This is a genomic window from Saccharopolyspora antiqui, assembly GCF_052246905.1.
Taxonomy (GTDB): domain Bacteria; phylum Actinomycetota; class Actinomycetes; order Mycobacteriales; family Pseudonocardiaceae; genus Saccharopolyspora.
In genome coordinates, this window is record NZ_JBQQBO010000042.1 from 1 (window position 1) to 45,187 (window position 45,187).

At 67.9% G+C, this 45,187-nt stretch carries 42 protein-coding genes and 1 pseudogene; 26 read left to right on the top strand and 17 right to left on the bottom strand.

All coding sequences use genetic code 11. From position 1 onward, the window contains the following. The first annotated feature begins 62 nt into the window (after positions 1–62). On the top strand, positions 63–806 hold the full coding sequence (locus ACTWQN_RS36650) for a cupin domain-containing protein (RefSeq protein ID WP_443208270.1): 744 nt from the start codon (positions 63–65) through the stop codon (positions 804–806). Positions 807–1,047: 241 nt separating this feature from the next. Next, on the top strand, positions 1,048–2,430 hold the full coding sequence (locus ACTWQN_RS36655) for an alkaline phosphatase PhoX (RefSeq protein WP_443208271.1): 1,383 nt from the start codon (positions 1,048–1,050) through the stop codon (positions 2,428–2,430). A gap of 104 nt (positions 2,431–2,534) precedes the next feature. On the opposite strand, the gene ACTWQN_RS36660 is transcribed toward ACTWQN_RS36655, so the two are convergent. The 3 genes from ACTWQN_RS36660 to ACTWQN_RS36670 are packed head-to-tail and all read right to left on the bottom strand — an operon-like array spanning position 2,535 to position 6,300. Next, positions 2,535–4,481, bottom strand: a complete 1,947-nt coding sequence (locus tag ACTWQN_RS36660; RefSeq protein WP_443208272.1) for a cellulase family glycosylhydrolase — start codon at positions 4,479–4,481, stop codon at positions 2,535–2,537. A 21-nt stretch (positions 4,482–4,502) separates the two neighbouring features. Further along, on the bottom strand, positions 4,503–5,342 hold the full coding sequence (locus tag ACTWQN_RS36665; RefSeq protein WP_443208273.1) for a carbohydrate ABC transporter permease: 840 nt from the start codon (positions 5,340–5,342) through the stop codon (positions 4,503–4,505). Further along, on the bottom strand, positions 5,335–6,300 hold the full coding sequence (locus tag ACTWQN_RS36670; RefSeq protein ID WP_443208274.1) for a carbohydrate ABC transporter permease: 966 nt from the start codon (positions 6,298–6,300) through the stop codon (positions 5,335–5,337). Before ACTWQN_RS36670 ends, ACTWQN_RS36665 begins: the two co-directional genes overlap by 8 nt. 146 nt (positions 6,301–6,446) lie before the next feature. Here ACTWQN_RS36670 and ACTWQN_RS36675 point away from each other — a divergent pair, with 146 nt between their 5' ends. Continuing rightward, positions 6,447–7,655 (top strand): RNA-guided endonuclease InsQ/TnpB family protein, encoded by a 1,209-nt coding sequence (locus ACTWQN_RS36675; RefSeq protein WP_443208311.1) that lies wholly within the window; start codon positions 6,447–6,449, stop codon positions 7,653–7,655. Positions 7,656–7,667: 12 nt separating this feature from the next. Here ACTWQN_RS36675 and ACTWQN_RS36680 read toward each other — a convergent pair whose 3' ends face one another. The 5 genes from ACTWQN_RS36680 to ACTWQN_RS36700 form a co-directional block, all read right to left on the bottom strand. Next, entirely contained in the window at positions 7,668–8,981 is a 1,314-nt protein-coding gene (locus tag ACTWQN_RS36680) for an extracellular solute-binding protein (protein WP_443208275.1), read from the bottom strand. Between the two features lie 106 nt (positions 8,982–9,087). After that, a complete protein-coding gene (locus ACTWQN_RS36685; RefSeq protein ID WP_443208276.1) occupies positions 9,088–10,119 on the bottom strand; it encodes a LacI family DNA-binding transcriptional regulator in 1,032 nt (343 codons plus the stop codon). Between the two features lie 137 nt (positions 10,120–10,256). After that, positions 10,257–11,666, bottom strand: coding sequence for a xylulokinase (gene xylB / locus ACTWQN_RS36690; RefSeq protein ID WP_443208277.1), 1,410 nt, complete (start codon positions 11,664–11,666; stop codon positions 10,257–10,259). A gap of 241 nt (positions 11,667–11,907) precedes the next feature. Further along, positions 11,908–13,074 (bottom strand): xylose isomerase, encoded by a 1,167-nt coding sequence (gene xylA, locus ACTWQN_RS36695; protein ID WP_443208278.1) that lies wholly within the window; start codon positions 13,072–13,074, stop codon positions 11,908–11,910. A 55-nt stretch (positions 13,075–13,129) separates the two neighbouring features. Next, positions 13,130–14,431, bottom strand: a complete 1,302-nt coding sequence (locus tag ACTWQN_RS36700) for an ROK family protein (RefSeq protein ID WP_443208279.1) — start codon at positions 14,429–14,431, stop codon at positions 13,130–13,132. 334 nt (positions 14,432–14,765) lie between these two features. On the opposite strand from ACTWQN_RS36700, the gene ACTWQN_RS36705 reads away from it, so the two are divergent. From ACTWQN_RS36705 to ACTWQN_RS36740, 8 genes are all read left to right on the top strand, one after another. Continuing rightward, positions 14,766–15,779 (top strand): LysR family transcriptional regulator, encoded by a 1,014-nt coding sequence (locus tag ACTWQN_RS36705; RefSeq protein ID WP_443208280.1) that lies wholly within the window; start codon positions 14,766–14,768, stop codon positions 15,777–15,779. A 263-nt stretch (positions 15,780–16,042) separates the two neighbouring features. After that, positions 16,043–17,311: an ABC transporter substrate-binding protein gene (locus ACTWQN_RS36710; protein WP_443208281.1), complete on the top strand. Its 1,269-nt coding sequence runs from the start codon at positions 16,043–16,045 to the stop codon at positions 17,309–17,311. Positions 17,312–17,341: 30 nt separating this feature from the next. Then, positions 17,342–18,256: a carbohydrate ABC transporter permease gene (locus ACTWQN_RS36715; protein ID WP_443208282.1), complete on the top strand. Its 915-nt coding sequence runs from the start codon at positions 17,342–17,344 to the stop codon at positions 18,254–18,256. Next, on the top strand, positions 18,246–19,100 hold the full coding sequence (locus tag ACTWQN_RS36720; protein ID WP_443208283.1) for a carbohydrate ABC transporter permease: 855 nt from the start codon (positions 18,246–18,248) through the stop codon (positions 19,098–19,100). The genes ACTWQN_RS36715 and ACTWQN_RS36720 overlap by 11 nt, the downstream gene beginning before the upstream one ends. 35 nt (positions 19,101–19,135) lie before the next feature. After that, entirely contained in the window at positions 19,136–19,999 is an 864-nt protein-coding gene (locus ACTWQN_RS36725; RefSeq protein WP_443208284.1) for a VOC family protein, read from the top strand. Then, on the top strand, positions 19,996–20,952 hold the full coding sequence (locus tag ACTWQN_RS36730; protein ID WP_443208285.1) for an aldo/keto reductase: 957 nt from the start codon (positions 19,996–19,998) through the stop codon (positions 20,950–20,952). The genes ACTWQN_RS36725 and ACTWQN_RS36730 overlap by 4 nt, the downstream gene beginning before the upstream one ends. 20 nt (positions 20,953–20,972) lie before the next feature. Further along, positions 20,973–22,397 (top strand): GH1 family beta-glucosidase, encoded by a 1,425-nt coding sequence (locus ACTWQN_RS36735; RefSeq protein ID WP_443208286.1) that lies wholly within the window; start codon positions 20,973–20,975, stop codon positions 22,395–22,397. Next, positions 22,394–23,587, top strand: coding sequence for a mandelate racemase/muconate lactonizing enzyme family protein (locus ACTWQN_RS36740; RefSeq protein WP_443208287.1), 1,194 nt, complete (start codon positions 22,394–22,396; stop codon positions 23,585–23,587). The genes ACTWQN_RS36735 and ACTWQN_RS36740 overlap by 4 nt, the downstream gene beginning before the upstream one ends. 139 nt (positions 23,588–23,726) lie before the next feature. Here ACTWQN_RS36740 and ACTWQN_RS36745 read toward each other — a convergent pair whose 3' ends face one another. Further along, positions 23,727–23,939: a DUF397 domain-containing protein gene (locus ACTWQN_RS36745; protein WP_443208288.1), complete on the bottom strand. Its 213-nt coding sequence runs from the start codon at positions 23,937–23,939 to the stop codon at positions 23,727–23,729. A gap of 29 nt (positions 23,940–23,968) precedes the next feature. Beyond that, positions 23,969–24,826 (bottom strand): helix-turn-helix domain-containing protein, encoded by an 858-nt coding sequence (locus ACTWQN_RS36750; RefSeq protein WP_443208289.1) that lies wholly within the window; start codon positions 24,824–24,826, stop codon positions 23,969–23,971. 209 nt (positions 24,827–25,035) lie between these two features. Here ACTWQN_RS36750 and ACTWQN_RS36755 point away from each other — a divergent pair, with 209 nt between their 5' ends. The 4 genes from ACTWQN_RS36755 (at position 25,036) to ACTWQN_RS36770 (ending at position 26,850) form a co-directional block, all read left to right on the top strand. Beyond that, positions 25,036–25,221, top strand: coding sequence for a hypothetical protein (locus ACTWQN_RS36755; protein WP_443208290.1), 186 nt, complete (start codon positions 25,036–25,038; stop codon positions 25,219–25,221). A 489-nt stretch (positions 25,222–25,710) separates the two neighbouring features. Next, positions 25,711–26,034 (top strand): hypothetical protein, encoded by a 324-nt coding sequence (locus tag ACTWQN_RS36760; protein WP_443208291.1) that lies wholly within the window; start codon positions 25,711–25,713, stop codon positions 26,032–26,034. Beyond that, complete coding sequence (locus tag ACTWQN_RS36765; protein WP_443208292.1) at positions 26,024–26,191, top strand: hypothetical protein; 168 nt, start codon at positions 26,024–26,026, stop codon at positions 26,189–26,191. The genes ACTWQN_RS36760 and ACTWQN_RS36765 overlap by 11 nt, the downstream gene beginning before the upstream one ends. Positions 26,192–26,364: 173 nt before the next feature. Further along, complete coding sequence (locus tag ACTWQN_RS36770; RefSeq protein ID WP_443208293.1) at positions 26,365–26,850, top strand: CHRD domain-containing protein; 486 nt, start codon at positions 26,365–26,367, stop codon at positions 26,848–26,850. A 143-nt stretch (positions 26,851–26,993) separates the two neighbouring features. On the opposite strand, the gene ACTWQN_RS36775 is transcribed toward ACTWQN_RS36770, so the two are convergent. Then, positions 26,994–27,713, bottom strand: a complete 720-nt coding sequence (locus tag ACTWQN_RS36775) for a GntR family transcriptional regulator (RefSeq protein ID WP_443208294.1) — start codon at positions 27,711–27,713, stop codon at positions 26,994–26,996. 195 nt (positions 27,714–27,908) lie between these two features. Between ACTWQN_RS36775 and ACTWQN_RS36780 the strand changes: the two genes are divergently transcribed. Further along, positions 27,909–28,883 carry an NAD(P)-dependent oxidoreductase gene (locus ACTWQN_RS36780; RefSeq protein ID WP_443208295.1) on the top strand — a complete coding sequence of 325 codons (975 nt, stop codon included), beginning with the start codon at positions 27,909–27,911 and terminating at the stop codon, positions 28,881–28,883. Between the two features lie 41 nt (positions 28,884–28,924). Next, on the top strand, positions 28,925–29,785 hold the full coding sequence (locus ACTWQN_RS36785; protein ID WP_443208296.1) for an amidohydrolase family protein: 861 nt from the start codon (positions 28,925–28,927) through the stop codon (positions 29,783–29,785). A 773-nt stretch (positions 29,786–30,558) separates the two neighbouring features. On the opposite strand, the gene ACTWQN_RS36790 is transcribed toward ACTWQN_RS36785, so the two are convergent. From ACTWQN_RS36790 to ACTWQN_RS36815, 6 genes and pseudogenes are all read right to left on the bottom strand, one after another. Beyond that, positions 30,559–31,533 (bottom strand): quinone oxidoreductase family protein, encoded by a 975-nt coding sequence (locus ACTWQN_RS36790; protein WP_443208297.1) that lies wholly within the window; start codon positions 31,531–31,533, stop codon positions 30,559–30,561. Positions 31,534–31,739: 206 nt separating this feature from the next. Then, positions 31,740–32,573 carry an MIP/aquaporin family protein gene (locus ACTWQN_RS36795; protein WP_443208298.1) on the bottom strand — a complete coding sequence of 278 codons (834 nt, stop codon included), beginning with the start codon at positions 32,571–32,573 and terminating at the stop codon, positions 31,740–31,742. 92 nt (positions 32,574–32,665) lie between these two features. Further along, entirely contained in the window at positions 32,666–33,205 is a 540-nt protein-coding gene (locus tag ACTWQN_RS36800; protein ID WP_443208299.1) for a VOC family protein, read from the bottom strand. Next, positions 33,127–33,816, bottom strand: a complete 690-nt coding sequence (locus ACTWQN_RS36805; protein ID WP_443208300.1) for a hydrolase — start codon at positions 33,814–33,816, stop codon at positions 33,127–33,129. The genes ACTWQN_RS36800 and ACTWQN_RS36805 overlap by 79 nt, the downstream gene beginning before the upstream one ends. Before the next feature lie 284 nt (positions 33,817–34,100). Then, positions 34,101–34,324, bottom strand: a pseudogene (locus tag ACTWQN_RS36810) (transposase); the annotation flags it as partial. A gap of 72 nt (positions 34,325–34,396) precedes the next feature. Further along, positions 34,397–35,221 (bottom strand): IclR family transcriptional regulator, encoded by an 825-nt coding sequence (locus tag ACTWQN_RS36815; RefSeq protein WP_443208301.1) that lies wholly within the window; start codon positions 35,219–35,221, stop codon positions 34,397–34,399. A gap of 81 nt (positions 35,222–35,302) precedes the next feature. On the opposite strand from ACTWQN_RS36815, the gene ACTWQN_RS36820 reads away from it, so the two are divergent. The 9 genes from ACTWQN_RS36820 (at position 35,303) to ACTWQN_RS36860 (ending at position 45,154) form a co-directional block, all read left to right on the top strand. Beyond that, positions 35,303–36,070 (top strand): IclR family transcriptional regulator, encoded by a 768-nt coding sequence (locus ACTWQN_RS36820; protein ID WP_443208302.1) that lies wholly within the window; start codon positions 35,303–35,305, stop codon positions 36,068–36,070. A gap of 81 nt (positions 36,071–36,151) precedes the next feature. After that, on the top strand, positions 36,152–37,333 hold the full coding sequence (locus tag ACTWQN_RS36825; protein WP_443208303.1) for an acyl-CoA dehydrogenase family protein: 1,182 nt from the start codon (positions 36,152–36,154) through the stop codon (positions 37,331–37,333). A 25-nt stretch (positions 37,334–37,358) separates the two neighbouring features. Beyond that, positions 37,359–38,168: an SDR family NAD(P)-dependent oxidoreductase gene (locus ACTWQN_RS36830; protein WP_443208304.1), complete on the top strand. Its 810-nt coding sequence runs from the start codon at positions 37,359–37,361 to the stop codon at positions 38,166–38,168. An 11-nt stretch (positions 38,169–38,179) separates the two neighbouring features. Continuing rightward, positions 38,180–39,403: a CaiB/BaiF CoA transferase family protein gene (locus tag ACTWQN_RS36835; RefSeq protein WP_443208305.1), complete on the top strand. Its 1,224-nt coding sequence runs from the start codon at positions 38,180–38,182 to the stop codon at positions 39,401–39,403. Further along, entirely contained in the window at positions 39,400–40,188 is a 789-nt protein-coding gene (locus tag ACTWQN_RS36840; RefSeq protein ID WP_443208306.1) for an enoyl-CoA hydratase/isomerase family protein, read from the top strand. The genes ACTWQN_RS36835 and ACTWQN_RS36840 overlap by 4 nt, the downstream gene beginning before the upstream one ends. 51 nt (positions 40,189–40,239) lie before the next feature. Next, on the top strand, positions 40,240–41,592 hold the full coding sequence (locus ACTWQN_RS36845; RefSeq protein WP_443208307.1) for an MFS transporter: 1,353 nt from the start codon (positions 40,240–40,242) through the stop codon (positions 41,590–41,592). 32 nt (positions 41,593–41,624) lie between these two features. Further along, positions 41,625–42,383: an N-acyl homoserine lactonase family protein gene (locus tag ACTWQN_RS36850; protein WP_443208308.1), complete on the top strand. Its 759-nt coding sequence runs from the start codon at positions 41,625–41,627 to the stop codon at positions 42,381–42,383. 93 nt (positions 42,384–42,476) lie between these two features. Continuing rightward, the gene (locus tag ACTWQN_RS36855; protein ID WP_443208309.1) at positions 42,477–43,628 is read left to right on the top strand and encodes a hydroxymethylglutaryl-CoA lyase-like TIM-barrel protein; all 1,152 of its coding nucleotides are present in this window, start codon (positions 42,477–42,479) and stop codon (positions 43,626–43,628) included. Positions 43,629–43,768: 140 nt separating this feature from the next. Further along, positions 43,769–45,154 (top strand): MmgE/PrpD family protein, encoded by a 1,386-nt coding sequence (locus tag ACTWQN_RS36860; RefSeq protein ID WP_443208310.1) that lies wholly within the window; start codon positions 43,769–43,771, stop codon positions 45,152–45,154. Positions 45,155–45,187 lie beyond the last annotated feature (33 nt).

Here is a 45,187-nt window from a genome sequence, read left to right on the forward strand (position 1 = left end):
CCGAGGGTAGGCGCCCACCCCCCCCCCCCCCCACCCCGACCCGTCACAGCCAGGAGGCGAGCATGACCTATCCGTTTCCGATGCCCGGCGCGGTCGGGGTTTCGCACCTGCGCGCCTACGACTGGCGCGCGGCCGACGACGTTTGCGGCGGCAGCCCGCACGTCCACCTGGTCTGCACCGAGGCCTACGTGGTCACCGGCGGTCGGGGCGCGGTGCAGACGTTGACCGCCGATGGTTACCGGGAAACTCCGCTGGAGCCCGGGGTGATCGCGTGGTTCACGCCGGGCTCGGTGCACCGGATGGTGCAGCGCGAAGATCTCCAGGTGACCGTGCTGATGCAGAACAGCGGTCTGCCGGAAGCAGGCGATGCGGTGTTCACCTTCCCGGCCGATGTCCTCGCCGATCCGCGGGCCTACGCCGAAGCCGCCGCGCTACCGGCCAAGGAGGGCTCGGCGGCGGAAAACGCGGCGCGGCGTCGCCGGGATCTCGCGGTGTCGGGTTACCTGACGCTGCGAAAAGCATTGCAGGACGGGGACAGCGAGCCGCTGCGCGCGTTCTACCGCGCCGCGGCGGCACTGGTCGCGCCCAAGATCGCGGACTGGGTGCCGAGGTGGCGCGACGGCGCGCTGGCCGCTGCGCAGCGGACCGGTGCCCAGTTGGACGCGCTGGCGGAGGGGAACTCGGCGCACCTCGTCGAGGCGCAGGTCCGCGTGGCAACACCGTCGCGCATCGGCGGCTACGGCATGTGCGGCAGGCGCGACGAGTACGAGATCCCCGGCGCGACCCTCCCGGTGCAGGCGAAGTGAAGGGAACCATCCGGGACCGTGCGCACGGCTGACCATCGGCCTTGCGGTTCGGGGTTCTTGCCGTGATCCTCAGCAAGCCTCCGCACATGGGGCCTATCCGACAACTGACCGGAACTGGCCAATTAGGACCTGCTCGTCCAGGGTTTGCCCACCGTTCGCCTGCGCGTTGTTCGCGGGCTCCGTCGGAGTCGGCGAGGGCGCGTTGGATCGCTCTCCGGTGCACTGAGCTAGGAGGGCTTCCGTGGCTTCTTCATTAAACCGGCGTGACCTGCTGCGCACTGGCGCGGCAGGCAGTCTGGGCATCATCGTCGGCGGCAGCGTGAGCGCGATCGCCGCGCCCACCGCGGCGGCACAGGTCGCTCGCCAGGCGGGGTACGGCGCGCTGGTCCCGGACCCTGCTGGGCTGCTGGCGCTGCCGCCCGACTTCGGGTACAAGATCGTCGCGCAGGCCGGCGTGACGAAGCTGGAGACCGGGGAACTGACGCCGAGTGACGCGGACGGCACGGCGTGCTTCCGCGACGGGCCGGGTTTCGTCCTGGTGAACAACCACGAGATCGGCGGTGACGAGCCTTACGGCGTGCCCGCGCTGCCGGGGCTGACCTACGACCCCGGCGCGCGCGGCGGCACCACCAACATCGTCGTGGACCGAGACGGCAACCGGGTGAGCGAGTACGTCAGCCTCGCTGGGACGGTCCAGAACTGCGCGGGCGGGTTTACCCCATGGGGCACGTGGCTGTCCTGTGAGGAGACCGAAGAGCGCGCCGGTGGCGAGTTCCAGAAGGACCACGGTTACGTGTTCGAGGTCGACGCGTTCGACCGCGATGCCAACCTGGAGCCGATCCCGCTGAAGTTCCTCGGCCGCTATTCGCATGAAGCGGTGGCCGTCGACCCGAAGACGTCCGCGATCTACCTGACCGAGGACGCTGGCGAACCGAACGGTCTGTACTTCCGTTGGGTCCCGCCGAAGGGTTTCCGCGGTGGCAAGGGCGCGCTGCGGGAGCTGGCGCTCAGCGAGGGCGGCGACACGGCGGGCCAGCTGCAGGCGATGAGCTGCTCCAAGGGGAGCAAGCACATCAACGACCTGTCCGAGGCGACCCAGCCGGGCACCAAGTACAAGGTCCGCTGGGTCGACGTGCCCGACCGGGACGCGAAGACCGTGTCGGTGCGCCAGCAGTTCGAAGAGGGGCAGGTGACCCGCAGCCACAAGCTGGAAGGCGCCTACTGGGACAACGGCGGCGCGTACTTCGTCGCGAGCTACGCCCGCAGTGACGACGGCAGCGTCAACGAGCACGACGGTCAGGTGTGGTTCTACGACCCGCGCAGCGAGACGATCACGCTCAAGACCATCTTCGGCGTCAACCCGGACCCGGACAAGGACACCAACTACGACGGCCCGGACAACATCACGGTGTCGCCGTACGGCGGTCTGATCCTCGCCGAGGACGGGGAAGGGCTGAGCCACCTCGTCGGTGTCACCGAGGGCGGCGAGGCCTATCCGATGGCGCGCAACGAGCTCAACGACAGCGAGTTCACCGGCCCGACCTTCAGCCAGGACGGCCAGATCCTGTTCGCCAACATCCAGACCCCGGGCTACGTCTTCGCCATCACGGGCCCCTGGAGCTGATTCGCATCCACTGACGTGAGGGGCCTGATTCGAGCCGCGGAGCAGGCCCCTCGCTGCACCCGCTCCCGTCCCTGGGAGCGGGGTGGCGACCGGTTCTGGACCGCTCACGGCGTGTCCCGCACCTCGACGACCTTGACGCCGTAGGCGGGCAGCGTGATCTCGGTGATGGGTTCGCCGGTCTTGGTGTCGTGCAGCGAACAGCCCTCCGCGATCGGTGTTGTCGTGACTTCCCGATCGTGCTGGCTGACCAGCCAGGCGAATCGCCGTCCGTCCTCGTGCTCCAGCAGGTCGGCGAACACCAGTGGGTCGTCGACCGCGATGGCCCGCCGCACACCGGCGAGCTCCGCGAGTGCCGCGTAGATCCGGTAGGTGTCCTCCGGGTTGATCCGCGCGCTGCGCGCGGCGAAGTACTCGATCGGATAAGCGCACAGGACGGCCTCGCCGCGGCCGGTCGAGTGGCGCAGCAAGGCGGGCCGACCTTGCGCGTCGGTGGCCACCACGGTCGCACCGGCTGGCCGAACCGGCAGGTACGCCCGGCCGTGCTCGTTGCCGCTGACCCGGAAGCGCAGCACCTCACCAGCGGCGATGCCTCCGAAGTCGGTGGCGAAGGTGAACTCGACGACATCGTCCACCACCTCGTCGACGACGCCGTAGGTGATCTGCTTCGCCACCCCGAAGGTCTCGTCGAAGTACGGGATCCACGGCTGCCGGTGGTGCCCGACCTCGCCTGCGGTGTAGGACAGGTACAGCACCGCGCCGTCGGCCACCCGCTCGCGCAGCCGCTGCCAGGTCGGCCCCTGGATCTGCTTCACGCAGGGCAGCAGGTACAGCGCGCAGTCCGGGTCGATGCCGTCGCGTTCCCGGGTGAATCCGACCGGCAGATCGGCCTCGCGCGCGGCCACGTAGGCCTGCTGCAACGAGTCGAAGATGATCGGCCGGTCGTCGTCCTGGCTGAACGGATAACCGCGCTCCAAGTACTCGGTGACCACCAGGGCCGCCTGCGCGTCGGTGCGCGCGCACCGCGCGAAGTCCACAGTGGATAGCACGTCGGCGAACGCGGCCAGCTCGTGCAATGGCGGCTTCGGGTTGCCCGCGTTGTCGGTGATCCCGAAGTGCATTTCGAACGGGTGGTGCGAGTACGGGCCCTGCTCGATCAAGTTGTCGTAGTCGGTGTTGTTCCACGCCACCCAGCCGGTCGAACCGGCCAGCAGCGAGTTGTGCAGGGTCTGCCGGTAGTAGTGCCCGGCGTTCTCCGGCGAGACCTGGTCGCTGGAGAGGCCGAACTCCTCCAACACCACCGGTTTGCCCGCCACCGCGGACAGTTCGCAGATGAAGGCGGCGTTCAGGTGTTGCCGGATCGGATCGCTGTCGATCCGGTACACGTGCGGCCCGACGAAGTCCACCAGCGCGCCGGTCTCGCGAACCGAGAACCCGTTGTCGACGCCGGTGACCTCGATGCCCCAGGCGCCGTCGCCCAGCGACACCGGCTGGTGCCCGCCACCGGCCCGCACCGCCTGCACCACCAGCTGCGCCCAGCTGGTGACGTGTTCGGTCGGTGCCTTCGGCTCGTGCCGGAGCCGACCGTAGATCGGCATCTCGTTGCTGATCAGCCAGGCCTCGACCGCCGGGTGCGCGGCGAATCGCTCGGTCATCCGCTGCACGAACCACGCCTGCTTGGACACCAGCCAGACATCGGCGTAGAGGTCGCGGCCGTCCCGCCAGGCCGGATCCCAGTTGTCGCCGGACATGTGGCCGACGATGAAGGTCGGGATCGACGACATCCCGATCTCCTGGTGCGCGTCCAGGAAATCGGCGAAGTGCTCGACCTTCGACTCGTCGACGGTGTCCGGCGCGGGCATGAAATCGGGCCAGTAGAAGAACGAACGCGTCTGCCGCAGGCCGTGTTCGTGCAGCACCCGCAGCTCTTCGCGCACGACCTGCGGGGAGTAGTTCCGCCACATCAGCGGCCCGCCGGTGCGTGACCAGAAGTTGGCACCGAGCCAGACGGCCGGGACGCCCGCCACCGCCACCTTGGCGGAATTCCGTCGCATCAGAGCCCTTTCCTCAACTGGTCACTTGACCGCGCCCGCGGTGAAGCCCCTTACCAGGTACCGCTGGAGGAGCAGGAATCCGACGACTACCGGAATGCTGACGACCAGCGATGCCGCCATCACCTCGTTCCAGTACACCGAGGTCTGGGTGGAGTACTCGCGCAGCCCGACGGCCAGGGTACGGGAATCGGAGTCGGTCATGATCGAGGCGAACAGGCTCTCACTCCACGCGGTCATGAACGCGTAGATGCCCACCGCGGCGATCCCCGGCCGCGCCGCGGGCAGCACCACCCGCAGCAGCGCGCCCACCGGACTCGCCCCGTCGATCAGCGCCGCCTCGTCCATGTCCTTCGGGATGGAGTCGAAGTAGCCGACCAGCATCCAGACCGAGAACGGCAGCGAGAACGTCAGGTAGGTGATGATCAGGCCGAGTTGGCTACCGTAGAGGACGATGCCGGTCGCCTGGCCGATCGTGGCGTAGAGCAGGTAGAGCGGGAGCAGGAACAGGATTCCGGGGAACATCTGGGTGGACAGCACGACGATGCGGAACGCGTTGCGCCCGCGGAAGTTGAACCTGCTGATCGCGTACGCGGCGAACACCGCGATCACCAGCGACAGCGCCGCCGCGCCCAGCGACACCACCGCGCTGTGCACGAAGTAGTCGGCCAGCGAGATCGTGGACCACATGTCGATGAACGGCTCGAACGTGATGTTCGTCGGCAGCCACTTGAACTCGTCCTGCACGTCGGACAGCGGCTTCATCGCGGAGGTCACCATGACGTACAGCGGCAGCACGGTGAACAGCGTGAGGAAGATCAGCCCGACCACCCGGACGATGCGGTACCAGCGCGGCTCAACCATTCTTCACCCTCCGCGACGTGAACGCGAGGTAGCCACCGGTGATCACCAGCAGCGACAGCAACAGGAGCGTGGACATCGCCGATCCCAGACCGAAGTTCCAGGTGAGGAACGAACTGTTGTAGATGTGGATGGACAGCACGTTCGCCGACGACGGCACCGACTGGTCGAACAACGTGTACGGCACGTTGAAGTCGTTGAACGTCCACAGGAAGAGCACCAGCACCAGCACCTGGTTCACCGGGCGCAGCATCGGAAGGGTGATCGAGTGGAACTGCTGCCACACCCCGGCACCGTCCATTGTGGCCGATTCGTAGACGTCGTCGGGAATCGACTGCATCCCGGCCATCAGCACGAGGAACGCGAAGGGCCACAGCCGCCAAGCCGCGGTGATCACGGTGGCGCCGAAGGCGTTGTCGCCCAACAGCCAGAAGGTGCCGTCGTTGAACCCTAGGTCGCCCAGCACGGTGTTGACCATGCCGTCGCTGCGGTTGAGCATGAACTTCCAGATCATCACCGCGGTGTAGACCGGCAGCGCGTAGGGCACCAGGAACAGGGTGCGCAGCACCGCCCGGCCGGGGAAGGCCCGTTGCAGCAGCGTCGCCGCGAAGACGCCCAAGGTCCAGGACAGCGCGACGGTGAGGATCGCGAACGCGGCGGTGATGCCGAACGAGCGCAGCAGTTCCACGCCGACCGCGCTGTTGAAGTTCAGCGCGAAGGCGAAGTTGTCCAGCCCGGCGAACGGTGCGCTGATCCAGTTCCGGAGGTGGAACTGGGTCAGTTGGAGCAGGCTCATCCACAGCCCGCCGAGCATCGGCACCAGGTGCACCAGCAGTTCGAAGAGCAGCGCGGGAGCGATGAGCAGGTACGGCAGTGCCTGCTTGCTCGGCGTCCACTTGCGGCGCTGCCGTGGGAGTTCGGGCCGCGATCGCGGGCGCGTCGGGGTAGCGGTGCTGGTCATCGGAACTCCAATCGGCGGAAACCCTCAGGCTTTAGCCGGGGAGGAAGCCGATCCGGAGTGCCAGCGCCCGCTAGGGCGTGCTGGCCCCATCCAGTCCGAAGATCGGCATCACATGTCGTCACTGTAGTGTGTGCGGGGTGGCCGGGATGTTGGTGAGGCGGGCGTACAAGTACCGCTTCTATCCCACCGGGGAGCAGGCGGCGGAGCTGTCTCGCACTTTCGGTTGCGTCCGCAAGGTCTACAACCTCGCCTTGGATGCCCGGACCCGCGTGTGGTACCGGGAACAACGCCGCGTGAACTACGTTGAAACGTCGGCGCTGCTCACCGAGTGGAAGAAGTCGGATGAGTTGGCGTTCCTGTGTGAGGTGTCGTCGGTTCCGTTGCAGCAAACGTTGCGGCACCTGCAAGGCGCGTTTACAGCGTTCTTCGACAAACGCGCCAAGTATCCGCGTTTCAAGTCCCGCAAGAAATCGAAGGCGTCGGCGGAGTACACCCGCTCCGCGTTCCGCTACCGGGACGGCCAGCTGACGCTGGCGAAAATGCGGGAGCCGCTGGCGATCGTGTGGTCCCGGCCGCTTCCCGAGGGTACGGAACCATCGACTGTCACGGTGTCGCGGGATAGCGCGGGGCGGTGGTTCGTATCGATCCTCGTGGGAACCACGGTGGAACAGCATGCCCCCACCGATCGGCGTGTAGGTGTGGACGCCGGACTGGACTCGCTGGTCACGCTGTCGACCGGCGAGAAGATCACCAACCCGAAGCACGAGCGCCGGGACCGTGCCCGTCTGGTGAAGGCGCAGCGGGAACTCGCCCGCAAACAGAAGGGCTCGAACAACCGGGAGAAGGCCCGCTGGAAGGTGGCCCGTGTGCACGCGCGGATCACCGATCGGCGCCGGGATCACCTGCACAAGGTCACCACTCGACTCGTCCGCGATAACCAAGTGGTCGTGATCGAAGATTTGCAAGTCCGCAACATGATCAAAAACGGCAAGCTCGCGCGGGCGATCAGTGACGCGTCGTGGAGTGAGTTCCGGTCGATGCTGGAATACAAAGCCGCCTGGTACGGCCGCGAGGTGATCGCGGTCGACCGCTGGTTCCCGTCCAGCAAAACGTGCTCGGCATGCGGGAAACTCGTCGACTCGATGCCGCTGAACGTGCGTACCTGGACCTGCACCGGATGCAGCACGACACATGATCGCGACGTCAACGCCGCGCGCAACATTTTGGCCGCCGGGCTGGCGGTGTCGGCCTGTGGAGCTGGTGTAAGACCTCAACGGGAGTCCTCCCGGACGGGGCAGTCGGCTAGGAAGCAGGAACCTTCGGCCGCGAGACCGAAAGCAATCCCCGCCCTTTAGGACAGGGACCAGTCAACCGCCTGTTCCTCGCATCTTCTGCTCTGCTTCGGCCAATGCGGCTCGCACGTCTTCCGTGCTGACCTGTTGTCCGGTCGCGATGGTTGCGAACAGGTCCCGCATCGCCGAGCCGATCGTCGTCTCGAATTGGGCTTCGTTGGGGATCATCGGCACCGTTTCGGCCGAGTTCGCCAACACGTCGCGGAACACCTGGTTCTTCGGGGTGAGGAAGGCCGGGTCGTCGTGGGCGTCCTTGACCACCGGCAGAGTTCCGTACTTCTTGTTCAACGACGCCTGGACGTCCTTGCTGGTGAGGAACTCGACCAGTTCGAGCGCCTTTTCCCGGCGCGGGCTGTTGGCGAACACCGCGATGTTCGAACCGGCGACGAAGCTGCGCACCTCTCGCCCGCCGCTGGGCAGCGGATCGGGCACCGGCAACCGCACGATGCCGTAGTCGTCCTCCGTCATGCCGTTGTCGTGCAGCGTGGCGATGACGCTGTTCTGCGCGATCAGCATCCCGGCCTGGTTGTCGGTGAAGTCCTCGGCAGCACCGTTGGAGGTGCCTTCTTCGGCATCGTCGGGGGACACCACCCGCTGCGTGCCCATCAGGTCGAGGTAGCGCTGCACGCCCGCGACCGCCTCGGGTGAGGCGAAGTTGGGTTCGCCCTGCTCGTCGATGAGGTGCGTGCCGTGTTGGCGGCTGAACATGAAGGCGAAGTGCGCGTTCTCGGTGTAGCTGGCGCCCGCGGTCGTCAGACCCCAGCGGTCGCGCGCCGGATCGGTGAGCCGCTCGGCGGTGTCGAGGAACTCCTGCCAGGTCTCGGGCGGCTCGGTGATCCCGGCTTCGGCGAACAACTTCTTGTTGTAGAACAGGCCGTAGGACAGCCCGTACAGCGGCAGCGAGGTCGGCACCTGGCCCGCCATCCCGGTGGAGCTCATGCTGCTGTCCAGGAAGCGTTCCCGGCCGCCGAAGCGGTCCATCAGCGCGTCGTCGAACGGCACGAACGCGCCGGTCGCCTGCAGTGATGCGGCCCAGGTGTTGCCCAGGTTCACCACGTCGGGGCCAACCCCGGAGGTCGCCGCACCGAGGATCCGGTTGAGCAGGTCGGACCAGGAGACGACTTCCACGTTGACCTTGATGCCGGTCGTGGCGGTGAACTGGGCCAGTTCAGCGCTGAGGAATTCCATGTCCTGCTCGGCGTTCTTGCCCTGGTTGCTCGCCCAGTAAGTGATCGTGTTGTCGTCTTCGGCCGTGGTCGCGCAGCCGGTGAGGGCGCCGGCGATCACTGCCGCGGTCAACGACAGCGCCGCGAGTGAGCGTTTGAACACGAAACGACACCTCGTCGGGTCAACGGAGCCCGTCGTTGGGCTCGCGACTCAAGCTAGGCACTTAACCGGTTAATCAGAAGACCCGGAACTCGCTGTAATCATGTCGTTACGTTGATCGCCGCCGGGTGGGCGCGGTTGCGGTGCTCGCGCGCGGTACCAGCCGCCGCGGCGTCAGCGCCGCATCGTCGGCCACGCCGGTTTCGATGAGCTCCAGCAGCATTCGCGCCGCGGTGGCCGCATCCGCGACGATGTTGTGCGCGAAGGCCGAGACGGCGGGCCGCACCACGCGGCACAGCATGGAGTCGTCCCAGGCCAGCACGGAAAGCTCCTCGGGTACCCGCACGCCGAGTTCCGCGGCGTGCACCACCGCCGCGACCGCCATCACGTCGTTGTCGTAGATGATCGCGGTCGGGGGATTGCGCGCCGCCAGCAGGCGACGGGTGGCCCGCACACCGCCCTCTTCGGTGTAATCGCCCGGTGCGTGGGTCACCGTGAGACCGGGCGACTCGCGGGCGATGAGTTGCAGCACTTCGCCGCGCCGAACCGTGTGCCGCAGATCCAGCGGGCCCTGCACGTGTCCGATCCGCCGATGTCCGAGCCCGGTGAGGTGCTCGATCGCGCTGGTGACCACGTCGGCATCGTCCACCCGCATCACCGGGATGCCCGCCATCGTCTCGGCGGTGCCGAAGAACACCGCGGGCGTGCCCAGGTCGCGCAGCACCGCCGGACGCGGGTCGGACACCCGGAGATCGGTCGCCAGCACGCCGTCCACCCGCCGCTCCGCCCACCACCGTCGATAGGTGGCCAGCTCGGTGTCGGTGTCGGCGGTCAACGCGAACTGCACGGAAAACCCGTGCACCGAAAGCGTTTGCTCCAGACCGGTCACGATCTGCATGAAGAACGGCTCGGTGCGCAGATCCTCCGGAGACCGGGCGAGCACGATCCCGACGCTGGCCGCCCGGTCGTTGGACAGCGCCCGCGCCGCGCTGCTGGCCCGCCAGCCCATCGAGGCCGCGACGTCGAGGATCCGGTCCCGGGTCTGCGCCGAAACCCCGGCCCGGCCGTTGAGCGCGTAGGAGACGGCGGCTTTCGAGACGCCGACCTCGCGCGCGATGTCGATGATCGTCGGCCTCTTCACCCAGGACTCCTTCCCGAACCGCCCCCGGCCGGGGGATCGGTGTCGGATCGCGTCGCTCCAGCGACTGCCGGAGCGTTCCGCGCCTGGTCAAGGTACTGCGGAGCCGGCGAGCGGGACAGCTTCGCCGCGAACGCCGGTCAGAACCCGTGGATCTGGCGGCGGGCCCGCGCGTAGTTCTCCCGGACCTCGGCGCCCTCGTCGGCGGCGGTCACCTCGTGCCTCGCGGCGCGAAGTGTCCACTGTGGAGGTTCGGCTGTGCCGGAGCACGCCCAGGCGGCTTGCCTGGCCGCGCCCAGCGCGACGTATTCCGCTGGCTCGGGGATGTCCACGTCCGCGCCGAACAGCGATGGCGCGATCGCCTGGACGGCCGAGGACTGCGCGGCTCCGCCGATCAGCAGGACCCGGCGGATTTCGACGCCGGTGTCCCGCAACGCCTGGATGGCGTCGGCCATCCCGCACAGCATGCCTTCGACCGCTGCTCGGGCGAGGTTCTCCGGGGTCATGTTCGCCCCGGTCAACCCGACTAGGGTGCCGGTCGCCTCGGGGAGGTTGGGGGTCCGCTCGCCTTCCAGGTAGGGCAGCAGGGTCAATCCACCGGAACCGGCTGCGGCGTCCAGCGCGAGCCGGTCCAGTCCGGCCAGGTCGGTGCCGAGCATGCCCGCGGTGGAGCTGAGCACCCGCGCGGCGTTCAGGGTGCACACCAGCGGCAGGTAGCGTCCGGTGGCGTCGCAGAATCCCGCCACGATCCCGGTTTCGTCGACGCTGGGGTGCTCGGCGACGGCCGAGACGGCTCCGGAGGTGCCCAGCGAAACGATGACATCACCGGGGCCCGCGGACAGCCCGAGCGCTCCGGCCATGTTGTCGCCGGTGCCGACGCCCAGCACCGCGCCCTCCAGGCCCGGCAGCGTCGCCTGCCCGGCTTGTTCGGCGGGGCCGAGGATTTCGGGCAATCGCGGAGACCGGCCGCCCATGGCGTCGCTGAGCAGGTCCGGCAGCCAGTCGCCGGTGGTGGGGCTGAAGTAGCCGGTGCCCGAAGCGTCGCCCCGATCGGTGGTGGCGCGTTCCGGACGTCCGGCGATCAGCCAGTTGAGCCAGTCGTGGGGCAGCAGCACCTGGTCCACCCGGTCGGCGTGCTGCGGCTCGTGCTCGGCGAGCCAGGCGAGTTTGGTGATGGTGAAGCTGGCGACCGGCACCAGGCCGGTCCGGCTGGCCAGCACATCCGCCCCGTGCCGTTGGATCAGCGCGCGTGCCTGCGGCGCGGACCTGGTGTCGTTCCACAGCAACGCGTCCCGCACCGGCTCACCGGAGGAGTCCAGAGCCACCATGCCGTGCTGTTGACCGCCCACCGCGATGCCTTCGACCCGGCCCGGGGCCTGCGCGACCGCGCATGCGATGGCGTCCTGTCCGGCCCGCCACCAGGCCCAGGGGTCGACTTCGGTCCCGTCCGGGTGCGAACTCCTGGCCTCGGCGACGACCTGACCGCTGTCGGCGTCGACGACCAGGGCTTTGGTGGATTGCGTCGAGGAGTCGACACCCAATACCAGCACTGTGGACCTACCTCCGCGATCAGCTGGCCCGGTCGGTGGTGCCGACCGGGCCGAATGTCTTCTGGTCTTGTGTTGAGCGGCTGTCCTTGAAGCGGCGCCAGCCGGTTGGCCCACTCTCGCACCTCGCCCACTGGCGTTCTCCGGGAGCCTCGGGGGCGATTTCGCGCGAAATCGGCACGCACACCAACGAGGGGGCCGGTTCCGCTCGCACCCCTCGCCGCGAGCGGAACCGACGCGGGTGTCACCGAGCCGGGACGCCCATCAGGTGGTCCAGGGCGAGCTGGTCGAGGCGCTCGTAGTGCATTCCGCGCGCCGCGGCCGCCTCGACGTCGAAGTCGTCGTCGGCGAGCAGGGCGGCGGCCGTCTCGCCGGTGGCGAGCGTGGGGGTGGCCAGCTCGTTGACCCGCGACGCTTCGAGCGCCTCCTTGACGCGCGGATCGGCGCGGAACGCGGCGGCCCGCTCCTTGAGGATCAGGTAGTTGCGCATGCATCCGGCCGCCGAGGCCCAGACCCCGTCGTAGTCCTCGGTGCGCGCCGGTTTGAAGTCGAAGTGCCGCGGACCGTCGTAGCCCGCCGACTCCAGCAGGTCGACCAGGAAGAAGGCGTTCTTGACGTCCCCGGCGCCGAAGCGCAGGTCCTGGTCGTACTTGATGCCGTGCTGGCCGTTGAGGTCGATGTGGAACAGCTTGTTCGACCAGAGCGCCTGGGCGATGCCCTGCACGAAGTTGAGCCCGGCCATCTGCTCGTGCCCGACCTCGGGGTTGACGCCGACCATCTCGGGGTGTTCCAGCCGCTCGATGAACGCCAGCGCGTGCCCGACCGTCGGCAGCAGGATGTCGCCGCGCGGCTCGTTGGGCTTGGGCTCCAGGGCCAGCCGCAGGTCGTAGCCGCGCTCCCGGATGTATTCGCAGACGAGGTCGATGCCTTCCTTGTAGCGGTCCAGCGCCACCCGGACGTCCTTGGCCGCGTCCGTCTCGGCGCCTTCCCGGCCGCCCCAGGCGACGAACGTCTTCGCGCCCAGTTCGGCGGCCAGCTCGATGTTGCGCAGCACCTTGCGCAGCGCGAAGCGCCGCACGTCCCGGTCGTTGGCGGTCAGCGCGCCGTCCTTGAACACCGGGTGGCTGAACAGGTTCGTGGTGACCATCGGCACGACCACGCCGGTTTCGTCCAGCGCGGCGCGGAAGCGGGAGATGATCCGGGTCCGCTCGGCGTCGGCGGAACCGAAGGGCACCAGGTCGTCGTCGTGGAAGGTGATGCCCCACGCGCCCAGCTCGGCGAGCTTGTGGACCGCCTCGACCGGATCCAGTTCGGCGCGGGTGGCCTCGCCGAAGGGGTCGCGGCCTCGGTAGCCGATCGTCCACAGCCCGAACGAGAACTTGTCCGCACGGGTCGGGGAGTAGTCATTCATGGCGGATTCTCCTAGTGTTGTCGGACTTGCGTGACTGTCCATCAAGGACCAATGCCTATTGAGGACCGATGTGTTGGGTGGCCAGGTCAGTCGGCGCGCCGCTGACGGGAATGCGCAGCGGGTTCTGCAGGACCTCCTCGATGACGATGCTGGTGGCGCCGCGCACCGCGGCCGTGAACCCGAAGGTGGAGGCGGTGATGCGGCAGGTCGCGGCATCCCCGGCGACGGCTCGCGCCCGCAGTTCCCGCATCGCGGTCGGCACCAGGTAGGGCGCGACCGTGCCGAGGTAGCCGCCGAGCACCACCGCGGCCGGATTGAGCAGGTTGACCAGCACGGAGATCCCGATGCCCAACCACCGACCGACCTCGTCCAGACCGGCCAGCGCCTGCGGGCCGCCGCTCTCGGCGCGTTGCAGCAGCGCGTGCGCCTGTTCTTGGGGATCGCACTCGTCGTCGGCGAGATCCGGTGCCGCCGCTTGCAGCACGGCGCGCAGGCCGATCTTGGTTTCCAGGCAGCCGCGGCGTCCGCAGCCGCAGGTCTGCCCTTCGGGATCGACCGGGATGTGGCCGATTTCGCCGCTGAAACCGCCGGATCCGCGCAGCAGTCGGCCGTCGGTGATCAGGCCCGCGCCGATGCCGACCTCGCCGGTGAGGTAGACGAGGTCGGTGGCGGCGTCCGGGGTGCCGTGCAGTTCCGCCAGTGCGGAGAGGTTGGCCTCGTTGTCCACCACGATCGGCACGTCGGTGCGGTCCAGCCGGTACCGCAGCGCCTCGGCGATCGGGATGGCGCGCCACTCCAGGTTCGGCGCGTAGCGCACCTTCCCGGCCGGGACGTCCACCAGACCGGGCACCGCGACCGCGATCCCGGCGAGGAACGCGCCCGCTCGCCCCGATGCCGCGTTCGACAGCTCCGCGATGGCGTCGCGGGCCAGCGCGGCCAGCCGATCGATGGTGCTTTCCGGGCTGGCGTGGGTGGCGTCGAATCCGAGGCGCCGCTGCACGACGACCCGACCGGCGAGGTCGGTTCCCCGCGCGGCCAGGTACTTCGAGTTGATCTCAAGTCCGAGTGCGGTGATCGCGGCGCCGTCGAGTTCCAGCGAGCGCCCGGGGCGGCCGACCGCGCCGTCGCGCCGAAGCCCGCTCTCCCGGATCAGGCCGCGGTCGAGCAGATCCGCGGCCAGGTTGGACACCGTCGCCTTGGTCAGCCCGCTGCGCGCGGCGATCTCCGCTCGCGAGGCCACGCCTGCGCGCCGGATCTCGTCGAGCACCCGCGCGAGGTTGGGCCGCCGAACCGCCGTCTGGTCGACGCCTGGCGAACCGCCGCGCCCAACGGCCTCGCCAGCTCCCCGCTCGGGCATCCTCGCCTCCAATAAGTATGGATTCGAAACTAATACCCGAGGGCTTCCCGGCGCAACTCCCCGCAGTGGTATTCGCGGCGCAGTGGGGGCTTCTGGTGGCCAACCCGGTCAGCGAGCCATGGTGGCTGACTTGTTCGGCAGCTTTCGAACAGGTCTCGTTAGTCAATTCGTTGAACTAATAGATCGGCTCGGTGTCGGTCCGAGGGGTTGCACGTTCGGCAGCGGCGAGCATCGGATCGGATCGGGCGAGGACCCACCGCGTGCGCCCGTCGGCACGCTGGGGCCGCTCGGGAACGCCGGATACGATCACCAACTTCTCGAACGAGGAAGTGCGATGGACTTCAGCAGGGTGCAGAACTACCGGATCGAATGGGTCGTCAGCTTCGTCGCGGTCGCGCACCACGGCGGCTTCTCGGCCGCGGCCAAGGCCCTGTACCGGTCGCAACCCCGGATCAGCAGTCACATCGCGGACTTGGAGCAGGCGCTGGGAGTTCGGCTGTTCGACCGGTCGGTGCAGCCGGTGGGGCTGACCCCCGAGGGACGGGCGCTGCTGCCGCACGCCCAGGAGATCCTGAACCGGTTCGAAGCACTGGTCGACGCGGCGTCCGGCGAGGCCGGATCGGTGCGCGGCGACGTCCGCATCGCCGTCTACCCCAGCGCTGGCGCATACCTGTTCCCACTGGCGGTGCGGCAGCTGTGGCGGACCCATCCGCACCTCAACCTCGTGCTGCGGGAGGGCCAGACGCTCGACATCGGCGCCGCGCTGTGCCGGGGCGACGTCGACCTCGCGGTCCGCCCGCTGCTGCCGCTGGTCGGTGACAGCGGGCTGGCCTGCACGCCGCTGTGGCGGGAGCCGCTGGTGGCGATGTTCCCGCGCGGGCACGCACTCGCCTCGGCCGCCGGGGTTTGGCTGAACCAGATCGTCGGGACCCGGCTGGTGACGCTCGGGGAGAGTTCGGACGGCCGCTCGCACCAGTTCGAAACCGACCACGCCTTCGCCGAAGCGGGCCTGAGCCCGACCATCGCGTTCCAGACCAACCAGCCGCAGACGCTGGTGTCGATGGTCAACCACGGTTTGGGCGTGGGGATCACCAACAGCCTCGCCATGCAGCAGGCCAACACCGAGAGCGTGGTGTGCGTGCCGATCCTCGACGCGCACTGCCACCGCACCGTGGCGCTGTGGTGGCGCGCCGATCAGCCCGGCTCGACGGCGGTGGAAGTCGTCCGCACCGCGCTGCTGTCGCTGCCGCGCCCGCAGTTCGAGCGGACAACAGCGAACGAATCGACCGCGCGCCCGGGCGGCATCGAGGCGGAACTCGCGGCCCGGCGGTCCTGGGATCCGGCCTGAGGCGGGTTTCCGCGCGGTTGCGCGTCGGTTGCGGGGGAGAAGCCGAATAGGGGCGATTCGCTACGGAGATGTTTCATTGACTGCTCCGCGGTGACCGGGCCAAGCTCTCGGCCACGTGTGATCGTCGAGCCCCGTCCCGCGTGCCGCAGCGCCCAACCGGGGCTCGGGTCGAGTACCCCAGCGGAGGATCAGTGACTCCGAAAACGCCTGCCAGCACGACCGGTTCACCAGATCCTGCCACGCGCGGCACTTCCAGGCGCAGCGTGCTCCGAACCGGACTCGTCGGCGGCGCGGCACTGGCCGCGGGGTCGCTGCTGTCGGCCTGCGACACGCCGGGCGGCCCCGTCGCGAGCGGCAAGACGAAGATCCGGGTGTGGACCTGGTACACGCAGCAGCGCGAGCAGTGGCCGCAGCTGATCGACGAGTTCCAGCGCGCCCACCCGAACATCGTGGTGGAGAACCGGCTGTTCGGAAGCACCGACTCCTACCTGCCAGCGCTGCAGGCGATGGTCTCGGCCGGGAACCCGCCGGACATCTTCGGGCCACACGTGCTCGCCGTGGAGTACGGCAAGGCCGGGGTGACCGCCGACCTGCGCGCCGAACTCGGCTCCGACTTCGTGTCCGGATTCTTCCCGTCCACCAACGAAGCCTTCGCCGACGGCGGCAAGCAATACGCCCTGGGGTGGATGGCGCAGACCTTCGGGTTGCTCTACGACCCGGAGATCTTCCGGCAGGCGGGCGCCGACGTGCCGGAGACCTGGGACGAGCTGGTCGAGACCGCGGGCCGCATCCGGACCGCGACGAACAAGCAGGCGCTGGTCGTGCGCAACAACCCGGGTTCGGCCGGACTCGACTTCTTCCTGCCGTTGATCGCCCAGGTCACCGACGATCCGGGACTCGTGATCGACCTCGACCAACGCCGGGGCGGCGCGCGCTGGGACTCCGCGCCGGTGATCGAGGCGCTGCGCAAGGTCGAGACGCTGCTGCGGACCGAGACCATCGCGCCGAACGGCAATGCGCTGAAGGAGGAAGCCGCGCAGCGCATGCTCTACACCGGTGCGGCCGCGATGCTGTTCGCCGGTTCCTGGGTGCCGCAGGACCTCCAGCTGGCCGCCCCACCGGAATTCGTCCAGCGGTACCGGGTGATGCCGGTACCGGCATGGGCACCGGGGCGTCGGCACTGGACCGCCAACCAGTGCGGCGCGGCGCTCGCGGTCAGCGCCGTCAGCAAGAACAAGCAGGCGGCGCTTGAGTTCCTGAACTTCGCCTACCAGCCGCAGCGCTACGCGCGGATCATGAACCAGTCCACCAGCATGCCCTCGACCCGGCTGGCGGCCGAGCAGGTCGCCGACCCGCTGCTGAAGCAGATGACCTCGTGGCTGGTCAACGGGGACGGCGCCCCGCACATCCTGTTCGGCAAGGGCTCTTCGGCCGCCGCGTCGAACGCGTTCGCCGGGCTGATGGGCGGGCAGTCCTCCCCTGAGCAGACCGCGAGGGCGATCCAGTCCGAAGTGGAACGGACCGGTCGCTGACATGACGATCGCAGCTGGAGGAGGTTTCCGGTGACTTCGGCGGTATCGCGCAGCGGGCAACGGCTGCGCCGCAGCGCGGTGGGCTACCTGTTCATCCTGCCGATCGTGGTGTTCTTCGTCGTGTTCGTCGGCGCGCCGTTCGTGCGTTCGGTGTACCTGAGCCTGACCGAGTGGTCGGGTTACGGGGCGCCGAAATTCGTGGGCCTGGGCAACTTCGCCGAGCTGGTCGTGGACCCGGTGTTCTGGCAAGCACTGGGCACGACGGTGCTGTTCACCGCGGCGACCACGGTGTTGCAGACGGTGGTGCCGTTGCTGGTCGCGGTGCTGGTGAACAAGGGCTGGCGGGCCGGTGTGGTGTTCCGGACCGTGTTGTTCGTCCCGGCGGTGATCTCGTTCGTCGTCACCGCGGTGCTGTGGCAGCTGATGTACGACCCGAACGTCGGGGTGATCAACGAATTCCTCCGCGCCGTCGGCCTGGACGCGCTGGCCCACGCATGGCTGGCCGATCCGGCCACCGTGCTGCCCGCGCTGGTCGTGGTGTCGCTGTGGCGGGTGCTGGGCCTGTTCATGCTGATCTTCCTGGCCGGGTTGCAGACCATCCCGCCGGGCCTGTACGAGGCGGCCCGCATCGACGGCGCCACACCCGCGCAGCAGTTCCGACACGTCACCGTCCCGATGCTGCGCAAGGTGACTGCGGTGGTGGTGACCCTCAACCTGATCGACGGTTTCAAGACCTTCGACCTGATCTACGTGATGACCGGTGGCGGACCGAACCGGGCCTCGGAGGTGCTCGGCACCTACCTGTACGGCCTGGCGTTCGGCTCCAGCGCGGGTGCGGTCCCGGCGCTGGGGTACGCCACCGCGATCAGCATGGTGATCTTCCTGCTCGCCATGGCCGCCACGGTCGTCCAGCTGCGTTTGGGGAGAGCCCGCGATGTCCGTTGACACCAGCCAACAACCGCCCGCGCGGCGCCTGTTCTCCGGCCGCCTCGGCGGGTACGCGACGCTCCTGCTGCTGTGCGCGGTGACGGCCGCCCCGCTGCTGTGGATGGTGCTCACCTCGGTGCGGCCACCGAACACGGTGTTCGGCGGCAGCCTGATTCCGGAGACCTTCACCCTCGACGCGTATCGCCGCGCCTGGCTCCAGCTGGACTTCGGGACGCACTTCTGGACCAGCGTGTGGCTGACCACCGGAACCTGCGTCCTGGTGGTGATGCTGGCGACGCTGGGCGGCTACGCCTTCGCGAAGCTGCACTTCCCGGGCAAGCAGCTCATCTACGTGACGCTGCTCTCGACGCTGATGCTGCCCGCCACCGCGATCATCATCCCGCTGTTCCTGGAGTTGAAGGCGTTCGACCTGCTGGACACCCGGCAGGGCCTGCTGCTGGTCTACGTCGGGATTTCGCTGCCGTTCTCGATGTTCCTGATGCGGGCGTTCTTCGAGTCGCTGCCCGACGAGCTGATCCACGCGGCCCGGATCGACGGTGCCGGTGAGTTCACCATCTTCTGGCGCGTGATGCTGCCGCTGGCCGCCCCCGGCGTGGCCACCGTGGTCATCTTCCAGTTCATGCAGACCTGGAACGAGTTCCTGTTCGCCCAGACGTTCTTGCAGACCCCCGCCTACCACCCGCTGCAACCGGTCCTCTACAGCCTCATCGGCCAGTACTCCACCGATTGGACGATGCTGACCGCCTCGCTGACCATGTCGGTGCTGCCGGTGATCCTCGTCTACGTGTGGCTCCAGCGGCGATTCGTCGCGGGCCTGACCGCGGGCGCTCTGAAGGACTGACCCGTGCCCAATTCCACCGAGCAGGAAGGCAGAACGTGACCGAATCCCCGAAGATCCAGCACTTGGAGATCGGTTGCCGCGATCTGGCGCGGTCGCTGGACTTCTACCAGGGCTTGTTGGGTTTCCGAACCGCGGTGGACGTCGCCGAACCGCAGCGCCCCGGAGTGCGCTGGCTCGACGCGGGAGCCGCCCGCCTGAAGCTGGTCGAGATCGCCGACGGTGATCTCGGCGGCTGGTCGCCGAACGATCTGCAGTGCGGGCTGCGGCACTTCGGCATGAAGGTCGGCGATGTGGACGTCCAGGCCGGGCGCCTGCTCGACGCCGGGGTGCCGTTCACCAAGGAACCGAAGGACGCCCACGGCGGTGTGCGGATCACCTTCTTCACCGATCCCGACGGAACGCTGCTGGAGTTCGTCGAAGGCCACCTGGACCACGACAAGACCTGGTCGCCGGAGCTCGCCGAGCGGGACCGGGTGGCGCACCGGGACCGGCCGCGCGACGCCGGGCCGACGTTCGACCACATCGCGGTGAGCGCGCCGAACCTCCAGGAAGCGCTGGAGTTCTACGTCGGCGCGCTGCACGCCACCGTGATCGGGCAGCTGTTCTTCCCCGCCGACCCGCGCGGATTCGTCATCACCAACCTGCAGGTCGGCCCGGCCGTGGTGGAGCTGTTCACCTACTCGGAGACCACCGAACCCAACCCGTGGACTCCGGAGCAGCCGCGAGTCGGCCTGCGCACCATGGCGCTCGGCGCCGCCGACCCGAACGCCGCGATCGACGCGATGACGGCGGCGGGCGCGGGTCCGGTGCTGGCGGCGACGCCCCCCGGCCAGTTGCGCGCTGGGCAGTTGCTCACCGACCCGCACGGCCTACCGCTGACCGTGGTGGCGGCCCGATGAGCCCCGAACCGGCGCTGCCCCGCCGCCCGCTCGGCGGGACGGGATTGGCCGTCACATCGCTTTGCGTCGGGGGTGGACCGCTGGGCAGCATGCCGCAGAACTTCGGCTACGAGGTTCCCGCCGAACGCGGCGTGGACACCGTGCGGCACGTGCTGGACAGCCCGATCAACTTCCTCGACACCTCCGCCAGCTACAGCGACGGCGACAGCGAACGCCGGATCGGTGCGGCGCTGGCCGAAACCGGCGGCCCGCCCGAGGGTTTCGTGCTGTCGACCAAAGTGGACCGGGACACCGCGACCGGCGACTTCTCCGGGGACCAGGTGCGCCGGTCGGCGGAGGCCAGCCTGCGGCGGCTCGGACTGGACCAGGTTCCGCTGCTGTACCTGCACGATCCGGAGCACATCTCCTTCGAGGCGGCGATGGCCCCGGGCGGTCCGGTGCAGGCGCTGTTCGAACTGCGCGACGAGGGAATCGCCCAGCACGTCGGGGTGGCGGGCGGTCCGGTGGGACTGCTCGCCCGGTTCCTCCGGGAGGCACCGTTCGAGGCGCTGATCACCCACAACCGGTGGACGCTGGTGGATCGCAGCGCCGAGGACCTGCTCGACGACGCGGTCCAGCGCGGTGTCGGGGTGGTCAACGGCGCCCCGTTCGGCGGCGGGATCCTGGCCAAGGGCACGAGCACGGTCACCAAGTACGCCTACCGGAGTGCGGACGCCGAGATCCTGCGTCGGGTTCGCGAGATGGAGCAGGCCTGCCAGCGGTATTCGGTGCCGCTGGCCGCCGCGGCCCTGCAGTTCTCGCTTCGCGATCCCCGGATCACCTCGACCATCGTCGGCATCTCCCGCCCGGAGCGGGTCGCGGAAACCCTGCGGCTGGCGCAACATTCGATACCTGAACAGCTTTGGGCTGAACTCATGCCGCTCGCCGCAGCGCCGAAGCACTGGCAGTGGTGAGCGAACATCTAGGAGGACTGATGGGCCGCACTTCTCCACATCTCGGTGGTGTGCTCCGGTTCCCGGACGGGTTCGGCTGGGGCGTCGCCACCGCGAGCTACCAGATCGAAGGCGCGGTGCGCGAAGGCGGCCGGGGCGAGTCGATCTGGGACCGGTTCGCGCACACCGACGGCAACGTGCTCGGCGGTGACACCGGTGACGTGGCGTGCGACCACTACCACCGCTATCGCGACGACGTGGCGCTGATGGCCGAGCTGGGCGTCACCGACTACCGGTTCTCGTTGGCGTGGCCGCGATTGCAGCCCGACGGGACCGGGGAGCTCAACCCCGCCGGGCTCGACTTCTACTCGCGGCTGATCGACGAGCTGCTGGCGGCGGACATCGTGCCGTGGGTGACGCTCTACCACTGGGATCTGCCGCAGCGGTTGGAGGACTCCGGCGGCTGGCCCGAACGCGACACGGCACACCGGTTCGCCGACTACGCGACGCGGGTGCACGAGCGGCTGGCGGATCGGGTGCAGCACTGGAGCACGCTGAACGAGCCGTGGTGCTCGGCTTTCCTGGGCTACGCCGAAGGACGCCACGCCCCAGGGCGGCGGGACCACGCGGCGGCGTTCCGCGCGGCGCACCACCTGCTGCTCGGCCATGGCCTGGCGGTGCAGGGGATGCGGGCGAACGACCGCGACAGCAGCTTCGGGATCACGCTCAACCTGTACCCGGTGGATCCGGCCAGCGACACCGAGCAGGACCGCGATGTCGCCCGCCGGATCGACGGTCTGATGAACCGGCTGTTCCTGGATCCGCTGCTGCGCGGCAGCTATCCCGCCGATGTGCTCGACGATGTCGCGCCGGTGCTGGACGCCAGCCACCTCCAAGCCGACGACGCGGAGATCATCAGTCAGCCGCTGGATTTCCTCGGCGTCAACTACTACACGCGGCACGTCGTGACGGCCGGGCCGCAGCCGCGGGTGTGGACACCCGATCAACCGACCAGCTCGTGGGTGGGCAGCGCCGACATGGTCCAAGTCAAGCGCGGCTTGCCGACCACCGACATGGGCTGGGAGGTCGATCCCGCCGGTCTGCACGAGGTGCTCACCAGGTTGCACCGGGAGTACGGTCCGATCCCGTTGTACGTCACCGAGAACGGCGCGGCGTACCCGGACGGAGTGGACTCCGACGGGCAGGTCCGCGATCCCGAGCGGGTCCGCTACCTGGCGGAGCACTTCCGCGCCGCGCACCAGGCCATCGCCGACGGCGTCGACCTGCGCGGGTACTTCGTGTGGACGCTGCTGGACAACTTCGAGTGGGCCTGGGGTTATTCGAAGCGATTCGGCCTGGTGCACGTCGATTACGGGACGCAGCGCCGAACGCCCAAGGACAGCGCCCGCTGGTTCGCGCGGACCGCGCGGGCAGGCGGTCTCGATGCGGGGGAGTGGGTGCGATGAAGATCACCGACCTGCGGTGCGCGGTGATCGGCGGCAGTCCGATCGTTCGGCTGATCACCGACGAAGGCATCGACGGCTACGGGCAGATCGAATCGTCCAAGCCCTACCTTCGGCCGGTCGTCGAGATGTACCGCGATTTCCTGGTGGGCGAGGACCCGACCGACGTCGAGCGCTGCATGCTCAAGATCCGCCGCTTCGCCGGTTTCAAGCCGTGGGGCAGCGCCGTGAGCGCGATCGAGTTCGCGCTGTGGGACATCATGGGCAAGGCCGCTGGGCTGCCGGTCTACAAGCTGCTCGGCGGCAAGGTCCGGGACCGGGTGCGCGTGTACAACGGCGGCGTTCGGCCGAAGCTGGCCGGACACACCCCGGCCGACTACGCGGCGAACATGCGGCAGATGAAGGCGGCCGCCGAGAGCTTCACGCTCATCAAGCAGGGTGTGGCGTTCCACGGCGCGATGGCCACCAACGTGCCCGACTTCAGCTACGGGGAACTGCGCACCGGGCCGCGCAATCCAAACCGCGGCGGGTTGACCGAGCGCGGGTTCAACCACGTGGTGGAATGCGTGACCGCGATGAAGGAGGTGCTCGGCGACGAGGTCGGGCTGGCGCTCGACATGGGTCCTGGGTGGTCGGTCGCGGACGCGATCCGGGTGGCCCAGGTGTTGGAGCCGCTGCAGATCGCCTGGCTTGAGGACATGTTGACCGGGGACTACGTGCCGTGGGTGCATCCGGAGCTGTACCGGGAGGTCACGGTCGCCACCAGCACGCCCATCCACACCGGCGAGCAGATCTACCTGCGGCACAACTTCAAGCAGCTGATCGACACCCAGGCGGTTCGGGTGATCGGCCCCGACCCGTGCGACGTGGGCGGCATGGCGGAGCTGAAGTGGATCGCCGAGTACGCGGATCTCCACGGCATCTCGATCGCCCCGCACGGCGTGCTCGACGGCCTGCTCGGGCTGGCCGCGCTCGTGCAGGTCAGCGCGACACTCCCGGACAACTTCATCGCCTTCGAGTACCCGGTAGCCGAACCGAACTGGTGGTACTCCATCGTCGAAGGCCTACCGAACCCCATCGTCCAAGACGGCTTCATCGAAGTCTGGGACCGCCCAGGCCTGGGCGTGGAGTTCATCGTGGCGGAAGCCCGCCGATACCTCGACCCAGCCGACGCCACGTTCTTCGACGACTGAGCCGTGGCGAACACTCTCCGCGCTCGTGAGCGATCGCGCTGGTAAGAACCGGAATTCTCGCTCACGAACACGCACCACCGACCCCAATCCGCACACAGCAACGCCCTCGCCTCCGAGCCGGAGACGAGGGCGCGGCTCGTCAGGCGCTCATGTCGCCGCGCCGGACGGCGTCGACGAACTTCGCCCACACAGCGCGGGAAACCTCAAGTGTCCCGCCTGCCCGGTCTTTGGTGTCCCGGATACCGGCCATGTCGGCTTCGTCGTCGAAGCCAACCTCCACGCAGTTGCCGCCGTTGGTGCCGGAGCGCGACGACTTCCGCCAAGCGCTGTACATGTACTTCGTGTCGGGCATCGGTGTGCCCCTTCCCTGTTTTGCTCGCTTCACTGGGTCTTGACCGCCTCGGCCAGCATCCCGCGTGTGTCGTCGGGACTCAATGAGAGCCGATCGAGAGCGTCGACAATGACCGTATAGCGGTCGATGTCGCCAGGATCTTCCTGGTAGATGGCACCGCGCTCGTTCTCCACGTAGACGAACGCCGGGGCCTCCTCCTCCGGAAACTGCATCATCACGAAGGCCCCGGACATGGCGGGGTGCGGACCGGCGGCGAAGGGCAGGACACGCAAGGTGATGTGATCGAGTTTTGAAGATTCGATGAGGTGCGCGAGTTGTTCGCGCATCACTTCCGGATCGCCGGTCGGTCGACGAATTACCGACTCGTTGATGAAGAAATGCAGGCGTGGCGGCTGATCGCCGTCAAGACGTTCCTGACGTTCGGTTCGTAGCTTTACCTGTCGCCCGATTTCGTCATCGGCCAAGTCTGGCCGGTTGGCCTGCAACAGCGCTCGTGCGTACGCAGGCGTTTGCAGCAGGCCAGGGACGTACTCCGACTCGTAGTTCCACAGGTCGAGCGCATCGGCTTCCAGCCCAACGAACTGTCGGAACCAATCAGGGACGGTGTCTCTGTACGCCGTCCACCAACCGCGTTCGTTTGCTTCGCTGGCGAGACGCAAGAGGTAATCAAGCTTGGCGGCGTCGACATCGTAGAGCTGACCCAATGCCCGGACGGTTTGTGTCTTGATCGCAATTTTGCCCTTTTCAAGTTTGCTCACAGCCGACTCGCCGATGTTGAGCCACGCTGAAGCGTCCTTGATTGTCTTGCCGGATACCCGCCGAAGCTGGCGCAGCATCGCGCCGAGCTGGCGGCGGCGAACGCTGGGACCGGGCTGTCGGTTCGTCACGGGCGGACCTCCACGGCGGTGATCACGGTGGATGCAGTCTGTCACGCCGGAGACATGGCATATCGGACTCCTCCGATCGAGTGCAAGAAACACAACTAGGCCTGCATGTTGTTGCCCACAGGACATGTCCTGTGGGACTGTCGCGACGCGAAGATGATCGACGGACAGTGCCTCGTCGACTACGCAGACAACAACCGGGATGTGGTCGAATGCAGCCGGATTTCCTTGCCGACACGATCGCCCTTTACGGGCTCGCCCTGGTCGGCGTGCTGGTGCTTGGCTTCGTCGTCGCGCCGGTGGTTCGTGATTCGGACTGGTGGGTGATCGCTCGCGGGCTCGCCTCGGGTCGGTGCAACCGGGTCCGGCGTGTGCTGCGGGGTGTGCGTCGTGGGTAGCGCGCTGTTGTGGATCACGGTCCTGCTCGTGCTGGTGCTGTCGTGGGCACCTGTCGTGACGGACCTCGTCGACGAGTTCCGAAGTCTTCGCCCCGTGTCGCTGCGCCGTGCGAGCCGAGTCGCCCGAGCGCGCCGTGCGGCAATGACGGCCCGGTCTCATTGCGCGGGACCGGCCGTACACGGGGACTCGCCCCGCCGCCACCGCCCCCTCCCCGATGTGGCGGTCGGGCGAGCCATGCCACCGGCCGGAGCCGCAAGTGGGGCTTCGGCCGGTGGCCCTCATCCTGTGCGGGGGCCGCTGTGCCGGTAGTGCTCGCGCGTCGCCGCGCCAGCGCCTCGGTGCTCGCGGGACCGCCGGAGGTGCACACCTGCTGGATTCCCGATGTCGGTTCTCCGGCCGTCTGGCGAGCATCGTGCGGTGCCGAGCTCGAACCGACCGAAGCCGAGATCGTGTCGCCGTTCATCGGTGTCCCGTGCGAAAGGTGCTTGATGCTCACCGCACTGGCCAGCGATGCGCCACCAGTGACACGAACTGAACTTGAGGAGTCTCCGATGTTGCCGGAACTCGAAGTCGCGCCGTCCGTCGCGGCGGCGGCCCCTGCACGGGGTGCATACGCGATTTCCTGGCGGGAACGGGAAGTTCACCGCGCCGACGTCAACGCGCATCGCAAGGACTTCGACGGGCGATCTCTCGTGATGGGGCTGTGCGGTGGCCTCGGCTGGGGGCCGGTGCACAACCCGCCAGCCGGGTGGCCGATCTGCGACGAGTGCGACGAGATCACGACGACGGGCTTCAGTAGCTATGGCGGATGAACAGCGCCGTACGGGAATTATCGCGTCTGGACTCAAGATTACGCGGACAGGAGATCTGTCCGACGAATTCGCCGATGGCTGGCTCACCTCTGCCGTGCTCGACGATCCCGGCTCGTTCGAGTTGCCGGAGTGTGAAGCGCAGGCGGCACCATCCTGAAGTCGTGAGGTTTGTTCGCGCTGGGCGTCCAGATGGTGATCGGCGCTCGCATTGCTCACTCGGATAACGTCAAGGTTTCGCCCTGTTCGGTGCTTCCGTGTCGTTGATCCAGCAGCCGGGGGGCTTCCTTTGCACGATGTGCAAAACCGCTTCGAGATGTCAGGAGTGATCACATGCGGTTTCTGCATCGTGTTGCTGTCCCGATCATCACCGTAGTGCTGGCTCTGGCGGGTTTGACCGTCGGCATGGCCAGCGCCGCTGTCTCCAGCGACAAGGCAGCGCGTCACGGGATCAAGCTCGTCGCCAAGCTCGACGGCGCCCAGGAGGTGCCCGGCCCTGGAGATCCCGACGGCTCGGGGTTGGCTCGCCTCACGGTCTTCCCGAACCAGGTGTGCGTGCACCTGAAGGTTTCCCGGATCGCGCTGCCCACCACCGCGGCACATATCCATCGCGGTGCGCGCGGGATCGCGGGTCCGGTGGTCGTCACCCTCCCGAACCCGGCCACCGGTGAATCGGACGGATGCGTCCCGATCGACCGAGCGCTGGCCAGGGAACTTGTCGACATGCCAGCCGCGTTCTACGTCAACGTGCACAACGACGAGTTCCCGGATGGCGCGATTCGCGGGCAGCTTTCACGTCACAAGCCCAACGGTGCCTGACGCTCCCGTGGTTCAGCACACATCGGCCCGGATGCCGCTCGGCATCCGGGCCGATCTGCGGGGTGGCGCCGAGCTACTCGGTGCGAAGTGCCCTTCACTCGTCATCCGGAGGTGCGCCGCGCCCGAACCGATCCGCGGGTCCGCTAATCGACTTCGCGGTCGGCCGGGTGGTGGGTGAAGGAGGCTTCGCCGTGTTGGGCGAGTTCGGCCAGCACGGCTTGCGGGTCGCCCGCTTCGATGGTGCGCAGCAGTTGTTCGTGGCGGGCCACGTGTTCGGTCAGGTTCTCGTAGTGGTGTTCGCGGGTGTAGAGGTTCATCGCCATGCACAGCAGCAGTTGCTGTTGCAGCGACCGGTAGAACTCGGTGAGCCGACCGTGCCCGGCGATGTCCACAATGGATAGGTGGAAGTCGTAGCCGCGCTCGACCAGCTGGGCCCGGTCGTCGCGCTGGGCGCAGTCCTGCATGGCCCGCAGTGCTTGGCGGCACCGTTGCAGGCGTTCGGCCGATTGGCAGGGCACGCCCAGCTCCACGGCGAGCCTTTCCATACCGGCCCGCAGGTCGAGGATCTCCCGGACGTCGCGCTCGTCGAGCCTGGTCACGACGGCGCCGCGGCGGGGCACGCGGGTGATCAGCCCTTCGCGGGCCAACGATTGCAGGGCTTCGCGCAGCGGTGGCCGGGAGATGCCGAGCTGCTCGGTGATCCGGTCCTCGATCAGCCGCTCGCCGGGGCGCAGCTGTCCGCCCAGGATCATCCGGCGCAGCGCATCGGTGGCGAGTTGGACGAGCGAGGGCGCCTCGATGCGTCCTGGAGGCGTGCTGAAAGCCGTTGCGGCGAAGGGGTTTTCGGGCTCGGGGTGGCGCACCTGGAGACCTCCTCCGCCGGGGTGGCAGGACCGCGACACGTCGGATCTTGCCAGCGCGCTTCGTTTCTTGTAGACAATAGCTCATCGGGCGCTCCATCGATCACGTTTTCCGCCGGACGTTCTGCCCGGCCGCGTTCGACTGATCCCAACGGCATGCGACGGGAGAGCCATGAACTCCGCTGAACTGCCAGCCTGGTGCGACGAACCCCGAGCGGCCGCCGTCATCGGGTCGGCGGGCTTCCCGACCGTCGGGTCCAGCACGGGAACTCAACGAGGTCTCGATCTACCCGCGCCGCGCCTGGGCGCCCGCGCGGCTGGACCGGCGCGCAGATGACGGGCCGGGAGATCGGATTCGTCGGCGTCGGCAACATCGGCGCCCCGATGGCCTGTGCACTGCTCAACTCGGACTGGCCGGTGGCCGTGCACGACGCCACCCCTGATCGGGCACAGTCCTGTTTGGACAGTGGCGCGCGGTGGGCGCCGCGGCTGCGCGACCTCAGCGCCTGCGAGCTGGTGTCCATCGCAGTGCCCGACGACGAGCAGGTGCGCCGCGTGGTGCGGGGCCTGGCCGAGCACCTGGCTGCCGGGAGCATCGTGGCCGTGCACAGCACGGTTCTGCCGCGCACCCTCGAAGAACTCGCCGCGGAATGCGAAGCGGCGGGGCTCTCGATCCTCGACGCCCCGGTCAGCGGCGGGCCCGAGCGAGCGCTGCGCGGCGAACTCACGATGGCACTCGGCGGCTCGGAGACCGCGGTGGCAGCGGCCCGGCCAGCCTTGCAGGCGATGGCCGACCGCATCGTGCCCGTCGGAGCGGTGGGCGCGGCGGCGGCCGCCAAGCTCGCCAACCAGCTGATGATGTTCTCCGCGTTGGCTGGCGTGCACGAAGCCCTGCGGCTGGCCGAGGCGCACGGCGTCACCGAGCAGCAGGTGCTCGATCTGGTGCGCACCTGCACCGGGGCGTCCTGGGTGACGGAGAACTGGGGCTTCTTCGACGGGGTCGTGCGGGACTACGACCGAAACGGGGTGCCGGTGCGCTACCGCACCTGGAGCAAGGACCTGTGGGATGTGGTGGCCGCGGCCCGGGATTGCGACGTCCGAGTGCCGCTGGCCGGTCTGCTCGCGCAGCACCTCGCCGAACACGTGGAGGAACACGGGCACCGCCAGGACTGAACCGATTTACGCGGTGGTCGGTGTGACAGTGAGGAGCAGCAGTGGTTTCGTGGCAGTGGTCTGAGCAACGCACCCCGGTCGTTGACGTCCACCAGCACTTCTGGCACGTCGGCACCAGAGGGGCCAACGAACAGGGTGTGCTGGCAGCGGATTTCCTGCCCGAGGACCTCGGTCCGCAGCTGGCGCGCAGCGGCGTGGACGCGACGATCCTGGTGCAATCGGTGAATTCGGCGGACGAGAACGACCGCATGCTGGACTTCGCCGCTCAGGCCGGGTTCGTGGCGGGCGTCGTCGCCTGGATCCCGGTGGACGACCCGGCGGTGGCGGGTGAGGAGCTGACGCGACTGGCGCGGCAGCCTTCGGTGCGCGGCGCACGATGCCTGATCGGCCGGGACGAATGCGCCGGGTGGCGCACCGGGCCGGTGCGCGCAGTGCTGGCGGAGCTGGCGAACCTCGGCTGGTGCTGGGAGGTCGTCCCGGTCACCGAAGCACAGGTCGACGTGGTGACCGAACTGGCCGCGCAGCACCCCGACCTGACCGTGGTCATCGACCACCTCGCACGTCCACCGCTGGGCTCGGGCGATCCGGATGTGTGGCGATCCAGGGTCCGCCGCCTGGCGGCGCTGCCGAACACCGCGCTGAAGCTGTCGGTGGGAGTGGACGTGCTCAGCTCCTGGCAGTGGAACCCGACCGAGCTGACGCCGTGCGTGCACCACGCGTTGCAGGAGTTCGGGCCCGAGCGGTGCATGCTGGCCAGCAACTGGCCGGTGATCAACCTGGCCTGCGAATACCACCGCGCCTGGCAGGACCTGGATCGTGCGGTGGCCGATGCCGGACTCGACGACACCGAACTCGCGGCCATCCGAGGGGGCAACGCAGTGCGGTACTACCGGCTGCGCTGATCCATCGGCCGTCGTGATGCCTAGCCGGAACCGTTCCGGGCGCCACGCGTCTGCGCCGGTGAACCCGCGGTAGAGGGGAGCGCCGAGTAGTCAATGCCAGCGGGTCAGTTCACGCGATGCGGTCTGAGTGCCCGTCTTTTCTTGGTCAATCTTCGGGGTCTATTTCCGGGTCGAGTATGACCTCGTACGGGGCGTTGTCCAGTGCACCAAAGCGAACACGGGTGTCGATGGAGAACTCCCGGCGAACGATCTTGGCCAGTAAGAAGGCGGCGGTCTGCGCCAGGTTGGTGCCTAGTACTGTGGCACGGTGTGATGTTTGAGGCGTTGTCGCTGGTAGTGGCTTTGCCGGACTCGGGTTTGATGGCGTCGTCGCCAGTGTGACCAGTAGTCGGTGTGCGATTGAGGGTGTGTGGGCTGGGTGAGGGCGGCCCAGAGTCGTCGGATTTCGTTGCACGATAAGGGGATCAAGACTTCTCCATCAGATGCAGCGCCCCCTTTTCGCTGGTGTGGTTGCGGATTCGTTCGGCGTAGGCGGTGACGGCCAGGAACGCAGCGGCGAGCATTGACACCGGTGGGCGTGCTGGACGAGTCGCTCCAAGCGCTGGCCCGACGCAGTGCGGAGGTGATCAAAGATCGTCTCTCTAACGCTGATCGTATCAGCGCCCTAAAACGCAAAAGCCCCCTACGAGACGAATCCAAGTCAGGTGCACGCGCTGAACCTGGGCCCACCCGCCGGAGGTGATCTGATGGATGCGGCATGACAACGGAAACGCTCAGGGACGGATGACGATCCGACCGCGGACGCGGTCGGCCAGTGCGGCGTAGGCGTCCGGACCGTGGTCGAGGTCGAAGGTCCGCGCGATCGGCAGTGGCCGGAACTCCCTGCGTTCAAAGTACGGACTCAGCAGGGCGAGGCGTTCTGCGGAGGCGGTGAGGTCGAGCTTGCGGCTGTCCGCGCCGAGCAGCCGGATCTCGCGGTGATAGAAGTCCCTCAGGTTGATCTCAACGGTAGAGGTGCCGACCGCGCTGATCACCACCATGCGTCCGCGTTGAGCGAGTGAGGCGAGGGCGGCGGGGGTGGTGACACCGCCGACCGCGTCATACACGACCTCTGCACCGCGGCCGCCGGTGAGCCGGGTGATCTCGGCGGGCACATCGACGGTGGGGTCGTTGAACGGCACGAACTCGTCGATGATCTCCGCTGCGGGGGTGCCCTCGGCGGGGGCATGCCGGTCCACGCCGAGGACGCGGGCGCCGCGGGCGCGGGCGATCTGGGCCACCGCGCCGCCGACTCCGCCCGAGACGCCGAACACCGCGATCGTCTCGTCGTGGGCCAGGTCGGCCGTCTCCACCGCGCCCAACCAACCGACCACGAAGTTGACGCCGATCACTGATGCCTCGTCGAAATCGAGCGTCCGCGGCTTGCGGGCCAGGGCGTCGGCCGGGACGGTGACGCGCTCGGCGTGTGAGCCGTCGCGGGTGAAGCCGATGTCACCGCCGGTGCCCCACACCTCGGCTCCGATCCAGTCGGACGGCCCGTCGACGACCACGCCGGCGAAGTCACGGCCAGGGACACGCGGCAGCACGGTCCCTTCCATGGCACCGGCGACGTTTTTCAGGTCGGAAGGGGTCACCGAGGCGGCCTTGACGGCGACCACGGCCGTGTCCGTGGTAGCGACGGGGTCGGCGAGTTCTGCGACGGACAGGACGTCCGGGCCACCGAAGTGATCAAAACACAGCGCACGCATTGTCCGAGTCCTTTCTTTCCGATCACGACGGTGCGCCAGGTGGGTTCGGGAGAAGGAATCGGGCGTCTCGTTGAAGGCTGGAGCCGCTTGTCACTTCTCCCGTTCGCGGAGCTTTTTCCATGGTGACGCCGGTGGGACGGCTCCGCACGGGACTTCCGGCCCAGGTTGTGCCGAGCACCGCGGGCTGGTAGTCCGGAGTTCGGCCGTCATCCCTGGAGGGGAGAACCGTCGAGATGGGTGCCGCACAGGCGGTAGGTGAGGACGGCGCGGCGCCGGTGTATCCGGTTGAGCATGGCCAGCAGGCCGGCCGCGATCGTCGCTCCCACCATGGGCGCGAGCAGGTAGACCCACAGGAAGTCCAGATGTCCGGAGAACACCGCCGGGCCGAACTGGCGTGCCGGGTTGACGCAGCCTCCAGTGGAGGTTCCCAGCACAGCGATGGCTGCCCCGATCAGGAATCCGACCAGCCACGGGACCAGCGGCGCCAGCCTCGGGCGCTGCAGAAACAGCCCGACAAGGAAGACGATGACGCCCATACTGACGGCCTCCGCCGCGAACAGCGAACCGGCTGACCAGCCTGCACCTGGCTGCAGCGCGGCGTAGACCACCGGCGGGTCTCCGACCGCGTGGCCCCACACCGCGCGTGCCGCGAGTACCCCGAGCACTGATCCGGCGAGCTGGCCCACGACGTAAGGCACGACCGACACCCCGGGGAAGACCCCGAAGCGCCACATGGCCAGCGAGATCGCCGGGTTCAGATGGCCCCCCGAGAGCTTCCCGGGCCTGCTCAGGATCAGCCCCGCCAGAAGCAGCCCCACACACACGCCGACGATCAACAACTGCAACCGAACCTGCGGGACCGCCGCTGACAGAGGGGAAGCGCCGGTGACCCAACGAACGATCGTGACCACTCCGAACAGCAGTATGAACGTCAGCAGGCACTCCAGTGCGCTGTGCCCTGCGATCACCGCAGGTGTTGGTGCGGCATCCGTCCGCGCCGACGGTGCGGATCGGCCCGGCCGCTCGGGGGTCTCGGCCATGGTCACGAGCACCTCTCGCGCCGGTCCCGCCGTACAGCCAGGACAATCATGGTCAACCATGCCTATCTAGCGCAGTACTGGATTTGTCGTCCTCAAGTCTTAGGACTGCTTACCGCGCCCGGGCCAGGCTGAAGGAGCTCCACCGTCGCGCCGTCAGGCCCGCGCACATAGACGAGCCGGAGGCCCGCCCGCTCCCCTTCCACGACAGTTTGCGGCGTTCCGACCGGATTCCATCCGGCTTGCTTCATACGATCGAGAAGCGCATCGAGGTCATCGACCAAAAGTGCAACGTGCACCGATCCGACATCGCACGACCGCGGCTTCATGATATGTCGCTCGCCCGGAGCGCTGTACTCCAGCAGCTCAATCGAATGTCCTGGCCCTTCGACCATCGCCAGCACCAGCGCGGCCCCGGGAACACCGACAACGTTTTCGATGAAAGGATCATTCGGAAAACGCGTCGTGTAGAGATGCTTGAACCCGAGAACGCCGACCCAGAACTCCAACGAGTCGGCCAACGACGCCACCGTGATGCCGGTATGGTCGACCTTTCTTATCTGACGCCCGCTCCCGCTTGGACGGGCACGGCGGCCGTGTACCGCTCGCCTGCCCCGCGGAGTTCCTCGTACCAACCCCAGTCCTCGTTCTGGTCGATGACGGTCTGCAGAAAGTCCTTGACGGTGTCCTTGCGAGCCCAATCCCGTTGAAGCTCACACGCCACCGAGTTCCACGTCGTCGGCTGCGCGCCAGCCTGATACACCCGCTGCAGGGCCGCGTCGTGAGCCTCTCTCGTGGTGCCACCGAGCGCGTCCACTACCGGATATACCTCATAACCCTCTTTGAGTGCGTCCATGGTCGGGAACAGCAGGCACGCCTCCGTCCACAGCGCTCCCATGATCAGCTTCCGGCGCCCGGTGGCTTTCACCGCTTCAACGAACTCTTTGTCTTCCCAAGCGTTGATCTGTGTTCGGTCGTAGGATGGCAGATCGGGAATTTCGCTCCGCAGTTGCGGTATCGTGTCCGGGTTGACGCCTGTTTGGACGTTGACCGTGGTCAGTACGATGGGCATGCCGAAGGACTTTCCCAGTCGCGTCAACGCGATTACATTGTTGATCATCGTTCCGGTGTTCATTGACTTTACTGTGTAGATCTGCGGCGGTTGATAGTCGATGAGCACGAGCGCCGCATTCTTCGGAGTCAGTAGATGATCCTGCGCCGGGTCACGTACTGGTAAGCTCACCATGATTCCTCCAATGTAATTTATCGAAGACCGCCTCACCCGAGTCACGGTCGCCACGGCCCTCAGGCCCAAACCAGTCATACCCCCGTAGGCAAGGATCTATGCGGCTCGGCGGCGCCCGCTAGTAGGGCAGCCGGACTTCCTGATAACGCATGGTGGGGCGGGTGAAATGGGTGCGGCCACCGGTTGATCATGAGCGGTTGTGTCGACAGCTCAAGATCGTTCGGTGGGGCAACCCGAGCGGACTACACGCCGCAGCCTGCGTGCCACTGCGTTGAAGCAACGACAGCGGTCAGCAGGCGCTCCAGCATGCGCCGGGCCAACTGCGGTTTGGTCGCAAACTCGACCTCCTCACCGACTCCCGCCTGCATGCAGCGGTCACGATCCTCGGTCCACGAGCGGGGCACGTACAGTTCCCGGTCGATCAACGCCCGCCCGCGTGGCGAGACATACGTCAGGAACACGCCAGCTGGCAGTTCTCGATCCGCCCGGCAGTCCCGGAGTACTGCCTCGGAGTTGATCACACGGTGGCCGCGCCCATGATCACACCCCGGAACCAAGATCTCACTGTGCGGCTGCCGTACTAAGCGCCGATGGACGTGCTGTTGAGTCGTCGGGAGAGTTCTCGGGCTACCGAATCGACCACGGGTCGTGTCCGGTCGAGTTCGGCCGTGGTGTTGCAGCCGCTGATCGACAGGCTGCCCAGCACTCGGGTGTGGCCGAGCGAGATCGGGGCGGCCACGCAGAGCATGCCCGGCCCGGATTCCTCGATGTCGAAAGCGGTGCCGCGCTCCCGGATCTGCGCCATCTCCCGCATGAACCGCTGCGGCATGATGATCGTCCTCGGCCCGCAGCGCGTCAGCCCCGAGTCGATGACGGAACGCAGGATCGCGGGTGGGGAATGGGCCAGGATGGCCTTTCCGAGCCCGGTGCTGTGCGCCGGAAGCCGGGCGCCGGTCCGGGTGACCCGCACGTCGTTGTCGGGTCCGGGCAGCTTCGCCAGGTAAACGATGTCCGTGTCGGACAGCACGCCGAGGTTGACCGTGTGGTTGGTGGCTTCGCGGAGGTATTCCAGGAACGGCAGCGCGGTGTCCCGCAGGCCGCACTCCCACCACGACCGTTGCCCGATCTCGACCAGCTGAATTCCCAGCCGATAGCCCTTTCCGGCGCGTTCCAGCAAACCGAGATCGGCGAGTTCGGCGGCGATTCGATGGGTGGTCGGCTTCGGCAATCCGGATTTCCTGGTCAGTTCCGCCAACGAAAGCACCCATTCCTGCGGGCCGAATGATTTCAGAATTCTCGTCGCCCGCCACAACATGGAGACGCGCTGGCCGTCCTCCGGCGATTCGGCGACCGGTTCGATCGTGGTCTTCGTTGATATGGCAGCGGGCACCGGTGCAGTTGACATGTTTCAACCCGTTTCTCGCCGGTTTCAGCCAGGTCACTCGTTTGTAGACCCGGGCGCCCGCGGCGAGCAATAATCCGTCCCATGACACGGGACGGCGCGGGTCTGTCGATGGTCGAGAAATCCTGGATGGTGCTCGACGCGTTCGCGCCGGGCGGTGGACCGATGCGGCTGACCGAGCTGGCGGACCGGGCGGGACTGCCGCGCTCCACCGTGCACCGGCTGCTGACCAGGCTGGTCGAGGTGGGCAGCGTCGAACGCTCGGCCGACGGGTTCCACCTCGGGCGCAAGCTGTTCGAGCTGGGCGCGATGGTCCCGGTCGAGCGGGGGCTGCGCAACGCCGCGCTGCCGTTCATGGAGGACCTCTACATCGCCACCCACGAGGCGGTGCACATCGGCGTGACGGACGGCTACGACGTGGTCTACGTGGAGAAGATCTACGGGCACGCGGTTTTCTCGATGCCGTCGCGGGTCGGCGGGCGGCTGCCGCTGACCTGCACGGCGATCGGCAAGGCGATGCTGGCCTTCGCCGAACCGGATTTCGTCGAGGCCGTCCTCGCCCAGCCGCTGCGGCGGCTGACCAGGCATTCCGTCGTCGACCCCGGCCGGTTGGCGGACACCCTGCAGGAGATCCAGATCTCGGGCGTCGCCTACGAGTACGAGGAGGTGCAGACCGGCGGCGGCTCGCTGGCCGCACCCGTGTTCGAGCGCGGCAGGGTCGTCGCGGCGCTGTCGGTCGCGGTTCCCGTCGCCCGCTTCCACCCGGTCCGGCTGGCCCCGGCGGTGAAGACCGCGGCGCTCGGGCTGTCCCGCCAACTCAGCCGCCCCACCCGAGAAACCGGGCCCCGGTGAATTCCATCTGACGCACGTCTCGCGCAGCGAGACGTTTCGCTTGGCCAGTCGGCCGCCGCGATGTCATCGTCCGGCAATCGGATGGAAACGCGGGAGGTGGGCGTGGACCTAGAGCTCACGGAAGACCAAATCGCGATCCGGGATGCCGTAGCGGACCTCTGTGCTCGGTACCCGCAAGATTACTGGCAGCGCCTCGACGCCAGTCGCGAATATCCGGAAGAATTCGTGACCGCGTTGACCGATGCCGGTTGGTTGTCGATTCTGATTCCGGAGGAATACGGCGGCGGCGGTCTCGGGGTCGTGGAAGCTTCGCTGGTGCTGGAAACGATCAACCGGTCCGGCTGCGCCAGCACGGCCGCGCACGCCCAGATGTACACGATGGGTACCGTGCTGCGGCACGGCAGCGAGGAGCAGAAGAAGCGTTATCTCCCCAAGATCGCCACCGGGGAACTCCGCCTGCAAGCATTCGGCGTCACCGAACCCGACGCGGGCACCGACACCACCCGCATCCGCACGTCCGCGGTGCGCAAGGGTGATCACTACGTGGTCAACGGCGGGAAGATCTTCACCTCCCGCTTCCAGCATTCGGATCTCATGCTGCTGCTGGTCCGCACGACGCCGTACGAAGACGTGGCGAAGAAGACCGACGGCATCAGCGTCCTGCTGGTGGATCTCCGCGAAGCGGGCGAGCAGATCAAGGTCTCGCCCATCGAAACGATGGTTTCGCACGAGACCAACCAGTTGTTCTTCGACGACCTGATCGTGCCCGCCGAAAACCTCATCGGGGAGGAGGGCAAGGGGTTTCGGAGCATTCTCAGCGGGATGAACGCCGAGCGCATCCTCGTCGCGTCGGAAGTGCTGGGCGATGGCTTCTGGTTCGTCGAGCGGGCCAGCGAATACGCCTCGCAGCGCCAGGTGTTCGGCCGTCCGATCGGGCAGAACCAGGGCATCCAGTTCCCGATCGCCCAGGCCTACGCGCAATTGGAGGCGGCGAGCCTGCTGCGCTGGAAGGCGGCCGCCAAGTTCGACGCCGGTCAGCAGCCCGGCATGGAGGCCAACGCCGCGAAACTGCTGGCCTCCCAGGCGACCTTCGCGGCGGCCAACGCCGCGATGGACACCTTCGGCGGATACGGCATGACGGTCGAGTACGGCATCGAGCGCAAGTTCCGCGAGGCCCGGTTGCCGTTGGTCGCCCCGATCAGCAACAACCTCGTGCTGGCCTACCTCGGCCAGCACGTGCTCGGCATGCCGAGGTCGTACTGACCCTGGATTCGCGTGGAGGCGAAACGTGGACCTGCAACTCAAGGACAGCGCAGTGATCGTCACCGGTGGCAGCCGGGGGATCGGTCTGGAGACCGCGCGGCTGTTCGCCGCCGAAGGCGCCCGCGTGCTGATCTGCGCCCGGCGCCCGGAGGCGCTCGCCGAGGCGGCCGACGACATCGAGCAGACCACCGGCGCGCGCCCGGAGACCGCGCAGGTGGACGTGACCGACCCGACGGCGCTGGACCGGCTGGTGGAAACGGCACTGGATCGGCTGGGCGGCATCGACGTCCTGGTCAACAACGCCGGAACCGGCACCTACAAGCCGTTCCTCGAAGTCACCGACGAAGAGCTGCAACACGGCATGGCGATCAACTTCTTCGCCCAGTTCCGGCTGTGCCAGCGCGTCATCCCGCACCTGATCGCCAAGGGCGGTGGCTCGATCGTCAACGTGGCCGGGGAAACCGGGATCCGGGTCACCCCGCCGCCGTTCCGGTCCAGCTGCACCGGACCGGCGAAGTCCGCCGAGATCCGCCTCTCGAAGGTGCTGGCCAGCGAGTTCGGCGCGCAGGGCGTCCGGGTCAACTGCGTGGTCCCCGGCCTGGTGCACACCCCGGACCGATTCGCGAAGTGGGAACGCGAAATGGTCAAGGACGAGCTCAGCGAAACCGAGGCCGAGCAGGTCCGCCGCGCATGGGGCAGCAACATCGCCAACGCGGACAACGGGTGGGGCACCCCGGAGGAGTTGGCGCGGCTCATCGTGTTCGCGGCCTCGAAGGCGGTCCCGTTCATCAACGGCGCGGTGCTCGTCGCCGACGGCGCCGAGGACAAGTCCTAGGAGGTCGGGCGGTGGATGGTTCTTTGCAGGGGCTGCGGGTATTGGACATCACCGCGAGTGTCGCCGGTCCGTTCGCCACCCAGATCCTCGGCGATCTCGGCGCCGACGTGATCAAGGTGGAGCGCGTCGAAGGCGGTGACGACACGCGCCGGTGGGGGCCGCCGTTCTGGCGCGACGAGAGCCCGATGTTCCTGTCGCTGAACAGGAACAAGCGCAGCCTGGCGCTGGAGTTGAAAAGCGCGGCGGGCCAGGACGTGCTGCGCAGGCTGATCGCGGAAAGCGATGTGCTCGTGCAGAACCTGCGACCCGGCTCGCTGGCCAAGCTGGGCTTCGACTACGCGCGGCTGCGGGAGATCAACCCGCGGTTGATCTACTGCGACATGACCGGCTACGGGCACACCGGCCCGCTGCGGGACCGGCCCGCCTACGACCCGCTCATGCAGGCCTTCAGCGGTCTGATGAGCATCACCGGCGAGCCGGGCCGGACACCGGTCCGCATTCCGGCCTCGCTGCTGGACCAGGGCACCGCGATGTGGACGGTCATCGGCGTGCTCGACGCGCTGCGGGTTCGGGATGCCACCGGCGTGGGCTCGCAGGTGCAGACATCGTTGTTGCAGACCGCGTTGATGTGGTTGCCCGCGCAGCTCACCGGCTACCTCGCCTCCGGCGAACTGCCCGTCAAGCAGGGGTCGGGAACGCAGGTGATCGCGCCGTACCAGGCATTTCCGACGGCCGACGGCCACCTCGTGGTGGCCGCTGGCAACGACAACCTGTGGCGGCGGCTGTGCACCGCGATCGACCGCGACGAGCTCAGCCACGACCCCCGGTTCGTGGACAACCCGAGCCGGGTGGCGAACCGGGAGGCGCTCGTCGAAACGCTGTCGGAGACGCTGCGGACGAGAACTTCCGCCGAATGGCAGGAGATCCTGGCCGGGACGGGCGTGCCGATCACGGCGATCCGAACCCTGGACGAGGTCGTCGAAGACGAGCAGGTGCGGGCCATCGGGATCCTGGAACACGTCGAGCACCCGCGGATCCCGGACTTCACGGTGATAAACACGCCGATCTGCCGCGACGGCGAATACCTCGGAACACCGTCGGCGCCACCGCAACTCGGTGAGCACACCGCGGAAATCCTCACCGAGCTCGGCTTCAGCGGTGCCGAGGTCGAGGAACTGGTCAGCAGCAAGGCCGTCGCCGCGGCGCGGGCCGGTTCAGGAAAGGAGACGCGATGAGCCACGCCGACGAGGAAGTGCACTACGAAGTCAGCGAACGGGTCGCCCGCATCACGATCGACCGGCCCGCGCGGCGCAACTCGTTGAGCCGCGCGGTGATGGCCACCCTGGTGGACCGGTTCGTGGCGGCCGACAACGACCCGCAGGTGTGGGCGATCGTGATCACCGCGACCGAGGACAAGGCGTTCTGCGCTGGCGCGGACCTCAAGGAGCTCGACGACCACGCGCGCGGCGCGAAACCCTTCCCGGTGCCGATGGGTGGGACGGGCCGGAACCTGCACGAGGTGGTGTTGGAGACCGGCAAACCCACCATCGCCTCGATCAACGGACCCGTGCTGGCCGGTGGCTGCGAGCTCGCGTTGGCCTGCGACCTGCGCATCGCGGCAACGCACGCGTTCATCGGGATGCCGGAGGCCAAGCGCGGCATGGGAGCGAATTTCGCGACCGTGCTGCTGCCGAGGTTGATCCCGCGTGCCATCGCGATGGAGATGCTGTACGTCGGGGATCCGATCTCGGCCGACGAAGCACTGCGGTGGGGGCTCTACAACAGGGTCGTGCCCGGTGAAGAACTGCCCGCCGCCACCGACGAACTCGTCGGGAAGATCGTGGCCAACGCGCCGCTGACGCTGCGCAGGTACAAGGAGATGACCACCAAGGGCTGGGACCTGCCGCTGCCCGCCGCGCTGCGGCTGAACGTCGGGCCCAACCCGTATCTCAGCGAGGACCGCGAAGAGGGCGTGCGCGCCTTCGTGGAGAAACGGCAACCGGTTTGGAAGGGCCGTTGAGCCCGCAGCTGGCCTTGTAAGCAGACCCAAGGAATGCATCGGGAGGCGACGGTGACTCGCGACAACGGAGTGCGAGGTAGGAAAGGTGCTTCGCCCAGGGCGGTTTCGGCGGCAGCACTGGTCGGCTCCACCATCGAGTGGTACGACTTCATGGTCTTCGGCACCGCCGCCGCCCTGGTGTTCAACAAGCTGTTCTTCCCGGCGTTCAGCCCGCTCGCCGGAACGCTCGCGTCGTTCGCGACGTTCTGGGCCGGGTTTCTCGCCAGACCCATCGGCGGCGTCCTGTTCGGACACTTCGGCGACCGCATCGGCCGCAAGTCGATGCTGGTGCTGACCCTGCTGCTGATGGGCGTGGCCACCTTCTGCATGGGCATCCTGCCCACCTACCAGCAGGTGGGCATCTGGGCGCCGGTGCTGCTGGTGGCGATGCGCCTGCTGCAAGGCCTGGGCCTGGGCGGTGAGTGGGGCGGTGCGGCGCTGATGACCGTGGAGCACGCACCACCGCGCAAGCGCGGCTTCTACGGGAGCTTCACCCAGGTCGGGGGTTCGCTCGGCCAGGTGCTCGCCTCCGGCTCGATCGGCGCGGTCGCGTTCCTGCCGGACGAGCAGCTGCTGTCGTGGGGCTGGCGGATCCCGTTCCTGCTCAGCGCGCTGCTGATCGTCGTGGGTCTGGTGATCCGGCTGCGGATCGTGGAATCGCCGGTGTTCCTGGAGTACAAGCAGCAGGATCGCGAAGCGGAGAAGCCGCCGGTGGTCGAGGTGCTGCGAACCCAACCGGGCAACGTGATCCGCGCGGCCTGCTCGGCGTTCGCGAACAACGCGATCATCTACGTCGTCACCGTGTTCACGCTATCCTACGCCGCCGCCGAGTTGGGGCTGTCCGAGGGCGTCATGCTCTCCGCCGTGGTGATCGCCTCGCTGGTCGACGCGCTCGCGATTCCGATGTGGGGAGCGCTTTCGGACCGGATCGGGCGACGCCCGGTCATCCTGGGCTCGGCGGTGGGGATGGTGCTGTTCGCGTTCCCGTTCTTCTGGTTGTTGGAAACCGGCAGCACACCGTTGATCTGGCTGGCGTTCACGGTCGCGATCGCCGGAATCCGAGCCGGGCTCTACGCGCCGCAGCCCGCGTACTTCTCCGAACTGTTCGCCACCGGGGTGCGCTACAGCGGAGCGTCGCTGGGCACCAACCTCGCCACCGTCGCGATGGGCGGCACGGCGCCGTTCATCGCCACCGCCCTGTTGGGCGCTTCGGGCGGTGCGTCGTGGCCGGTGTCGGTGTACCTGGTGGCGGTCGCACTGATCACCTTCACCGCGGTGCTCGTCAGCCCGGAGACGCTGAACACCAGCATCGGCGCGAAATCCGATGCCGTCCCGGAGTCGGGTATTCCGTCCGCCGCGTCCTGACCGGACGACCAGATGAAGTTGGGAGCTCGAAGATGGGTCTGACGATCACGCCGCTGCTCGTCGGCTGGATCAACGGCATGCCGAAACCCGCCATCACCTACGGCTTCGGCTGGGGCGAACTGCACGACTCGGCGATGCTGGTCTTCCTCATCGAGGGCGGCGATTCCCCGGTGATCGTGGACACCGGCACCTTGGGTCCGGAGTGGACGATGGAGCACCACGGATACACGCTCAGCCGTCCGCTGGACCTGGAGCCGAGCACGGTGCTCTCGGCGGCCGGAGTGGAGATCGGCGACGTCCGGCACGTGATCAACACGCACCTGCACTGGGATCACTGCTCGAACAACGCCCTGTTCACCGAGGCGAACTTCTACATCCAGGGCGCCGAGCTCGGCTACGCCGCCGACCCGCTGCCGGTGCACCGGGCGGCGTACGAGAAGAAGCGCGGCATCAAGCCGCCGTGGCTGGAGGTTTGGGATCGCATCGAGACGGTCCACGGCGACACCGAGATCCTGCCGGGCATCTCGGTGGTGTCCGTGCCGGGCCACACCCCCGGATCGCAGGCGGTGGTCGTGGAAACGGACGCGGGACGCTACCTGCTCGCCGGTGACCTGATCGACACCTACGAGAACTGGACGGGCAACGAGTCCGTCGAGCACATCCCGTCCGGGGTGCACACCGACCTCTTCCAGTACTTCGAGAGCTTCAAGCGGGTCGAGGGCCTCGGCTGCGAGATCGTCCCGAGCCACGACGCGGAAGTTCTGCAGCGGGGCCCCTTCGGCACCGCCTGATCGTTGAAGACTGTTTCGGCAGTGGTTTGCGTAGCGGTGCGGGTAGCGGAAAGCGGCTGCGCCGCTTGTATAACAGACCTAAGGAGGATCACCTTGACTGGTAATTCGCCGGGCACCTCCACCGGCTATCCGCAGATCACCATCGTCGAGGAGGGGATGCGGGAGGGGATGCAGATCGAGAGCGCCTCGATCTGCGTCCGCGACAAGATCGAGTTGATCGACGAGCTGTCCGCGACGGGGCTGCGCAACATCGTCGTCGGGTCGTTCGTCTCTCCGAAGTGGACTCCGCAGATGGCGGAGATCGACGCCATCGTCTCGGGGTTCACCCCGGTGCCGGGCGTCAACTACACCGGACTGGCGTTGAACGAGCGGGGCCGGGAGCGGATGCGCGCCTACATGCCGCCGCTGCGGGAACTGCACCCGTACCCGCGCACCCTGGTGCACGTCTGCGACGTCTTCGTGCGGCGCAACACCAACCGTTCGCAGCAGGCCGAGATCGAGGCGCTGCCCGCGGCGGTCGATCGGGCCGTCGCGGCGGGTGCGGCGCACGCGGGCATCGGCGTCAACGCGGCATGGGGATCGAACTGGTTGGGTGAATTCAGCCTGGACCAGCGGATGGACCTGCTGCGCCGCCAGCACCGGCTGTGGACCGAAGCCGGGATCGGGGTGCGCGAGGTGTTCATCGGCGACCCGATGGGCTGGAACTTGCCCGACCGGGTCGAGCAGCAGCTGCGGGCGATCCGCGCCGAATGGCCGGAGATCACCCGGTTCCACCTGCACCTGCACAACACCCGGGGCACGGCGCCGATCTCGGTCTACACCGCGCTGCGCACCCTCGACCCGGCATGCGAACTGGTGGTGGACACCACGATCGGCGGGATGGGCGGGTGCCCGTACTGCGGCAACGGCCGCCTGACCGGCATGATGCCGACCGAGGACCTGGTGGACCTCCTGGCCGAGCTCGGCATCCCGACCGGCGTCGACCTCGACCGGTTGATCGAGGTCGTGGTGCACGCCGAGCAGGTCGTCGGCCGCGAACTCTACGGCCACGTGTCGAAGGCCGGACCGCGCCCGCGCGGCGACCGGCTCTACCCGATGGACATGCCGTTCGTCGAAACCGCCGCCGAAGCACAGCACTTCCGACTCGGCCCCCAGGTGTACTCCGGCGCGCTCTCCCCGTGGAAAGAACCGATCACATCTCCGGCCCGAGACGAGCTGGAACAAAAGCCGAGAGCCCGTCCCTGAACTCGTTTTGCTTCGCGGCGCGGGTGGCGGAACCTCAGACGCAGTCTGAGAACCCGCGGCGGTGCCGGTTGCGAGGGTGGGCCAAGCGGCTACGCCGCTTCAAAACAAAACCAAAAACAGCCATGAAGAGGTGATGTGTGATGACCGCGAACAAGGCCGTCGGCCCGACCGAGGCGATCGCGGATTTCGTTCAACAGGCCGACTTCTCCACGGTGCCGGTCGAGGTGCGGGAGCGCGCCTTGGCGGCGTTCGTCGACACCGTGGGGGTGGCCATCGCCGGGCACGGTGACGGCGGCTTCCAAACGCTGCTGTCGACGATGCGCCCGGAGCTGCCGACCGGTCGCGCGACGATCCTGCCCACCGGGGAGCGCACCAGCGCGATGATGGCGGCGCTGCTCAACGGTGGCGCCGGGCATGCCCTGGATTTCGACGACGTCGCCGACCAGATCTACGGGCACCCCAGCGTTGTGCTCGTCCCCGTCGTGCTGGCGGTGGCCGAGGAGGTCGGCGCGAGCGGTCGCGACGCGCTGACGGCCTACGCATTGGGCTTCGAGGTCTGCTGCGCGATCGCCGCCACGATGCAGGTGCGCGAGCACTACCAGCGGGGTTGGCACTCCACCGCCACGATCGGCGTGCTCGGAGCGACCGCCGCGGCAGCGCACCTGCTGCGCTTGGACCACACCCGAACCCGGCACGCGCTGGGCATCGCGGCCTCCACCGCCAGCGGTAGCCGCCAGAACTTCGGCACCATGACCAAGCCGCTGCACCCCGGACTGGCCGCGCGCGACGCCGTGCTGGCGGCCAAGCTGGCGAGCAACGGGTTCACCGCCGACCCGGCCCAGCTGGAAGGCCCGCTGGGCTACCTGGCGATGTACGCGGACTCCGCCGATCCTTCGGCCGTCGCACGCGCGCTCGGCAACCCGTGGGAGTTGGCGCGCGTCGGGTTGAACGTGAAGAAGTACCCCTGCTGCTACAACACCCACCGGACAGCGGACGCGATTCTCGATCTGGTGCGGGAGAACCCGGTGCGGCCCGAGGACATCGCCGAGATCCGCCTGACCCTGGAACCGGACGGTTTCGACCCGCTGATCCACCGGCGCCCGCAAACCGGTCTGGAAGGCAAGTTCAGCCCGGAGTACGTGCTCGCGGCGGCGGTGCTCGACGGCAAGATCGCACTGGCGTCCTTCCACGACGAAGCGGTGCTGCGCCCGGCGGCGCAGCAGTTGCTGCGGCGGGTGAGCAGGCACGAGTCGGCCGTGCCGCCGATCGGGTCGGGGGAGTGGGAATTCGCGTATTCCGTCGTGGAGGTGGAGACCACCGGCGGCGAGGTCGTGCGCCACCGCACCGACGTGCCGCGCGGCGACTGCCGTGCCCCGCTGGGCAGGGACGATCTGGAGGCGAAGTTCCGCGACTGCGTGACCTTCGCCGGGACCGGCCTGGACGCCGACAAGCTGCTGGACGAGCTGTGGCAGCTCGAAACCACTGGCAGCGCTGGCCCACTGCTCAACCTCAGCGCCAGTTCCTGATCCCGCCGGGGGTGGTGGCGATTTCGCGCGAAA

Excerpts from the sequence above, each read along its gene's own strand:
- ACTWQN_RS36650 (WP_443208270.1), top strand. The coding sequence starts at position 63 with ATGACCTATCCGTTTCCGATGCCCGGCGCGGTCGGGGTTTCGCACCTG.
- ACTWQN_RS36660 (WP_443208272.1), bottom strand. The coding sequence starts at position 4,481 with ATGCGACGGAATTCCGCCAAGGTGGCGGTGGCGGGCGTCCCGGCCGTC.
- ACTWQN_RS36665 (WP_443208273.1), bottom strand. The coding sequence starts at position 5,342 with ATGGTTGAGCCGCGCTGGTACCGCATCGTCCGGGTGGTCGGGCTGATC.
- ACTWQN_RS36670 (WP_443208274.1), bottom strand. The coding sequence starts at position 6,300 with ATGACCAGCACCGCTACCCCGACGCGCCCGCGATCGCGGCCCGAACTC.
- ACTWQN_RS36675 (WP_443208311.1), top strand. The coding sequence starts at position 6,447 with ATGTTGGTGAGGCGGGCGTACAAGTACCGCTTCTATCCCACCGGGGAG.
- xylA (WP_443208278.1), bottom strand. The coding sequence starts at position 13,074 with ATGAATGACTACTCCCCGACCCGTGCGGACAAGTTCTCGTTCGGGCTG.
- ACTWQN_RS36700 (WP_443208279.1), bottom strand. The coding sequence starts at position 14,431 with ATGCCCGAGCGGGGAGCTGGCGAGGCCGTTGGGCGCGGCGGTTCGCCA.
- ACTWQN_RS36705 (WP_443208280.1), top strand. The coding sequence starts at position 14,766 with ATGGACTTCAGCAGGGTGCAGAACTACCGGATCGAATGGGTCGTCAGC.
- ACTWQN_RS36720 (WP_443208283.1), top strand. The coding sequence starts at position 18,246 with ATGTCCGTTGACACCAGCCAACAACCGCCCGCGCGGCGCCTGTTCTCC.
- ACTWQN_RS36730 (WP_443208285.1), top strand. The coding sequence starts at position 19,996 with ATGAGCCCCGAACCGGCGCTGCCCCGCCGCCCGCTCGGCGGGACGGGA.
- ACTWQN_RS36735 (WP_443208286.1), top strand. The coding sequence starts at position 20,973 with ATGGGCCGCACTTCTCCACATCTCGGTGGTGTGCTCCGGTTCCCGGAC.
- ACTWQN_RS36740 (WP_443208287.1), top strand. The coding sequence starts at position 22,394 with ATGAAGATCACCGACCTGCGGTGCGCGGTGATCGGCGGCAGTCCGATC.
- ACTWQN_RS36745 (WP_443208288.1), bottom strand. The coding sequence starts at position 23,939 with ATGCCCGACACGAAGTACATGTACAGCGCTTGGCGGAAGTCGTCGCGC.
- ACTWQN_RS36755 (WP_443208290.1), top strand. The coding sequence starts at position 25,036 with ATGCAGCCGGATTTCCTTGCCGACACGATCGCCCTTTACGGGCTCGCC.
- ACTWQN_RS36760 (WP_443208291.1), top strand. The coding sequence starts at position 25,711 with ATGCTCACCGCACTGGCCAGCGATGCGCCACCAGTGACACGAACTGAA.
- ACTWQN_RS36765 (WP_443208292.1), top strand. The coding sequence starts at position 26,024 with ATGGCGGATGAACAGCGCCGTACGGGAATTATCGCGTCTGGACTCAAG.
- ACTWQN_RS36770 (WP_443208293.1), top strand. The coding sequence starts at position 26,365 with ATGCGGTTTCTGCATCGTGTTGCTGTCCCGATCATCACCGTAGTGCTG.
- ACTWQN_RS36790 (WP_443208297.1), bottom strand. The coding sequence starts at position 31,533 with ATGCGTGCGCTGTGTTTTGATCACTTCGGTGGCCCGGACGTCCTGTCC.
- ACTWQN_RS36795 (WP_443208298.1), bottom strand. The coding sequence starts at position 32,573 with ATGGCCGAGACCCCCGAGCGGCCGGGCCGATCCGCACCGTCGGCGCGG.
- ACTWQN_RS36805 (WP_443208300.1), bottom strand. The coding sequence starts at position 33,816 with ATGGTGAGCTTACCAGTACGTGACCCGGCGCAGGATCATCTACTGACT.
- ACTWQN_RS36815 (WP_443208301.1), bottom strand. The coding sequence starts at position 35,221 with ATGTCAACTGCACCGGTGCCCGCTGCCATATCAACGAAGACCACGATC.
- ACTWQN_RS36820 (WP_443208302.1), top strand. The coding sequence starts at position 35,303 with ATGACACGGGACGGCGCGGGTCTGTCGATGGTCGAGAAATCCTGGATG.
- ACTWQN_RS36825 (WP_443208303.1), top strand. The coding sequence starts at position 36,152 with ATGGAAACGCGGGAGGTGGGCGTGGACCTAGAGCTCACGGAAGACCAA.
- ACTWQN_RS36840 (WP_443208306.1), top strand. The coding sequence starts at position 39,400 with ATGAGCCACGCCGACGAGGAAGTGCACTACGAAGTCAGCGAACGGGTC.
- ACTWQN_RS36850 (WP_443208308.1), top strand. The coding sequence starts at position 41,625 with ATGGGTCTGACGATCACGCCGCTGCTCGTCGGCTGGATCAACGGCATG.
- ACTWQN_RS36860 (WP_443208310.1), top strand. The coding sequence starts at position 43,769 with ATGACCGCGAACAAGGCCGTCGGCCCGACCGAGGCGATCGCGGATTTC.